The sequence below is a fragment of the Ruegeria sp. H6 genome (assembly GCF_056532975.1).
In genome coordinates, this window is record NZ_JBQFOA010000021.1 from 1 (window position 1) to 52,155 (window position 52,155).

47 protein-coding genes, 1 other RNA gene and 1 riboswitch are annotated in these 52,155 nt (G+C 58.5%); of the genes, 36 read left to right on the forward strand and 12 right to left on the reverse strand.

The features are described 5' to 3' along the window. Positions 1 to 133: 133 nt before the first annotated feature. Complete coding sequence (locus tag ACR0AG_RS21455) at positions 134 to 1,894, reverse strand: DNA polymerase III subunit gamma/tau (protein ID WP_480842596.1); 1,761 nt, start codon at positions 1,892 to 1,894, stop codon at positions 134 to 136. 171 nt (positions 1,895 to 2,065) lie between these two features. Here ACR0AG_RS21455 and ACR0AG_RS21460 point away from each other — a divergent pair, with 171 nt between their 5' ends. Continuing rightward, positions 2,066 to 2,569 carry a protein-tyrosine phosphatase family protein gene (locus tag ACR0AG_RS21460; RefSeq protein WP_480842598.1) on the forward strand — a complete coding sequence of 168 codons (504 nt, stop codon included), beginning with the start codon at positions 2,066 to 2,068 and terminating at the stop codon, positions 2,567 to 2,569. On the opposite strand, the gene ACR0AG_RS21465 is transcribed toward ACR0AG_RS21460, so the two are convergent. Beyond that, positions 2,570 to 2,977: a hypothetical protein gene (locus ACR0AG_RS21465; RefSeq protein WP_480842600.1), complete on the reverse strand. Its 408-nt coding sequence runs from the start codon at positions 2,975 to 2,977 to the stop codon at positions 2,570 to 2,572. A gap of 89 nt (positions 2,978 to 3,066) precedes the next feature. After that, a riboswitch (cobalamin riboswitch) is annotated at positions 3,067 to 3,285 on the reverse strand. A 98-nt stretch (positions 3,286 to 3,383) separates the two neighbouring features. On the opposite strand from ACR0AG_RS21465, the gene ACR0AG_RS21470 reads away from it, so the two are divergent. Next, positions 3,384 to 4,277, forward strand: coding sequence for an alpha/beta hydrolase family protein (locus ACR0AG_RS21470; protein ID WP_480842602.1), 894 nt, complete (start codon positions 3,384 to 3,386; stop codon positions 4,275 to 4,277). A gap of 15 nt (positions 4,278 to 4,292) precedes the next feature. On the opposite strand, the gene ffs is transcribed toward ACR0AG_RS21470, so the two are convergent. Both ffs and ACR0AG_RS21480 read right to left on the reverse strand, forming a co-directional pair. Beyond that, positions 4,293 to 4,391: signal recognition particle sRNA small type (gene ffs, locus ACR0AG_RS21475), an RNA gene on the reverse strand. 39 nt (positions 4,392 to 4,430) lie between these two features. Further along, a complete protein-coding gene (locus tag ACR0AG_RS21480; protein ID WP_480842604.1) occupies positions 4,431 to 6,323 on the reverse strand; it encodes a bifunctional 2',3'-cyclic-nucleotide 2'-phosphodiesterase/3'-nucleotidase in 1,893 nt (630 codons plus the stop codon). A 155-nt stretch (positions 6,324 to 6,478) separates the two neighbouring features. Between ACR0AG_RS21480 and nudC the strand changes: the two genes are divergently transcribed. Together nudC and ACR0AG_RS21490 are read left to right on the forward strand one after the other, a co-directional pair. Beyond that, entirely contained in the window at positions 6,479 to 7,462 is a 984-nt protein-coding gene (nudC, locus tag ACR0AG_RS21485; RefSeq protein WP_480842606.1) for an NAD(+) diphosphatase, read from the forward strand. A gap of 42 nt (positions 7,463 to 7,504) precedes the next feature. Beyond that, on the forward strand, positions 7,505 to 7,969 hold the full coding sequence (locus ACR0AG_RS21490) for an SRPBCC family protein (RefSeq protein WP_480842608.1): 465 nt from the start codon (positions 7,505 to 7,507) through the stop codon (positions 7,967 to 7,969). A 10-nt stretch (positions 7,970 to 7,979) separates the two neighbouring features. On the opposite strand, the gene ACR0AG_RS21495 is transcribed toward ACR0AG_RS21490, so the two are convergent. Next, positions 7,980 to 8,813: a prephenate dehydratase gene (locus tag ACR0AG_RS21495; RefSeq protein ID WP_480842610.1), complete on the reverse strand. Its 834-nt coding sequence runs from the start codon at positions 8,811 to 8,813 to the stop codon at positions 7,980 to 7,982. 120 nt (positions 8,814 to 8,933) lie between these two features. Between ACR0AG_RS21495 and ACR0AG_RS21500 the strand changes: the two genes are divergently transcribed. The 5 genes from ACR0AG_RS21500 (at position 8,934) to ACR0AG_RS21520 (ending at position 15,296) form a co-directional block, all read left to right on the forward strand. Beyond that, complete coding sequence (locus tag ACR0AG_RS21500) at positions 8,934 to 9,440, forward strand: c-type cytochrome (protein WP_480842670.1); 507 nt, start codon at positions 8,934 to 8,936, stop codon at positions 9,438 to 9,440. Between the two features lie 174 nt (positions 9,441 to 9,614). Continuing rightward, positions 9,615 to 11,519, forward strand: coding sequence for an extracellular solute-binding protein (locus tag ACR0AG_RS21505; protein WP_480842612.1), 1,905 nt, complete (start codon positions 9,615 to 9,617; stop codon positions 11,517 to 11,519). A gap of 1 nt (position 11,520) precedes the next feature. After that, positions 11,521 to 12,615, forward strand: a complete 1,095-nt coding sequence (locus tag ACR0AG_RS21510) for a microcin C ABC transporter permease YejB (protein WP_480842614.1) — start codon at positions 11,521 to 11,523, stop codon at positions 12,613 to 12,615. Then, on the forward strand, positions 12,616 to 13,722 hold the full coding sequence (locus ACR0AG_RS21515) for an ABC transporter permease (protein WP_480842616.1): 1,107 nt from the start codon (positions 12,616 to 12,618) through the stop codon (positions 13,720 to 13,722). It abuts the gene before it with no gap. After that, positions 13,719 to 15,296 (forward strand): ABC transporter ATP-binding protein, encoded by a 1,578-nt coding sequence (locus ACR0AG_RS21520; RefSeq protein WP_480842618.1) that lies wholly within the window; start codon positions 13,719 to 13,721, stop codon positions 15,294 to 15,296. Before ACR0AG_RS21515 ends, ACR0AG_RS21520 begins: the two co-directional genes overlap by 4 nt. Before the next feature lie 19 nt (positions 15,297 to 15,315). Here the strand turns inward: ACR0AG_RS21520 and ACR0AG_RS21525 are convergent, their stop codons facing one another. Beyond that, positions 15,316 to 17,244 (reverse strand): elongation factor G, encoded by a 1,929-nt coding sequence (locus ACR0AG_RS21525; RefSeq protein WP_480842673.1) that lies wholly within the window; start codon positions 17,242 to 17,244, stop codon positions 15,316 to 15,318. Between the two features lie 202 nt (positions 17,245 to 17,446). Further along, positions 17,447 to 18,802, reverse strand: a complete 1,356-nt coding sequence (hemN, locus tag ACR0AG_RS21530) for an oxygen-independent coproporphyrinogen III oxidase (protein ID WP_480842620.1) — start codon at positions 18,800 to 18,802, stop codon at positions 17,447 to 17,449. A 61-nt stretch (positions 18,803 to 18,863) separates the two neighbouring features. Between hemN and fnrL the strand changes: the two genes are divergently transcribed. After that, a complete protein-coding gene (fnrL, locus tag ACR0AG_RS21535) occupies positions 18,864 to 19,607 on the forward strand; it encodes a transcriptional regulator FnrL (protein WP_480842622.1) in 744 nt (247 codons plus the stop codon). A gap of 44 nt (positions 19,608 to 19,651) precedes the next feature. Further along, a complete protein-coding gene (locus ACR0AG_RS21540) occupies positions 19,652 to 19,906 on the forward strand; it encodes a GlsB/YeaQ/YmgE family stress response membrane protein (protein ID WP_480842624.1) in 255 nt (84 codons plus the stop codon). A gap of 28 nt (positions 19,907 to 19,934) precedes the next feature. Here ACR0AG_RS21540 and ACR0AG_RS21545 read toward each other — a convergent pair whose 3' ends face one another. After that, a complete protein-coding gene (locus ACR0AG_RS21545; RefSeq protein WP_480842626.1) occupies positions 19,935 to 20,774 on the reverse strand; it encodes a universal stress protein in 840 nt (279 codons plus the stop codon). A gap of 183 nt (positions 20,775 to 20,957) precedes the next feature. Here ACR0AG_RS21545 and ccoN point away from each other — a divergent pair, with 183 nt between their 5' ends. Genes ccoN through ccoP form a run of 4 tightly spaced genes read left to right on the forward strand, consistent with a single transcriptional unit; the run spans position 20,958 to position 24,386 of the window. After that, entirely contained in the window at positions 20,958 to 22,565 is a 1,608-nt protein-coding gene (ccoN, locus tag ACR0AG_RS21550; RefSeq protein WP_480842627.1) for a cytochrome-c oxidase, cbb3-type subunit I, read from the forward strand. A 14-nt stretch (positions 22,566 to 22,579) separates the two neighbouring features. After that, positions 22,580 to 23,308 carry a cytochrome-c oxidase, cbb3-type subunit II gene (gene ccoO, locus ACR0AG_RS21555; RefSeq protein WP_480842629.1) on the forward strand — a complete coding sequence of 243 codons (729 nt, stop codon included), beginning with the start codon at positions 22,580 to 22,582 and terminating at the stop codon, positions 23,306 to 23,308. An 11-nt stretch (positions 23,309 to 23,319) separates the two neighbouring features. Further along, positions 23,320 to 23,526 carry a cbb3-type cytochrome c oxidase subunit 3 gene (locus tag ACR0AG_RS21560; protein ID WP_480842631.1) on the forward strand — a complete coding sequence of 69 codons (207 nt, stop codon included), beginning with the start codon at positions 23,320 to 23,322 and terminating at the stop codon, positions 23,524 to 23,526. Beyond that, entirely contained in the window at positions 23,523 to 24,386 is an 864-nt protein-coding gene (ccoP, locus tag ACR0AG_RS21565) for a cytochrome-c oxidase, cbb3-type subunit III (RefSeq protein WP_480842633.1), read from the forward strand. The genes ACR0AG_RS21560 and ccoP overlap by 4 nt, the downstream gene beginning before the upstream one ends. A gap of 141 nt (positions 24,387 to 24,527) precedes the next feature. On the opposite strand, the gene ACR0AG_RS21570 is transcribed toward ccoP, so the two are convergent. Continuing rightward, positions 24,528 to 24,686: a hypothetical protein gene (locus ACR0AG_RS21570; protein ID WP_480842635.1), complete on the reverse strand. Its 159-nt coding sequence runs from the start codon at positions 24,684 to 24,686 to the stop codon at positions 24,528 to 24,530. Between the two features lie 99 nt (positions 24,687 to 24,785). On the opposite strand from ACR0AG_RS21570, the gene ACR0AG_RS21575 reads away from it, so the two are divergent. The 8 genes from ACR0AG_RS21575 (at position 24,786) to nusG (ending at position 31,595) form a co-directional block, all read left to right on the forward strand. Then, entirely contained in the window at positions 24,786 to 25,658 is an 873-nt protein-coding gene (locus tag ACR0AG_RS21575) for a LysR family transcriptional regulator (protein WP_480842637.1), read from the forward strand. 102 nt (positions 25,659 to 25,760) lie between these two features. Further along, positions 25,761 to 27,188: a cytochrome c oxidase accessory protein CcoG gene (ccoG, locus tag ACR0AG_RS21580; RefSeq protein ID WP_480842639.1), complete on the forward strand. Its 1,428-nt coding sequence runs from the start codon at positions 25,761 to 25,763 to the stop codon at positions 27,186 to 27,188. Positions 27,189 to 27,190: 2 nt separating this feature from the next. After that, a complete protein-coding gene (locus ACR0AG_RS21585) occupies positions 27,191 to 27,649 on the forward strand; it encodes a FixH family protein (RefSeq protein WP_480842641.1) in 459 nt (152 codons plus the stop codon). 3 nt (positions 27,650 to 27,652) lie between these two features. After that, positions 27,653 to 29,830 carry a heavy metal translocating P-type ATPase gene (locus ACR0AG_RS21590; protein WP_480842643.1) on the forward strand — a complete coding sequence of 726 codons (2,178 nt, stop codon included), beginning with the start codon at positions 27,653 to 27,655 and terminating at the stop codon, positions 29,828 to 29,830. Positions 29,831 to 29,834: 4 nt separating this feature from the next. After that, on the forward strand, positions 29,835 to 29,993 hold the full coding sequence (gene ccoS / locus ACR0AG_RS21595; RefSeq protein ID WP_480842646.1) for a cbb3-type cytochrome oxidase assembly protein CcoS: 159 nt from the start codon (positions 29,835 to 29,837) through the stop codon (positions 29,991 to 29,993). Positions 29,994 to 30,144: 151 nt separating this feature from the next. Then, positions 30,145 to 30,516, forward strand: coding sequence for a hypothetical protein (locus ACR0AG_RS21600; RefSeq protein WP_480842648.1), 372 nt, complete (start codon positions 30,145 to 30,147; stop codon positions 30,514 to 30,516). A gap of 156 nt (positions 30,517 to 30,672) precedes the next feature. Beyond that, positions 30,673 to 30,870 carry a preprotein translocase subunit SecE gene (gene secE, locus ACR0AG_RS21605; RefSeq protein ID WP_155142428.1) on the forward strand — a complete coding sequence of 66 codons (198 nt, stop codon included), beginning with the start codon at positions 30,673 to 30,675 and terminating at the stop codon, positions 30,868 to 30,870. A 191-nt stretch (positions 30,871 to 31,061) separates the two neighbouring features. After that, positions 31,062 to 31,595: a transcription termination/antitermination protein NusG gene (nusG, locus tag ACR0AG_RS21610; RefSeq protein ID WP_010440977.1), complete on the forward strand. Its 534-nt coding sequence runs from the start codon at positions 31,062 to 31,064 to the stop codon at positions 31,593 to 31,595. Between the two features lie 268 nt (positions 31,596 to 31,863). Here the strand turns inward: nusG and ACR0AG_RS21615 are convergent, their stop codons facing one another. Continuing rightward, positions 31,864 to 32,400 carry a hypothetical protein gene (locus tag ACR0AG_RS21615; protein WP_480842651.1) on the reverse strand — a complete coding sequence of 179 codons (537 nt, stop codon included), beginning with the start codon at positions 32,398 to 32,400 and terminating at the stop codon, positions 31,864 to 31,866. Positions 32,401 to 32,771: 371 nt separating this feature from the next. Here ACR0AG_RS21615 and rplK point away from each other — a divergent pair, with 371 nt between their 5' ends. The 3 genes from rplK to ACR0AG_RS21630 all read left to right on the forward strand — a co-directional run bounded on the left by rplK (position 32,772) and on the right by ACR0AG_RS21630 (position 35,150). Continuing rightward, positions 32,772 to 33,221 carry a 50S ribosomal protein L11 gene (rplK, locus tag ACR0AG_RS21620; RefSeq protein WP_037314971.1) on the forward strand — a complete coding sequence of 150 codons (450 nt, stop codon included), beginning with the start codon at positions 32,772 to 32,774 and terminating at the stop codon, positions 33,219 to 33,221. A 1-nt stretch (position 33,222) separates the two neighbouring features. Further along, on the forward strand, positions 33,223 to 33,921 hold the full coding sequence (rplA, locus tag ACR0AG_RS21625; RefSeq protein WP_480653879.1) for a 50S ribosomal protein L1: 699 nt from the start codon (positions 33,223 to 33,225) through the stop codon (positions 33,919 to 33,921). A gap of 206 nt (positions 33,922 to 34,127) precedes the next feature. Then, entirely contained in the window at positions 34,128 to 35,150 is a 1,023-nt protein-coding gene (locus ACR0AG_RS21630; RefSeq protein WP_480842653.1) for a Hint domain-containing protein, read from the forward strand. A 454-nt stretch (positions 35,151 to 35,604) separates the two neighbouring features. Here ACR0AG_RS21630 and ACR0AG_RS21635 read toward each other — a convergent pair whose 3' ends face one another. Further along, entirely contained in the window at positions 35,605 to 36,438 is an 834-nt protein-coding gene (locus tag ACR0AG_RS21635) for a hypothetical protein (RefSeq protein WP_480842655.1), read from the reverse strand. Between the two features lie 428 nt (positions 36,439 to 36,866). On the opposite strand from ACR0AG_RS21635, the gene rplJ reads away from it, so the two are divergent. The 6 genes from rplJ (at position 36,867) to ACR0AG_RS21665 (ending at position 47,852) form a co-directional block, all read left to right on the forward strand. Continuing rightward, positions 36,867 to 37,385 carry a 50S ribosomal protein L10 gene (gene rplJ / locus ACR0AG_RS21640; RefSeq protein ID WP_170479071.1) on the forward strand — a complete coding sequence of 173 codons (519 nt, stop codon included), beginning with the start codon at positions 36,867 to 36,869 and terminating at the stop codon, positions 37,383 to 37,385. A 79-nt stretch (positions 37,386 to 37,464) separates the two neighbouring features. Next, positions 37,465 to 37,842 (forward strand): 50S ribosomal protein L7/L12, encoded by a 378-nt coding sequence (rplL, locus tag ACR0AG_RS21645; protein ID WP_353009219.1) that lies wholly within the window; start codon positions 37,465 to 37,467, stop codon positions 37,840 to 37,842. 250 nt (positions 37,843 to 38,092) lie between these two features. After that, positions 38,093 to 42,229 carry a DNA-directed RNA polymerase subunit beta gene (rpoB, locus tag ACR0AG_RS21650; protein ID WP_480842658.1) on the forward strand — a complete coding sequence of 1,379 codons (4,137 nt, stop codon included), beginning with the start codon at positions 38,093 to 38,095 and terminating at the stop codon, positions 42,227 to 42,229. Between the two features lie 5 nt (positions 42,230 to 42,234). After that, positions 42,235 to 42,576, forward strand: a complete 342-nt coding sequence (locus ACR0AG_RS21655) for a hypothetical protein (protein ID WP_480842660.1) — start codon at positions 42,235 to 42,237, stop codon at positions 42,574 to 42,576. Next, positions 42,573 to 46,814, forward strand: coding sequence for a DNA-directed RNA polymerase subunit beta' (rpoC, locus tag ACR0AG_RS21660; protein WP_480842662.1), 4,242 nt, complete (start codon positions 42,573 to 42,575; stop codon positions 46,812 to 46,814). The genes ACR0AG_RS21655 and rpoC overlap by 4 nt, the downstream gene beginning before the upstream one ends. A gap of 159 nt (positions 46,815 to 46,973) precedes the next feature. Next, a complete protein-coding gene (locus ACR0AG_RS21665; protein WP_480842664.1) occupies positions 46,974 to 47,852 on the forward strand; it encodes a DMT family transporter in 879 nt (292 codons plus the stop codon). Here the strand turns inward: ACR0AG_RS21665 and ACR0AG_RS21670 are convergent, their stop codons facing one another. Further along, on the reverse strand, positions 47,853 to 48,629 hold the full coding sequence (locus ACR0AG_RS21670; protein ID WP_480842666.1) for a putative rhamnosyl transferase: 777 nt from the start codon (positions 48,627 to 48,629) through the stop codon (positions 47,853 to 47,855). It lies immediately after the preceding gene. Between the two features lie 381 nt (positions 48,630 to 49,010). Here ACR0AG_RS21670 and rpsL point away from each other — a divergent pair, with 381 nt between their 5' ends. The 4 genes from rpsL to ACR0AG_RS21690 form a co-directional block, all read left to right on the forward strand. Then, entirely contained in the window at positions 49,011 to 49,382 is a 372-nt protein-coding gene (gene rpsL / locus ACR0AG_RS21675; protein WP_005621086.1) for a 30S ribosomal protein S12, read from the forward strand. A gap of 15 nt (positions 49,383 to 49,397) precedes the next feature. Then, a complete protein-coding gene (gene rpsG, locus ACR0AG_RS21680; protein ID WP_010441203.1) occupies positions 49,398 to 49,868 on the forward strand; it encodes a 30S ribosomal protein S7 in 471 nt (156 codons plus the stop codon). Between the two features lie 18 nt (positions 49,869 to 49,886). Further along, positions 49,887 to 52,004 carry an elongation factor G gene (gene fusA / locus ACR0AG_RS21685; RefSeq protein WP_480842668.1) on the forward strand — a complete coding sequence of 706 codons (2,118 nt, stop codon included), beginning with the start codon at positions 49,887 to 49,889 and terminating at the stop codon, positions 52,002 to 52,004. Positions 52,005 to 52,064: 60 nt separating this feature from the next. Next, positions 52,065 to 52,155, forward strand: a 91-nt coding sequence (locus ACR0AG_RS21690; RefSeq protein ID WP_215675807.1) for a GTP-binding protein, incomplete at its 3' end; no start/stop codon positions are given.

The window sequence follows — 52,155 nt, forward strand, 5'->3', positions numbered from 1 at the left end:
GTCCTCACGTTGGGCCCGGCAGCGCGCGGGCAATGCCCGCGCGCTCCCGGGCCCAAGGTTGCTCAGGGTCATTGGCGTCAGCCGATGGCCCGTGGCAAGCGCGGGAGCATACGGATTTGTACTGTGAGGGCGCTCAATCCTCCTCGAACGGGTCCCATTCGTCTTCAACCTCGGGCAGCGCCTCGGTTTCGATTTGGGCAGCGCGTTGTTCGGGGGTTTCAATCTTGGTGATCCGCGCTTTGGGGAATTGGGCCAAGACCGCTTGAACCAGCGGGTGTTCCGTGGCTTCGGCCTTGAGCGCAAGCTCTGTCGCGTCGCGGGTTTCGGCGATTGTGGGCGCGTCGCCGTTGGAAACGATGGAAACGGCCCAGCGATTGCCGGTCCAGCGTTGCAGCGATGATCCGAGCTTGGCTGCCAGATCGGTGGGTGCGCGGTCGGTGGGCGTGAACTCGATCCGTCCCGGTTGGTACGAGACGAGGCGCACGCTGTTTTCCACTTCAACCAGCAGTTTGACGTCCCGGTTCGAGCGGATGAGTTCGACCACATGCTCAAACGTCGGGTACCGCGCCAGGGCGGTTTGCACATCCTGCGCCAGCGCGGCCGTTGGTGCGCCAGCGCCGCCTTGTGGGGCAGCTTGGTAGGCTGGCCGTGCCACCGCTTGCGGTTGCGCCGAAGCGGGCGCTGCGGCTGTCATCCCACCGCCCGGCCCACCGTTCGGCGGTGGGTTGGGCATATCCTGCAGCCGTTTGATCAGTTCCTCGGGGCTGGGCAGGTCGGCCACATGGGTCAGGCGGATAACGGCCATTTCTGCGGCCATCATGGCGTTGGGTGCGGCCGAGACCTCTTCGAGGGCTTTCAGCAGCATCTGCCACATCCGGGTCAGGACACGCATTGGCAGCGCTTCGGCCATTTGCTGGCCACGGGCGCGTTCATCGGGGGAAACAGTTGGATCTTCGGCAGCGTCCGGTGTGATTTTCACGACCGAGACCCAATGGGTGATCTCGGCCAGATCGCGCAGCACGGCCAGCGGATCGGCCCCTTCGGCATATTGCGCGCTCAGTTCGGTCAGAGCACCGGCCGCATCGCCGCGCAGGATCATGTCCATCAGGTCCAGAACACGGCCGCGATCTGCAAGACCCAGCATTGCACGCACTTGATCCGCGCTGGTTTCTCCGGCGCCATGCGAAATCGCCTGATCCAGCAATGATGTCGCGTCGCGGGCCGAACCTTCGGCTGCGCGGGTGATCAACGCCAGTGCATCCTCGGCGATCTGCGCGCCTTCCGCATCGGCGATCTTGCGCAAGAGGCCGATCATATCCTCGGGTTCGATCCGGCGCAGGTCGAACCGCTGGCAGCGGGACAGAACGGTGACCGGAACCTTGCGAATCTCGGTCGTGGCAAAGATGAACTTCACATGTTCGGGCGGTTCCTCAAGCGTCTTGAGCAGCGCGTTGAACGCGCTGGTCGATAGCATGTGGACCTCGTCGATGATATAGATCTTGTAGCGAGCGCTGGCGGCGCGATAGCGGACGCTGTCGATGATCTCGCGAATGTCGTTCACACCGGTGCGGCTGGCGGCGTCCATTTCCATCACGTCGACATGGCGGCCTTCCATGATGGCGGTGCAGTGTTCGCAAACACCGCAAGGTTCGGTTGTGGGTCCGCCATTGCCATCAGGCCCGATGCAGTTCATCCCCTTGGCGATGATCCGGGCGGTTGTGGTTTTGCCAGTGCCCCGGATGCCGGTCATGACAAAAGCCTGCGCGATGCGATCGGCCTCGAACGCGTTTTTCAGCGTGCGCACCATCGCGTCCTGTCCAACGAGGTCGGCAAAGGTCTCGGGGCGGTATTTGCGGGCGAGAACCTGATAGGCGGGGCTGGTCTGTTCGGTCATGTCTGCTCGGGTCGGATTCGGGACGTCGCCACAGCGTAGTGACCGCCGCTGTCCGCGTCCACAGGCGGTTGCCACGATTTTTGTTTTGGAATGTCTGGCTGTGGGGTTAGTATCCGGCGCTTATAGAATGGCACATAGATTTTCTGATCAACGTTTCGGGGGGAACGTAGAATGTCTGAGATCGTTATTCACGCGCTTCAGGTTGGCGGCGGAACGCTTGCGCTGACATCGATGCCGGGGCGTGGTGGCAACTATCCGAGTGATCTGGATGCAGTAGCGGGATGGAAGCCGGGTCTGATTCTGTCGATGGCCACCGAGGTCGAGATGATTCTGGACGGGGCCCGGGATTTTGGCGCTGACGTGCGCAGCCGGGCATGCCGATGGGTTCATCTGCCGGTCGAAGACTACGGCACACCCTGCGCCGAGGTGAATGCGCGCTGGGCGGAGGCCAGCGCTGCGGCGCGCCACGCCCTGTCTGGCGGCGGGCGCGTTCTGATCCATTGCAAAGGCGGTTGCGGCCGGTCCGGCATGGCCGTTCTGCGCCTGATGGTGGAATGCGGTGAGCATCCTGACGCCGCGCTGGAGAGGCTGCGCGCCCTGCGCCCTTGCGCCGTGGAAACCGACGAACAGATGCAGTGGGCCACCGTTCCAGCGGGCGCTTTGGTCGCTGAATAATCAGGTTGTCGGACGGCACTCGGCCGTCATCGGCGCATCTTGTGACAGGGCCAGTGCTTCGAGCATCGCAAGCGGGGGTTTGGGCAGGAAATCTACCGGGATGGCGCGTGCTTCGGTGCCAAACAACAGATCAGCGTAATCGTCCAGCTTTGATGTTTCGATAACCGGATCAGTGCCACAGAATACTCTGATTTCATCGGCCCGCGCCCGGAACCGAGCGGTGCAGCCGTGGGCGCAGAACCTCAGTTCGCTGCTGCCTTCGATTTCGAAATCAGAGCTGGTGGCCGGGGCGGCCTCGGTTATCGAAGTGGCCAGAGCACGGGCCACCTGAGCCAGTGCGGGACATGTTTTGCCGGTCCGTTGGCAGATTGTTGCCGAGAATTGGTGCGTCTTTGTCTTCCAGATCACGTCGCGCCCTCCGCGCAGTGAGCGGGGATTTGGATCGGGGAAAATCGCGCGGTGCGATCAGACCCTGCCCAGGCGCCCCGCCCGAGTTTCGGTTACAGTCTCTGATGGCAGGTCTCCTGACTTGCGGGTCGCTGCGTTGCCGACCTTCCCAGCCTTGCGGCCAGTGGTGTTTCGGCATTGCTCTCCGCCTACAGTTGCGGGGGCAGTCGCGGATTTGGTTGTGCCGGAATGTCCGAGCAGAACCGTACCGTGTTCCCTTTTCATCCCGACCCGGATTGGGTGCGGGAACCATCGCCTCATCGCTAGCGGGTTGCAGGGCCTCGAGTCAAGTCCGGGCCGTGGGTCGACGCGAGGTCATCTGCTGGGGTTCTTGACTCTGCGGTTCAATCCGTGCCGATTGAAGAAAGTGAACTGTTTGGTTCAGATTGCGTCGGGGGATCAGATGCTGGACACCCAGCGCCAAGTCGAGGTCGAAGACTTTTGGTTTCCGTCCGGATCAGCCACCCTGTCCGCGCGGTTGTATCGTCCGCTGGTCGAGCCCGAAACTGTAGTGGTTCTGAACAGTGCGACCGGCGTGCCGCGCGACTATTATAAGCATTTCGCTCAATGGCTGGCGCGGGACCGGGGGATCGCCTGCCTGACCTATGATTACAGCGGATTTGGGCATTCGCTGACCGATCGAATGCGGGATGCCACCGTCACGATGTCTGATTGGGCCTTGGTGGATATGCCTGCGGCGCGGGCCGAAATGCGCCGCCGGTATCCAATGGCGCAGCAGTGGACGATCGGGCATTCAATTGGCGGTATGCTGGGACCGATCCAGCCGGATGTTGCACAGATCGACCGGTTGATTTGCGTGTGTTCCGGATTGGTGACGCTGTCCGACCACCCCTGGCCTTGTCGCGCGTTGGCCGCATTGTTCTGGTATGGCCACGTTCCGGTTCTGACACGGGCGCTGGGGTATCTGCCGGGAAGGGCGGTGGGCTTTGGCCAGGATTTGCCTGCCCGGGTCTATTGGCAATGGCGCAGATGGTGCACCAACCCGCTGAACTATGTGCCCGAGATCGGGAGCGAACTGCCGGAAGTGACGTGGTCCGATACCGCCGGATCGGTTGATCTGATCACCTTTGCCGATGATGAGATGGTTCCGCCGCAGGCCGTTTGGCGCCTGGCGGAGCTGTTTGGCCCCGGCGCGCGGCGGCATCTGATTGATCCGCAAGAGCATGGGTTGCAGACGTTAGGCCATATCGGAGCATTCGCACGGCGCAATTCAGCCATCTGGCCGCGTTTGATCGCCTGAACAGTGGGGAAATCGAGGTGAGAGGTTGGACATCGACCCAAGCGGGGCTCGTTGTGGCTGCTTCCTTCCGGACCTGACCAGGTTGGCGAGGCGCTCGCCCGCGCCAACCTCTCGCAGAGTGATATAGGCGCGTGGCCCGGAAATGGCAAGCGGTCACAAGCTGAGCTGAACCTGCAGGAATCCGTCCTTGTCGAGGCCCAGATCCTGGGGCGCAAACTCAGCCAGTTCGGTCAGGAACCGACGGGCTTTGGGACCTGTGCGCAATATCGCCTGCTCACCACCGAGCGGGGTAAATGAAAACGGTGGCCGCAACTGATCGGGTTGCAGGTCGCTTGCGTGGGCGGTGATATAATCGCTCAGCTGGTCCCGGATGTTCAGCATTGGCAGGTCCAGGGTTTGCGCCTGTTGCGCTATGGGGAAATGCCCACCGCCATTGGCCCGATAGTTGTTCATCGCCACAAGAAACCTTTGATCTGCAGTCACTTGCCGGGCGTTGTAGGTCAGGTTGCGTATGCGCGAGTGATCAGGATTGATCACGCGGCCAAGCGCGTCGAACCGGGCGGGTTGCGACAGGTCGATTTCATAAGTGAGGCCATAGATGGCATCGAAATTATGCCCGGTGCGTGTAGGATCGATCAGATCGGACGTAACATGCGGCACGATCTGGTTATAAATCCCGGCCGACATGTCCAGCCAATCCCTGATCTGCGCGCCTGTTGCCAGTACAGCGCAGAGCGTGTTGGGAAACACATGCATATCCGCCAGATGACGCAGAGAGATATCTCCGGCCGGGACATCCGAATAGTAATCCGGCCCGGCGCGCCCGCCGAACTTGCACGGCGCTGTTGCAGAAAGAATCGGCAGGTCCGCAAGCGGCCCGGTTACCATTGGTCGCAATGCGGCCACCTGCGCTGCGGCCACAAGGGCCATTCCCCTGTCTTCGGCACAATATGAGAAATAGCTGTGTATCGGGTCTTTGATGCGGGCAATAGGCCGGCCCATCAGCACTCGCGTCGCCGCATGACCTTTGGCCACAATCTCCGTCACTTCGGGATCTTCAGGCACGGATGCCGCAGGCGCGATGGGCTGAGCGCAGGTTTCCGTCGCAACGATCTTCCAACCGGCAGTCTCGCGCCGCAGTTCCAGGTCGACAACGCCCAGATACGCCCCCGCCCAGCCGGGCATGACGGTTGGCGTGCCGTGGATCAATCCTTTGACATGATCCACGTGCGCCAGATTTTCATGGGCTTGACCGGGTAGCGTCAGATGCGTGTGGCCTGCAATGACAACATCAATGTCGGGCAGGGCGGCCAGCGGAACAGCGGCATTTTCCAGCCCCTTTTCAGCTTCAGTTTGCCCAAGGCCCGTATGGGCCAGCGCGATCACCAAATCGCAACCTTGTTGACGCAAGGCGCTGGCTTCGTCCCGCGCAGAGGTCAGGATATCCGTTGTTCGGACCTTGCCTGCGATCAGATGGGCCTCCCATAACTCGGTCTGTGGCGGCAAGACAGAGAAGACGCCGATCTGGATCGGAGCCGAAACCCCACGGCAGACCAACTGGCGTTTCAGAACCGCGTGGCGGCACCATGATTGTGCGCCGGTTACACAATGCGCGTTGCTGCACAGGACCGGATAGGGGGCTTGTCCCACCACAGCATCCAAAAAAGGCAGGCCAAACCCGAAATCATGGTTGCCCAGTCCAACCGCGTCGTAACCCAGCGCCGTAAAGGCCGCCACCAGCGGGTGAGGATGATCGAGGTTTTCCGATGCCCATTCTCCCATCGGTCCGCCTTGCAAGGCGTCGCCATTGTCAAACAGTAGAACCAGTGCATCTTCGCTTTCGGCCTTCTCACGCGCTTGGCGGATCAGGGTTGCGGTGCGGGTCAGTCCTATTCTGGGGTCGTCTCGGTCACCGTAATAGTCGAATGACGTCAAGTGCATGTGCAGATCAGAAGTTGCCAAAATCCGAATTCGGGCCGTTGAACGCGTGTCGGAACCTGTTGAAAAATAACGCGGGGTGTTCACTTGATCTTCTTCTGACTGCATTAGCTATTTGCTTTTCGCTCAAAAGCGGTACGAGCGCAATTGCTGCCCGTTTGCAAAATTCCCCGCAGTCGCGTCTTTGTGTTTCTGACTGTTTCCCGTTGCGCTGAACCAAAAGACATGGCAGCCCTCGGTCCGATGATCCGGGGAAAAGAAGAATGATACGCGCAGAACATGTAACCTTTGGCGGCTCTGGCCTGGATCGAGCCGCCCATATCCGAGGTGACGCCGATCGCCTGAAACAAGCGCTACAGGATCCCAATGCCCGTTCCCTTATTCTTTGGCGCGGCAAGCTGTTGGTTCAGGGCGAGGCGCTAGACCAATTGGCGCTGATCCCGATGACGCATGACCTTTTGCAGAACGGTCCGGGCGGCATAATCGAAACCCCGTTGTTTCTGGGTCGGACCGACGCAGGTGACCCATTATTCGCAACAGATATATCGAACTGGGCTGCCGAAGGGCTGGATCTGAACGGGGTCGGGGATTTTGTCGACCGCAACGAACAACAGCACCCGGATTTGCCCAAAGGGCAGGTGTTTGCCGAATTGCGGCGCATCATGACACACCTGTCCGCGCGCGATGCTGAATTGGCGGCAACCGCCAAAGCGGTCATCGGGTGGCACCAAACCCACGGTTTCTGTGCCAAATGCGGCGCCAAAAGCGACGTGACGCAAGGTGGATGGCAACGAAGCTGCCCGGTTTGCAACGCCCAGCATTTTCCAAGAACGGACCCGGTTGTCATCATGCTGATCACGCATGACAATTCCGTTCTGGTGGGGCGCTCTCCGGGCTGGCCCGAGGGTATGTATTCGCTGTTGGCGGGGTTTGTGGAACCGGGTGAGACGCTTGAGGCGGCCGTGCGCCGCGAAGTGCTGGAAGAGGCCGGGGTGACCGTTGGAGCGGTTCAGTACCTGGCCAGCCAACCCTGGCCCTTCCCGGCCTCGTTGATGATGGGGTGCGCGGGTCAGGCCACCACGCGTGAGATAAAAATTGATCCGGTCGAGATCGAAGATGCAATGTGGGTCAGCCGATCCGAGATGATGCAGGTCTTTGCGGGCGAACACCCGGGGATGTTGCCCGCGCGAAAAGGGGCGATTGCGCATTTTTTGCTGCAGCATTGGCTTGCGGACACATTGGATTGACGGTTAACCGAACCTTAGGCAAGCGCAAAGAAAAAGAGAAACATGCAGTTTTCAGCTCGGGAAGATATCGAAGCGCCGGTGCAGACGGTCTTTGCCATGCTCTCTGACTTTGATCGATTTGAGCGCATGGCGATGCGGCGCGGGGTCGAGGTTCGGCGCATGGGGCAGCAGGGCGATCTTGCCGGAACCACCTGGGAGACCGAGTTCAAAATGCGCGGCCGGATGCGCCAATTCGTCGTTGTTCTTGAGGAATGCGATCAGCCGACCCTGATGCGGTTCGAAGCCAGCAGCAAGGGCATGCGGGGCAGCACTGTGGTCGAGCTGTTGGCCCTGTCCTCCCGACGCACGAGGCTGGATGTGAACCTGACGCTGGCCGCCAAAACACTGCCCGCACGGCTTGTGCTACAGTCGCTGAAACTGGGTCAGTCGCGTTTTCGGCGTCAGTTTCAGCAACGACTGAGCGATTTCGCCCGCGAATTGGAAGATCGCACGGCGCACGGCATTTGAGCAGGCAGCTTTACCCGCGCGGACGGGCCGCCGGATACACGCCCAGAATTTCGACATTGGTGGTGAAATGCTGCAGCTCATCCATGGCAAGTTGCACATTCCGGTCGTCAGGGTGACCGACAATGTCGGCATAAAACCGTGTGGCGGTGAAGGATCCGTCGACCATGTAGCTTTCCAGCTTTGTCATGTTGATGCCATTGGTCGCAAACCCGCCCATCGCCTTGTAAAGGGCTGCGGGGATGTTGCGCACCTGAAACATGAAGCTGGTGATCATCCCATGTTCACCGCGGCGCGTGGTATCCGCCTCGCGGGACATGACAAGGAAACGGGTCGTATTGTTGCTCTGATCTTCGATGTGGCGCGCCAGAACGTTCAGCCCATAGATTTCCCCGGCCAACTCACTGGCCAACGCCGCCGAGTGCTTGTCGCCCAGTTCAGCCACCTCGCGCGCGGCGCGGGCATTGTCGGGGCTGACGCGACCGCGAATACCGTGGTCTTGCAGGAACCGCGCACATTGCGGCAGCAGCACCAGATGGGAATGCGCCTCGGTGATATCGTCCAGCGTTGCACCCGGAACCGCCAGCACGTTGATATGGACCCGAACGAATGCTTCTTCGATGATATGCAGCCCGCTATGGGGTAGCAGCCGGTGGATATCCGCCACCCGGCCATAGGTCGTGTTCTCGACCGGAAGCATCGCCAAATCCGCCTCGCCCGAGCGGACCGATTCGATCACATCCTCGAATGTTCGGCACGGCAGGGCATCCATTTCGGGTCTGGCATTGCGGCAAGCCTCATGACTGTAGGCGCCGGGTTCTCCCTGAAAAGCAATACGATTGGTCATATGGTCGATTCCGTGCAACAAGTTCGCGAATTGGGCGTTTCGTCGCGGTGTCTATACCTTGCCTCTCGCAAGTGGAAGCCTTAGACCTCTGCCCAGACAGCTGAAATGGACACGCGATCAATGTTCGACACGATGACAGTAACCAAGGCCGCCGCCGGCCTGTTCGGCACTTTCCTGGTGCTTCTTCTCGTAAAATGGGCCAGCGATGAGCTCTATCATGTCGGTGGGCATGGTGAGGCCGCATATATCATCGAAACCGAAAGCTCGGGCGAGAGTGCAGACGGGGAAGAGGTCGTGTTCGAAGACATGCTTGCCGCTGCCGATCCCGAAAAGGGCGCACGCGTATTCCGCAAGTGCACGGCATGCCACAAACTGGAAGACGGCGCGAACGGCACTGGTCCTTACCTCTTTGGCATTGTGAACCGCCCCGTTGCATCCGCAAAAGGCTTCACCGGCTATTCGCCTGCCATGCAGGCCCATGGCGGCAACTGGACACCCGAGGCGCTGGATGCCTTCGTAGAAAAACCCAGTGCCTATATCTCGGGAACATCCATGAGCTTTGCTGGCCTGAGAAAGCCGCAAGAGCGCGCCGACCTGATTGCCTATCTGCAAACCATCGGAAACTGATCCGAAGTTCAGAATCGACATCTTCAAGGCCGCTGCCCAATGCAGCGGCCTTAATTTTTGTCTAAGTTTATCTTCACAATGTGTTCACGCATTCTAAACTTGCAACTGTCAGAGGTGGCCATTTAGCTGGCGGACGCGACATTGAAGATGAAACAGACCCGAAGGATGATCCAGATGAAGTCCCATATGCCTGCAATGCGCGCATCGACAATCCGGCCATTGGCACTCGCATTAGGCATCACAGGGGCAATAGCTTTTGGGTCCGCATCTTACGGGGCCGAAGAAAAGACCATCACCAGCCATGGTTATTCGTATTTCGGGAACCTGGACTACCCCGCGGATTACGAACATCTGGACTATGTCAATCCTGACGCCCCCAAGGGCGGAGAGCTTTCGCTGGCCGCGTCAGGTACGTTTGATTCCCTGAACCCCTATTCCCGAAAGGGACGGCCGGGGGCGCTGACCACTTTGCAATATGATCGCCTGTTTGAAAGCGCAGATGACAGCGTCGGTCAGTATTATGGCGTTCTGGCGGAAAGCCTCGAATATGACGAGGGGCGCAACTATGTCATCTTCCATCTGCGTCCCGAGGCGACGTTCTGGGACGGCAGCCCGGTGACGGCTGAAGATGTGGTCTACAGTCACCGTTTGTTCATCGAACAGGGCCTGCCGTCTTATGCGCAAGCCGTTGGCCGGATGGTCACGGGCGCCGAGGCACTGGATGATCACACCGTCAAGTTCACCTTCAACCCCGAAGTCACACGCCGCAGCCTGATTGAAACCGTTGGTGCGACACCTGTGTTCTCCAAAGCGTGGTTTGAGGCGGACGAGTCGCGCCGGCTGGACGAGCCGCGCCTAGAGGTTGCGGTGGGGTCGGGCCCCTACAAGCTGGACAGCTACGATATCAACCGTCGGATCGTCTATAAGCGCCGCGACGATTACTGGGGCGAGGATTTGCCGTTCAACCGCGGACGCAACAACTTTGACACCATTCGGGTCGAGTATTTTGCCGATCAGACCGCCGCGTTCGAAGGTTTCAAAGCTGGCGAATACACGATGCGCATCGAAAGCGACCCAAAGCTTTGGGCAACCGGCTACGATTTTCCGAAGTTGGACGAGGGCAGCGTGGTGCGGGACGAGATTGTCGATGGCAGCCCGCCGTCGCCTTCGGGCTTTGTGTTCAATCTGGGCAGGCCGCAATTTGCTGACAAGAACGTGCGCAAGGCCCTGGCCTTGGCGTTTAACTTCGAATGGGCCAACGAATCGCTGCTATTCGGTCTGAACTCACCGCGCAATTCGTTCATTCAGGGCACTCCGCTTGAGGCGACCGGTGTGCCGGAAGGTGCCGAACTGGCATTCATCGAAACGCTGGGCGATGTCGTGCCCGAGGATTTTCTGACCGAAGAAGCGGTCGTGGTTCACGAATCCAACCCGGCGCGGCTGAATGATCGCCGCAACCTGCGGAAAGCGTCCAAAGCCCTGGATGAGGCCGGCTGGCCGGTCGGCGAAGGTAACCTGCGACGCAACGCCGAAGGGCAAACCCTGAAGATCAACATCCCCTATCCGTCGAACCTGCCAACCTCGACGGCGACGATGATCGAAACCTATGTTCAGAACCTGCAGGCCATTGGTGTTGATGCCTCGGCAGAAAAGGTAGACCCGGCGCAATACACGCTGCGCAGTCGCGAGCGGGACTACGACATGGTTTATTCAACCCGCTATGGCACATTCCTGTCGACAGGGGGCGGTCTGAGCCAGATGTACGGATCGGAAGAGGCGGCCTTCAGCCTGTTCAATCCGGCTGGTTTGGCCAGCCCGTTGGTTGATGCCATCATCGAAGCGTCGTTTGAAACCGACAATCAAGCGGATCAGGACACGGCCCTTATGGCGCTGGACCGGGCCTTGCGGTATGAGTTCTTCGTCATCCCCGTGGGCTTTATCGCAGATTATTGGACCTCATACTACGACATGTACGAATACCCCGAAAACCTTCCTCCGTACTCGCTGGGGCACTTGGATCTGTGGTGGATCAACCCGGACAAAGAGGCGGAGCTAAAGGCGAAAGGCGCTCTGCGGTAACATGGGCGCCTATATTCTAAGACGCCTGCTGCTGGTCATCCCGACCCTTCTGGGCATCATGATCGTGAACTTTACCCTGGTACAATTTGTGCCGGGCGGACCGATCGAACAGATCATCGCGCAGATCGAAGGCCAAGGCGACGTTTTCGCAGGCTTCGCCGGTGGTGGAGACTCGGGCGCCGGGGCAGAGCCGGGCGGCGGCGTGTTTGACGACAAATATGTGGGCGCGCGCGGGTTGCCGCCGGAGTTTATTGCCGAACTGGAAAAGGAATTCGGCTTCGACAAGCCACCGCTGGAACGTTTCATCGGCATGATGGGCAACTACCTGACGCTGGATTTCGGCGACAGCTATTTCCGCTCGATCAGCGTGATTGATCTGGTGCTGGAAAAGATGCCGGTGTCGATCTCGCTGGGTCTGTGGTCGACGCTGATCGCCTATCTGGTGTCGATCCCGCTGGGCATTCGCAAGGCGGTCAAGGATGGATCGGCCTTTGATACCTGGACCAGTGGCACGATCATCGTGGCCTATGCCATTCCCGGTTTCCTGTTTGCCATTTTGCTGCTGGTTCTGTTTGCCGGGGGCTCCTATTGGCAGATATTCCCGCTGCGGGGGCTGACCTCGGACAATTGGGACAGCCTGAGCCTGTTCGGCAAGATCACGGACTATTTCTGGCATATCGCCCTGCCGATCATAGCGCTGACAATCTCGGCCTTTGCGACCCTAACGCTGCTGACCAAAAACTCGTTTCTGGATGAGATCAAGAAGCAATACGTCATGACCGCCCGCGCCAAAGGCCTGAGCGAGAGCAAGGTTCTTTACGGTCACGTCTTCCGCAACGCGATGCTGATCGTGATTGCTGGCTTCCCGGCAGTGTTCATAGGCGTGTTTTTTGGCGGTTCGATCATCATCGAGACGATCTTCTCGCTGGACGGTCTGGGCCGTCTAGGTTTTGAGGCTGCCGTGGCGCGCGACTATCCTGTGATCTTTGGCACGCTGTTCATATTTGGCCTGATGGGTCTGGTCGTCGGCATCATCAGCGATCTGATGTATGTGCTGGTCGACCCGCGCATCGATTTCGAGAAGCGGGAGGGGTAGATGGCGCTTTCCCCCCTCAACCAGCGTCGCTGGCGCAACTTCCGGCGCAATGGCCGGGCCTTCTGGTCATTGATCATCTTCTCGATCCTATTCGGGGTGTCGCTGTTTGCCGAGTTCATCGCCAACGACAAACCGATCCTCGTCAAATACCGCGGTGAGTTCTACACGCCGGTCTTCAACTTCTATGCCGAGACCGAGTTTGGCGGCGATTTCCAGACCGAGGCGATCTATCGCGACCCCGAGGTCATGTGTCTGATCGACAGTGGCGGGCTGGATCAGTGTTTTGATGACCCCGAAGGCATCATTGATGAGATCAAGGCGGGCACGTTTCAGGCCGAGGGCTTTGAACGCGGCTGGGCTGTCTGGCCGCTGATCCCCTATTCCTTCAACACCAGCGTGGATCGTCCTGGCGCGGCGCCCTTGCCGCCGAACGGTCAGAACCTGCTGGGCACTGATGACACGAAACGAGACGTTTTGGCACGCGTGATCTACGGCTTCCGATTGTCGATCCTGTTCACCTTGATCGTGACCGGTGCCGCCAGTCTGATCGGTATCTTCGCCGGTGCGATACAGGGCTTTTTTGGCGGCTGGCTTGATCTGATTTTCCAGCGGGTTATCGAGATCTGGTCGGCTACGCCCTCGCTCTACGTGATCATCATCATGTTCGCGATTCTGGGGCGAAGTTTCTGGCTGCTGGTCATCCTGATGATCCTGTTCAGTTGGACGGGGCTGGTGGGCGTGGTCCGGGCTGAATTCCTGCGGGCGCGGAACCTTGAATATGTCCGTGCCGCCCGGGCGCTGGGCGTTAGCAACATGACGATCATGTTCCGCCACATGTTGCCCAACGCGATGGTCGCGACGCTGACCTTCATGCCCTTCATCGTGACTGGCACCATCGGTGGTCTGGCCTCGCTGGATTTCCTTGGCTTCGGCCTGCCGTCTTCGGCCCCGTCACTGGGTGAGCTGACCTTGCAGGCGAAACAGAACCTGCAGGCCCCGTGGCTTGCCTTCACTGCGTTTTTCACCTTTGCCATCATGTTGTCGCTGCTGGTCTTCATATTCGAAGGCGTGCGGGATGCGTTTGATCCCAGAAAGACCTTCTCATGAGCCTTTTGGATGTGAACAACCTCAAGGTCTCGTTCAAACAGGACGGGCAGATGAGCGCGGCAGTCAAAGGTGTTTCGTTCACCGTCGACCGGGGCGAAACCGTTGCTCTGGTGGGCGAATCGGGTTCGGGCAAATCCGTCACTGCGCTCAGCACCGTGTCGCTGCTGGGCGAAAGTGCGCTGGTGGAAGGATCTGTCACATATGACGGGAAAGAGATGATCGGCGCCTCGGAAGATCGTCTGATGGACGTGCGCGGCAACGATATCAGCTTTATTTTTCAAGAGCCGATGACCTCTCTCAACCCGCTGCACACGATCCAGAAACAAATGGCCGAGTCGCTGGCCCTGCACCAGAACGTGACCGGCGACGACGCGCGCGGACGGATTGTTGAGTTGCTGACAAAGGTTGGCATCCGCGACCCCGAAGAACGTCTGGACAGCTATCCGCACCAATTGTCGGGCGGTCAGCGGCAGCGGGTCATGATCGCGATGGCGCTGGCCAACAAGCCGGATATCTTGATCGCGGACGAGCCGACAACGGCGCTGGATGTGACCATTCAGGCGCAGATCCTGGAGCTTCTGGCCGAGCTGCAGAAGTCCGAGAATATGGGAATGCTGTTCATCACTCATGATCTTGGCATCGTCCGCCGCATCGCGGATCGGGTCTGTGTGATGAAAGACGGCGAGATTGTCGAAACCGGTGTGACCACCGAGATTTTCGACAATCCGCAACACCCTTATACGCGCAAATTATTGGCCGCTGAACCTTCGGGCCACCCCGATCCGGTGACCCCAGACGCCGAAGAGGTCGCACGCACAGACCATCTCAAGGTATGGTTCCCGATCCAGCGCGGGTTTCTGAAACGCACGGTCGGCCATGTGAAAGCCGTCAATGACGCCACGCTGAGCGTGCGCGCAGGCGAGACGCTGGGGATCGTGGGCGAAAGCGGATCGGGCAAGACCACGCTGGCGCTGGCGATCATGCGGCTGATTGCGTCCGAAGGCGGGATCACCTTCCGCGATCAGGATGTGCGTCGCTGGTCCACGCGCGAATTGCGACGGCTACGCAAAGATATGCAGATCGTGTTTCAGGACCCGTTCGGCAGCCTCAGCCCGCGTATGACCTGTATGCAGATCATCGCCGAAGGATTGGCAATCCACAAAGTCGATCCGGGCCGTGAGCCGCGCGAATTGGTGGCCGAGGTAATGACCGAAGTGGGGCTAGACCCTGCCGCAATGGACCGCTATCCGCACGAGTTTTCAGGCGGTCAACGGCAACGCATCGCCATCGCCCGCGCCATGGTGCTGCGGCCCAAACTACTGGTTCTGGACGAGCCGACCAGTGCGCTGGACATGACCGTGCAGGTGCAGATCGTCGATCTGCTGCGCGATCTGCAACGCAAATACGGGTTGGCCTATCTGTTCATCAGCCACGACCTCAAGGTCGTGCGCGCCATGTCACACAACGTGATCGTTATGCGAAACGGCGACGTTGTAGAGATGGGCACTGCCGAAGATCTGTTCGAAAACGCCCAGACGGATTATACCCGCGAATTGATTGCGGCGGCGGGCTAAAGCCCGCCCTCCGGTCCGTTCAGGCGCTGGCTTTTTCCTTTGCTGCCGGTTTTGGAACCGGGCCGCGTACCTCTTCATAGTGATCAAAGCTCAGCTTGACCCAGCCGGTCCCGCGGGTGGCGCTGGCGAGGGTGCGGTGCAACTCATCTTCGGCCACGGCGGGCAACTGGGCGTTGAAGATTTCCCAGCCGGAGGCATTGGGATTGCCCTCGAACCCCAGAACCTGCCCTTGCAGAGAGCTGATGGTCGGCACAAGATCGCCCACAAAATCCGACGGCAGGTGAATTTCCGCGTTCAGAATTGGCTGCAAAACCACGGGCTTTGCCTCGGGCAGCGCCTCGCGCACGGCGTTCTTTCCAGCTGTTCGGAAAGCATAGTCCGAGCTGTCGACATTGTGGTGTTTGCCATCGCTCAGCGTGACTTTGACATCCACCACCGGGAAGCCCTCAGGCCCCTGCACCAGAGCATCCTGCGCGCCGTGTTCGACCGACGGGATATAGTTTCTGGGCACCGCGCCGCCCTTGACCACCTCTTCGAACTGAAACCCCGACCCGCGGGGCAGGGGCGCGATCGAGATCACGACATCAGCAAATTGCCCGGCACCTCCGGATTGCTTGCGGTGGCGATGGCGATGTTCCACTGGCGCCCGGATGGTTTCGCGATAGGCGGTTTCCACGGGCTCGGTCGCAATCTCGATCCCGAAATCCTCGGCCAGTTTGGCCGAAACCCGGCGCATATGCTGCGGACCTTGCGAGCTGAGGATGGCATGACCGCTCAGTTCATCCTGTTCCAACTGCAAACCGGGGTCGATTTCCGCCATACGCCCCAGCGCATTCGACAAACGCACATCGTCACGCTCATGCGCGGGGGATACGACCTGCCGATGTGCTGCCGGGTGCGAAGACGCCCATTCGGGCAGGGGGATCGCCGCGGCGCTGTCATAGATGGAACCGGGGTTGAGATGGTCAGACTTAACAGCGAGGCCGATCTGCCCGGCCTCCAATGCGCCGATCTGGGTTTTGGCGTCCAGCGCGGTCAGATTTCCGACAGTTTCACCACCCAGTGGCTCGTGCGCTTTGACACCGTCGCCTAAACCCCGCAGCACGATGATCTTGCCGATGTGTTTCTTGACGTCTGCAAACCCGGCAATCGCGCGCGCGCTTTCTTCGGCCTCGTCGCGATCCGCCGCAATGTTGAACTCGGGCGCCTCATGTCGCAGGGCCTTCATCAGCCGGGTCAGCCCGTTACCATGACTGGCCGCGCCCAGACAGGCGGGGATGAGTTGGTGGTTCTGCAAAACTTGGGCGGCCAGGTCATAGACCTCGGCACTGGGGGGCTGCTTGTCCTCGATCAGCTGTTCCAGCAGGTGGTCGTCGAAATCTGACAGCGTTTCCAGTAATTCGGTGCGGGCTTCTTGTTCCCGGTCTTCCACCGATTTGGGCAGTTCGATCAGGGCCGAGGGCTGACCCTCCTGATACTTCCAGGCCCGCTCCGAGATCAGATCGACCGCGCCGATAATTGTATCCCCGTCTCGGATCGGGACCTGACGCAGGGCGATATGATGGGTGCAATAGGTCTGCAACGCTGCGATGATGTCGCGGATGCGGCCGTTGGGATTGTCCATCCGGTTGATGAACAGGAAACAAGGGATGCCGGCCTCTTCCACCAGCCGCAGGTATGGCGCGCACAAAACGGCGGCATCCGGGTCAGGTGGCACAACCACCACAGCCGCGTCCGAGATCGCCAAGGCGGGGCCGACATAGGCCAGCGCATCGCCGCCGCCGTCCACGTCAATCGCGCACCAGGGCTCGTCCAAGTAAGAAAAACCGTGCAAATGCACGGTTCCGGAAACATCGAATGTGGTGGGCCGCCCGTCGAGGCGGCTGATGGCCTCGACCAGAGTGGATTTGCCCGATTGGCTGGGGCCGAGGACGGTGAAAACGCGCATAGGTGCTGTCCCTCTTTCAGGTTGCAGAATGGCTGCACGAAAGGGGCTTTCCGGCGCATCGACACCAGAGAGAACTGTCTGCAAGATCGCCTGCCTCAGGCCATGGGCGAGTGGGCTGCCCATAATGTGAGTTTGGAAAAAACCAACCCTTTGCGTCAAGCCCCCTGAGAACCCGGGGCCCGAGCGAGGGCGATACGACCCGTTAAATCGCCGAGCTGTGACCCGCCTTGCTCAGGTCATATGCATCAAAGCTGCGCGCGATCATACGGGTCAGCGGGCGGGCCGCCGGTGGGATGAACAGCCCGTTTTCGGTAACCTCCAACAGCCCGTCAAACGATGCATTCGCGCGTTGGAACATGTCGTTCAGCTCAGCAACGCTGATGTCAAAGCTGCTTGCGATTTCCTGGGTGTCGATCCTGAAGTCGCACATCAAGGCCTCGATCATACGGGCGCGCAGGCTGTCTTGACCCTTGAACCTGTGTCCGCGTGCGGTAGAAAACTGCCCTGCGCGGATCGCTTTGGTGTGGGCCGAGGTGGCTGGAGCGTTCTGGGCATAGCCCTGCGGAAACCGCGAGATCGAGCTGGCCCCGAGGCCGATCAGGACCGGGGACAGATCATCGGTGTAACCCTGGAAATTGCGGCGCAACCGTCCGGCGCGCAATGCGTGTGTCAGGCCATCGTCTTGCGTGGCGAAATGGTCAATGCCGATCTCGGCGTAGTTGTCCCACAGGAACAGACGCCGGGACGTTTCAAACAATTCCAGCCGCTGTTCCGGGGTCGGCAGGGCCTCGGACGGGATCATCTGCTGACGCTTTGCCATCCACGGAACATGCGCATAGCCGTAAAGGGCCACCCGGTCGGGGGACAGTGACAGCAACTTTTGCACGCTTTCCGTCATCCGCGCCTTGGTCTGATGCGGCAGGCCGTAAAGGATATCGGCATTCAGGCTTGCAATCCCGCGCGCCCTGATTTTTTCGATCGCATCGCGCGTGGTGTCATAGCCCTGAATACGTCCGATCGTCTTTTGAATCTCGTCGTCAAAATCCTGCACCCCGATCGAGGCGCGATTCATGCCCGCCTCAGCCAGCGCATCGAGCCGTGCGTCGTCGATCTCATTCGGGTCAATTTCGACCGAGAATTCGGCGTTCGGCCCCAATGGAACGGTTTCAAAGATACGCGCGGCCAGATCGCGCATCAGATCAGGGCCCAACAGCGTTGGTGTGCCGCCGCCCCAATGGAGGCGGGACAGTGTAACTCCTTCGGGCAGACGCGCAGCCAGCAGATCCAGCTCGGCCTTGAGAACATCGACATAGGCGATCACAGGGTTGTCGGTCTGTGTACCCTGCGTTCGGCATGCGCAAAACCAGCACAGGCGGCGGCAGAACGGGACGTGAATGTAAAGCGATACGCTGCTGTTGGGCGTGATCTGAGCGATCCAGTCCGCAAACAAATCCGGCCCCACATCATTGCTGAAATGCGGTGCCGTGGGATAGCTGGTGTAACGCGGTACCTTCGCGTCAAAAAGTCCAAGCCGGGCCAATTGAGGTTTCATTGTCATACCTTGGGGAGTATATCTGGAATAACTTCGACGCTTTGACAGAGATCAAATGGAAACGCGAATGGCCCTCAAGGCATTGAATGAGCATACCCAGTGTGATGACTGCCCGATCCGCCACCGGGCCGTCTGTGCACATTGCGAAAAGGACGAGCTGCAAGAGCTTGAAGATATCAAGTATTACCGCACGTTCGAGGCTGGTCAGACCATCATCTGGTCCGGTGACCCGATGACGTTTGTGGGCTCGGTCGTGTCGGGCATTGCCTCCCTGACCCAAACGATGGAGGACGGGCGGACGCAGATGGTAGGTCTTTTGTTGCCCAGCGACTTTGTCGGTCGTCCGGGGCGCGAATCTGCGCCATACGACGTTCAGGCCACCACCGATGTCATGATGTGCTGCTTTCGAAAGCGCCCCTTCGAAGAGCTTTTGACCAACACACCGCATCTGTCGCAACGCCTGCTTCAGATGACGTTGGACGAATTGGACGCCGCGCGCGAATGGATGCTGGTTCTGGGGCGCAAGACCGCCCGTGAAAAGATCGCCAGCCTGTTGTCGATCATCGCGCGACGGGACGCGTCGATCCAGAAGCGCGGTCTCTCAGGTACGGCTGTGTTTGATCTGCCGCTCACGCGTGAGGCGATGGCCGACTATCTAGGCCTGACGCTGGAAACCGTCAGTCGCCAGATCTCGGCGCTGAAAAAGGACGGCGTCATCCAACTGGAAGGCAAGCGCCATGTGACGATCCCTGATATGGGGCGTCTTATGGAGGAAGCCGGGGATGACACCGATGGCGGGTTCCTCGTCTGATCCCGGACAGGCCCTTATCCGTGCAAAGACGTTAGGAGCGATCCATGGAATTTAGTAGCATATTGGCGATGCTATTCGTTGGTGCGATTTCCGGGTGGCTGTCCGGCAAGATCATGAAGGGCAGGGGCTTTGGCCTGATCGGCAACATCATCGTCGGGATTGTCGGCGCGTTTCTCGCCGGTGCGATCTTTCCCGCGCTGGGGTTTGCGATTGGCGGCGGTCTGCTGTCGTCGATCCTGTTTGCCACGATCGGCGCGGTGATCCTGCTGTTCCTGATCGGATTGGTGCGAAGGGCCTGACCGGAACAGGCGGCTGATCCGATGCGGATCAGTGCGCCAGAAACACCGGGATCTGCGCCTGTTCCAGCATGTTGCGTGTTGCTCCGCCCAGAATGGCCTCGCGGAAACGCGAATGCCCATAGGCGCCCATCACGATCATATCGGCCTGCGAATCCACCGCATGCCGGTTCAGAATGTCCGACACCCGCGTCATTGTCTTGCTGAGCACATCGATTTCGCATCTTACCCCGTGCCGCGACAGCATTTGCGACAGCAACCCACCGGGGTCGGACCGGTCCGGCCCGTGGCGGGGTGGATCGATGACCACAATTCGAACCAGATCCGCTGCTTGCAGGAAGGGCAGGGCACACCGGATGGCGCGCATCGCCTCAACGCTTTCGTTCCAACCGACCAGAATGGTTTTGGGCTTCGAGATCGGAGCGGCGTTGTCAGGTACCAGAAGAACCGGCGCGTGGCCTTCGAACATGGCGGCTTCTACGATGGGTTCAGCCTCGGCATCGCGTCCTTCACCGTAAGGGCGACCCAGAACAACCAGATCCGAGAATCGCGCCCGCCGGGCCACATGGCGCCCGATATCTGCCAACTGAGCAATGCCGCTTTCTGCAGACCACCGCGCCCCGGACTTTTCCAGAAAATCCTGTGCCGCCGTTAACAATGCATCGGCTTCGGCATTGGCCTGTGACACGGATTCCTGAAGGATCAGCGCGTTTGCGCCTGAATAGTAATATCCCGTCTGGCTGCGATCGACGCCCAGGCACAGGGCCTCGGCATGGGCGTTCTGTTCCATCGCCAAAGCTACCATCTGTTCCAGTGGTGCCCGCGCCAGGTTTGCATCGGTCAGAACGGTAAGTAGCGATTTGTAAGCCATGGCGCCCTCTTTGCATTTTGGCAGGTCAGCCTGCCCGTCAGAGAAATTCCAATCACAGAAAACGACCCTTTGTCTTGACACAGATCAAAGCAGGTTCAGGGGCCCGGCGACATTAATGCACCCAGTCAAAAGGGTTCCGCGCGGCAGAAAAGAATCGCGCGGGGCATGGCAAAGGGACGCAATATGTCAAACTACATCAAGCTGATCGTGCTTGCCCTGATCGCGCTGGTTGCTGCGATCGGGACAAATTATGCACGGGATTTGGCGTATCAGGTGCACGCGATACTGGTGATGTTGATCGCCGGTGGTCTTTTCATCTGGACGCTGAGAAACACTGACGAGCCAGATATTCTCGTAGACCGCTCGGCGGAATACATGGATGACGTGATCCGTTATGGCGTCATAGCAACGGCCTTTTGGGGCGTTGTCGGGTTTCTGGCAGGAACCTTCATTGCGTTCCAGCTGGCCTTCCCGGTTCTGAATTTCGACTGGGCGCAAGGCTATCTGAACTTTGGCCGTCTGCGGCCATTGCACACCTCGGCGGTCATTTTCGCCTTTGGTGGTAACGCGTTGATCGCAACTTCGTTCTATGTGGTGCAGCGGACCAGTGCCGCGCGCCTGTGGGGCGGAAACCTCGCATGGTTCGTGTTCTGGGGCTATCAGCTGTTCATCGTTCTGGCCGCGACCGGCTATATCCTGGGCGGCACTCAATCCAAGGAATATGCCGAGCCTGAATGGTATGTTGACCTTTGGCTGACGATCGTCTGGGTTGCTTATCTGGCCGTGTTCCTGGGCACCATCGTCAAGCGGAAAGAGCCCCATATCTACGTGGCGAACTGGTTCTATCTGGCGTTCATCGTCACCGTTGCCATGCTGCACCTCGTCAATAACATGACCATCCCGGTTAGCTTCTGGGGCTCGAAATCGGTCATCGTCTGGTCGGGCGTGCAGGATGCTATGATCCAGTGGTGGTACGGCCACAACGCCGTGGGCTTTTTCCTGACGGCAGGTTTCCTGGGCATGATGTACTATTTCATCCCCAAACAGGCCGAGCGTCCGGTCTTTAGCTACAAGCTGTCGATCATCCACTTCTGGGCGCTGATCTTCCTGTATATCTGGGCCGGTCCGCACCACCTGCACTATACCGCGTTGCCCGACTGGGCCTCGACGCTGGGCATGGTGTTCTCGGTCGTGCTTTGGATGCCGTCCTGGGGTGGTATGATCAACGGTCTGATGACCCTGTCGGGCGCTTGGGACAAGCTGCGCACCGACCCGATCATCCGCATGATGGTCATCTCGGTCGGCTTCTACGGCATGTCCACGTTCGAAGGCCCGATGATGTCGATCCGTGCTGTGAACTCTCTCAGCCACTACACCGACTGGACCATTGGTCACGTGCATTCGGGCGCGCTGGGCTGGAACGGCATGATCACCTTTGGTGCGCTGTACTTCCTGGTGCCCGTGCTGTGGAAGCGCGAGCGTCTGTACTCGCTGCAAATGGTCAGCTGGCACTTCTGGCTCGCCACCATCGGCATCGTGCTCTACGCCGCGTCGATGTGGGTCACCGGTATCATGGAAGGCCTGATGTGGCGCGAAGTGGATGCCAACGGCTTCCTGGTGAACTCGTTCGCCGACACCGTGGCCGCCAAGTTCCCGATGTACGTGGTGCGCGGTCTGGGTGGGGTCCTGTTCCTCGCTGGTTCGATCATCATGTGCTATAACCTGTGGATGACTGTGCGGAAAGCGCCGGCCAAAGAGGCCAGCCTGACCGTCGCGGTCCCGGCTGAATAAAGGGGGCCGGAGCAATGGCAATTCTCGACAAACACAAGATCCTTGAAACCAACGCGACCCTCCTGCTGATCTTCAGCTTTCTGGTCGTGACCATCGGTGGCATCGTTCAGATCACCCCGCTGTTCTATCTTGAGAACACCATCGAGAAGGTGGAGGGCATGCGCCCCTACACCCCTCTGGAAATGGCGGGGCGCGAGATCTATCTGCGCGAAGGCTGCTATGTCTGCCACAGCCAGATGATCCGCCCGATGCGGGATGAGGTCGAACGCTATGGCCACTACTCGCTGGCGGCTGAATCGATGTATGACCATCCATTCCAGTGGGGGTCCAAACGCACCGGGCCTGATCTGGCCCGGGTGGGCGGTCGCTACTCGGATGACTGGCATGTACGCCACCTGCGCGATGCGCAATCGGTGGTGCCGGAATCGGTGATGCCAAAATACGGCTTCCTTGAAAACCGGAAACTGGATGGCAAGTATATCGGCGACATCATGGCGGCCAATGCCGTGGTCGGAACCCCGTATACGGACGAGATGCTTGAGAATGCGCAGGCGGATTTCCGTGCACAGGCCGATCCCGACAGCGACTTTGACGGGTTGCTGGAACGCTATGGCGACAAAGTCAATGTGCGCAATTTCGACGGCCAGCCCGAGTTGACCGAGGCGGACGCGCTGATCGCTTACCTGCAGATGCTGGGCACGCTGGTCGATTTCTCGACCTTCACCCCAGATCCGAATCGCTGAGGGAGGGTGAGATGGAACTTTACACACTCCTGCGGCAGTTCGCGGATAGCTGGATGTTGCTGCTGCTGTTCACCTTCTTTGTTGGCATCGTCATCTGGGTTTTCCGCCCCGGTGCCAGCAAGGAATACAAGGACACCGCCAATATCCCCTTCCGGCATGTTGATGCACCCGCACCCCAGCAAGACAAACCCGCCACATCCAAGGAGGCGCGGCCATGAGCAAGACACCTGAAAAACTGCCGGGCGATCCGAAGACAACCGGCCACAGCTGGGACGGTCTGGAAGAGTTCGACAACCCGATGCCGCGCTGGTGGCTGTGGACCTTCTACGTCACGATCATCTGGGGCGTGATCTACACGATCATGTACCCGGCATGGCCGCTGGTGCAATCAGCAACCGCCGGTGTGCTTGGCTGGTCCTCGCGCGCCCTGGTGCAGGAAGAGATGGTTGCCTTTGAAGAGGCCAACGCCCCCTGGAACGCCAAGCTGGTCGAGACACCGTTGAACGATATCGCAGGTGATCCTGAGCTGCAGCAATATGCTGTCAATGCCGGTGGTGCTGTGTTCCGCACCTGGTGCGCTCAGTGCCACGGGTCCGGTGCGCAGGGTGCGCCGGGGTTCCCGAACCTGCTGGACGATGCATGGCTGTGGGGCGGTACGCTTGAAGATATCGAGTTCACCATCGCCCATGGTATTCGCAACGAAGAAAGCGACGATGCGCGCTATTCTGAAATGCCGGCCTTTGGCGAGATTCTCGAGTCCGAGGAAATCACCCAGGTGGTCCAATACGTCATGTCGCTGACCAATGCACAAACCGACGATGCCGCGGCTCAGGCAGGCAAGGTGGTCTACGAAGACAATTGCTCGGTCTGTCATGGCGATAACGGGCAGGGTGACGTGACGCAGGGTGCTCCGAACCTGACGGATGCCATCTGGCTGTTTGGCGGCAGCGAAGAAGCCCTGACCGAAACGGTCACCTACAGCCGCTTTGGCGTCATGCCGTCTTGGGAAAATCGTCTGACCGAGGCGCAGATCCGCGCCGTAACCGCCTATGTCCACCAACTGGGTGGCGGTCAGTAGAAGGAAACCTTCGGGCGAGATATTGCCCGAAGGCTATGGCACCGGCTGTTCCATCTGTTCGCGCGTTTCCTGGACAGCCGGTGCTAAATTTATCTTCAAGACATTGAACGCGCCAGGGCCTTGGCCCATTCTCTTCGCGCTTTACAGATCACACAAATCCACATCGCGGCGCGTTTCCCGCCACCAGTGACGTTCCGGCAACCAGCTTTTCTTGCGGGTTTTTCGATTGGGCACATCCCTGATCCGTGGGGCATCGATACGGGTGGCGGTCATGAAGGATTTCGCAAAAACAGTCAGCATTTTCAGTCTCCGATACGCTGATTTCATGAAATCTAGATTGACCTTTTGCGCCCGAAATGCGACTCAATTGGAATTCGGTCATGTAATCAGGAGTTACATGTGAATTGGCTCAACCTTCCTCCGCTGGCGTCGCTGAGAGCGTTTGCAGCCTTTGCTGAACGGCGCAATGTGATCGAGGCGGGTGCTGCGCTGAATGTCAGCCACGCTGCCATCAGCCAGCAATTGCGCGCGCTGGAAAAGCATCTTGGTGTGGCGTTGCTGGATCGCACAGGCAAGGCGCTGACCCTGACCGCCGATGGCGAGCATCTGGCACGGGCGCTTCATCTGGGTTTTGGCGCCATCGAAACCGCAGTGCGGGATCTGTCGCGCGCAGGATCGGACCGGCCGGTGCATGTCTCGTTGACGCCGTCCTTTGCAGCCTCGTGGCTGATGCCGCGCCTGCCGATGTTTCGCGCGGCCCATCCCGAAATTGATCTGATGCTTGATCCGTCGCCCGATATCGTCGATCTGCGGCCGGGTGGCGTTGACGTGGCCATTCGGTACGGCGCGGGGGATTGGCCCGGGGTCATGTCGGAGATGCTGCTGCAAACGCCCATGGTCATCGTGGCTGCTCCGCAGCTATTGGGTGGCAAGCTGAACTGGACGCCGACCGAACTGGCCCAGTTGCCCTGGCTGGAAGAGATCGGGACGACCGAGGGCACAACCTGGCTGGCGCGCCACGATGCGGGACCGGCCCGTGGTGCCGGTCGTACGGAATTGCCGGGTAATCTGGTGCTGGATGGCCTGCGGGCGGGGCAGGGTGTCACGGTTACCGTGCGACATTTCGTCGAAGCCGACATCAAGGCGGGACGTATCGTAGAACTTTATGCCGAACCCGACAATCGTGGCTATCATATTGTAACTGCAAAGACTCCTGTGCGCCCGGCGGTCAAAGCTTTTGTCAGCTGGCTTCGCCGACTGGCCGGGGACTGACAAAAGGTGTCCGCACGATGTGCATTTTGACCCATGTCAAAGTCCGTTGCGCTGTGATCTGGAAGAAAGCACACTCAGAAGAGCCAGATTTGGAGCCAGCCCGTGAGCGATTCCAACCCCGCCCCAAGCCTCTATGCCGCCAGAGAGCCGATCTTTCCGCGCCGTGTCTCGGGGCCCTTTCGTAACCTCAAGTGGATCATCATGGTGGTGACACTTGGCATCTACTATGTGACGCCATGGATCAGATGGGATCGCGGGCCCAGCCTGCCGGATCAGGCGGTGTTGCTGGATTTGGCCAACCGGCGGTTCTATTTCTTCTGGATCGAAATCTGGCCACATGAATTCTATTTTGTGGCCGGCCTGCTGATCATGGCGGGGTTGGGGCTGTTTTTGTTCACCTCGGCGCTGGGTCGGGTCTGGTGCGGATATGCCTGCCCGCAGACGGTGTGGACCGATCTCTACATTCTGGTTGAACGTTGGATTGAGGGCGACCGGAACGCGCGCCTTCGATTGCATCGGCAGAAAAAGCTGGATTTCCGCAAGGCCCGCCTGAGGTTGACCAAATGGGTGGTCTGGCTGTTGATCGGGCTGGCCACCGGAGGGGCCTGGATATTCTATTTCGCGGATGCGCCCACCTTGTTGCGCGATCTGGTGACAGGAAATGCGCATCCTGTGGCCTACACCACCATGCTGATCCTGACAGGCACCACCTTCCTGTTCGGCGGGTTCGCGCGCGAGCAGATTTGCATCTATGCCTGCCCGTGGCCCCGCATTCAGGCCGCGATGATGGACGAGGATACCCTGGTCGTCGGCTACCGCGAATGGCGAGGCGAGCCGCGTGGCAAGGGCAAGCGAACGGCGGATTCTGAACTAGGTGACTGCATTGATTGCATGGCCTGTGTGAATGTCTGCCCTGTCGGCATCGACATTCGCGACGGCCAGCAATTGGAATGCATCACCTGCGCGCTTTGTATCGATGCCTGCGACGACATGATGGCCAAGATCGGCAAGCCGCGCGGTCTGATCGACTATATGGCGCTGAGCGATGAACAGCGGGAGCGTGGGGGTGAACTGCCCAAAAGCGTCTGGTCGCACATCCTGCGTCCGCGCACGATCATGTATACCGCGCTATGGTCGCTTGTCGGTTTCGCGCTGCTATTCGCCCTGTTCATCCGTTCGGATATCGACCTGACGGTTGCGCCAGTGCGGAATCCGACATTTGTGACACTGTCCGACGGCACGATCCGCAACACTTATGACGTGCGCCTGCGCAATAAACATGGTGAGGAACGGCCCTTTACGGTATCTCTGGCTGGAGATTCAGCGATGACATTGGAAATCGAAGGGGTCGACGGTAACATTGTCGATGTTGCCGCAGACACGGCGCAGCTGACCCGGGTCTACATCCTGGCTGCCAAAGATACGCCACCAGCGGGTGCCGATAGCACATCGGTCCGGATCTGGGTTGAAGACACGCAAAGCGGCGAGCGCGCGTACAAAGACACCACGTTCAATGGGCGAGGAAACTGAAAATGGCTGAACGGCAATTTACCGGCAAACACGCGCTTGCTGTTTTTGTTGCGGCTTTTGGCGTGATCATCTCGGTCAACCTCTATTTGGCCTACAGCGCGGTCAAGACCTTTCCGGGGCTAGAGGTCAAGAATTCCTACGTTGCCAGCCAGCAGTTCAACGACCGCTTGCAGGAACAGCAGGCACTGGGGTGGGAGATCGAGGCCGAACACACGGGCGGCCTGCTGGTCTTGCACATCACGGATCAGACCGGGTCACCGGTCGAGGTGGCCGAGTTGCAGGCGATTGTTGGCCGCGCAACCCATGTGAAAGAGGACTTTTCACCGCAATTCACTTTTGACGGGATCGCCTATGCGACGCCGGCGGCATTGGGTAAGGGCAACTGGAATATTCGGCTGGTCGCCAAGGATCGCGATGGAACCGAATTTGTGCAGCGTGTGCCGCTATATGTTAAGGGCTAAGGGATGACGGCGCAGATATCTTCTGGCACGGCGGCGTGTCCCGGGTGCATTGCGACCCCGGCAGAGCCTGCGCGACCCATCCCGCAGGATGTTCAGATCGCCCTGTCCCTGCCGGGTATCCATTGCTCTGCCTGTATCGCCGCGGTCGAGCGGGAACTGGACGCCTATCCCGGGGTCGAGGGCGCGCGCGTGAACCTGACCCTAAAGCGGGCCATGATCAAGGCCGCGCCCGATGTGCGCGCCACCGATCTGATCCCGGTGCTTGCTGCGGCAGGGTACGAGGCGCATGAGCTTGATCCTGGCGCTTTGTCTGCCACGCAGTCGGACAAAGCAGGGCGTGATCTGCTGATGCGGCTGGCGGTTGCTGGCTTTGCCTCGATGAACGTGATGCTGCTGTCGGTTTCGGTCTGGTCCGGGGCCACAGATTCCACGCGGGACATGTTCCATTGGATTTCCGCGGCGATCGCTTTTCCAGCCATCGCCTTTGCGGCGCAGCCGTTCTTCAAGAACGCCTGGAGCGCGTTGCGGGTTCACCGTCTGAATATGGATGTTCCGATCGTGCTGGCGATCCTGCTGGCCCTGATCACATCGCTTTGGGAAACGGCGCTCAGCGGCAAACACGCCTATTTCGACGCGGCCCTGACGCTGACCTTCTTCTTGCTGGCCGGTCGCTATCTGGATTACCGGACACGCGCCGTTGCCCGATCCGCCGCCGAGGAACTGACCGCGCTGGAAGTTCCGCGTGCGATCCGCCTGACCGACGGGGTCGAGGATGAGGTCGCCGTGTCTGACCTTCGGGTTGGCGATCTGATACTTGTGCGCCCGGGTGGCCGGATGCCAGTGGATGGCCAAATCGTTTCGGGCCAGTCCGAGCTCGACCGATCCCTGCTGACGGGTGAGACGCTGCCGGTTTTTGCACAACCGGGCCAATCGGTCAGCGCGGGCGAAGTCAACCTGACCGGGCCTCTGACCATTCAGGCGACGGCTGTGGGTGAGGATACGTCCCTGCATCAGATGGCAGATCTGGTGGCCATCGCCGAATCCGGTCGGTCACGCTATACCTCGCTGGCCGACAAAGCGGCCAAGCTTTATGCGCCAGGGGTTCATATCCTGTCGGCACTCAGCTTTCTGGGCTGGTACATCTACTCCGGTGATCTGCGTACCGCGTTGAACATCGCGGCGGCTGTGCTGATTATCACCTGCCCCTGTGCGCTGGGCCTAGCTGTTCCTGCGGTGACCACGGCGGCCTCGGGCCGTCTGTTTCGCAAGGGCATGTTGATCAAGGACGCAACCGCGCTGGAGCGTCTGGCGCAGGTTGACACTGTAGTTTTCGACAAAACCGGTACACTGACCTCGGGCACGCCCGAAGTGACCAATTTGGGAGATCATGCGCGCGCAGATCTGGAGGTTGCGCTGGCGCTGGCCGAGGCGTCGTCTCATCCCCTGTCCACTGCGTTGACCCGCGCGGCGCGTGAGGCCGGGATCAAACCCGCTACGCTTCGCGAGCGTGTCGAAATTCCGGGATACGGCACCGAGGCTGTTTTCCGCGATCAAAGGGTAAGACTGGGGCGCGCGGCCTGGGTTGGCGCTGAAGACAGCGGCGAAACCTCTGCCTGGCTTTCCATCGGGGCGCATCCGCCAATCTGCTTTACCTTTTCGGACAGTCTGCGCACCGGCGCGGAAGAGGCCGTTTCTACCCTGCGCGCAGCAGGCAAAGAGGTCATTTTGATCTCGGGTGACACGCAAGGCGCGGTTCAGATGCTGGCGGACAAGCTGGGCATCGAGACATGGATCGCACAGGCCCTGCCGCAGGACAAAGCAACCAGGATACAGGCGCTGAGCGAGGCAGGTCACAAGGTCCTGATGGTTGGGGACGGGCTGAACGACACGGCGGCCTTGGCTGCGGCGCATGTGTCGATTTCTCCGGCATCGGCTTTGGATGCCGCTCGGGTGGCATCGGATATCGTGTTGCTGGGCAATGATCTGTCTCCGATCGCCCAGGTCTGCACCACGGCTGAACAAGCGACCAAGCGGATTCGCGAGAACTTTCGCATAGCGACCGTCTACAACGTGATTGCGGTCCCGCTGGCCGTTGCGGGCCTCGCGACGCCGTTGATCGCGGCATTGGCAATGTCGACGTCATCAATCACGGTTTCTCTCAACGCCCTGCGCCTGAGGTGACGACATGGAAGTTCTTGCCTATCTCATTCCGATTTCACTGTTTCTGGGCGGCGTTGGTCTGGTTGCGTTCATCTACACGGTACGATCAGACCAATACGATGACCCCGAAGGCGACGCGCAACGCATCCTGAGCGATGAATGGGATGACAAGCCCAAGCCCTGATATGTTGTCGTGTTTCTGGTTGAAAATCACAAAATAAACACAATCTAAACTTGTTTCTGAATGGATCGCATCGGATAGCAACCCGGTGCGATCATTTTCTTTTCGCACCATGTCATCCACATGTGAACAAACAAAAAGACTGGAGAAAAAAGTGCGGAAAGCTCTTTTGGCCACCCTTGTATTTTCCTCTTTGACGGCATGTGCCGCCTCACCGGACAAAGTGTCATCGGCCTATGTCAGCCCGACCATTTATGAAGGGCGCAGCTGCAACCAGCTTTTGGCCGAGCGCAATCAGGTTGCCAGCCATGTCAACCAGCTGACAGCCAAGCAGAAAAAGGCATCGACTTCGGATGCTGTCGCCACCGGCGTTGCGCTGGTGCTGTTCTGGCCTGCCGCATTTGCTTTGGCCGCGACCGAAGATCAGTCGGATCAACTGGCTCAGGCCAAAGGGAATTACGATGCGATCACGACGCAGATGACTCAGAAGAACTGCAAAATACCAGCAGCGCCGCAGACCACCTGATCTGTCTGAGGGACAGTGCATAGCGAACAACTCTGTGTCGCCGGTTCGGGTCCGGCGGCGCAATCCCCGGGCCAATTTGTCATCGGATGATATCTTGAAATTGCCTCAATGCCCGGTTATGTCCGGCCCATCCGCTAGCAGAGAGATTGAAGCCTCATGGCCACCACAAACCCGATCCAGTTCATCCAGCAGGTCCGTGCCGAAGTTGCAAAGGTCGTTTGGCCGACGCGGCGCGAGGTACTGCTGACCACGGTTATGGTGTTCATCATGGCGGCCCTGACGGCCGTGTTCTTTGCCCTTGTTGATCTGGCAATTCGCGGTGGTCTGCAACTGGTCCTGGGTGCCTTCAGCTAACGCGCATCGGACGGGGCGGAAACACGACTGACCCCTTGCACAGCGCGTCGTGTCAGAGTAGGTGACGCGGAACTATTCGGAATGGGCGTGCGGCGATTCGGGCTGCGCGCCGCTTTTTATTCCGGATGACGTGACAGAATTTCAACGACGGGCGCAGTCGCGGCCCAAAGGCAAACAAGGACGACAGGTTCATGGCGAAACGGTGGTACTCGGTCAGCGTTCTTTCGAATTTCGAAAAGAAGATCGCAGAGCAGATCCGCACGTCGGTGGCTGAACAGGGCCTTGAGGACGATATCGACGAGGTTCTGGTGCCCACCGAAGAGGTGATCGAAGTGCGCCGGGGCAAGAAAGTCACGACCGAACGTCGTTTCATGCCGGGCTATGTGCTGGTGCATATGGAAATGTCCGATCAGGGCTATCACCTCGTGAACTCGATCAACCGCGTTACCGGCTTTCTGGGCCCGCAGGGCCGCCCGATGCCGATGCGTGATGCCGAGGTGAACCAGATCCTGAACCGCGTTCAGGAAGGCGAAGAAGCGCCCAAGCTGATGATCACCTTCGAGGTCGGCGAGAAGGTCAAGGTCAACGACGGCCCGTTCGAGGATTTCGACGGCATGGTCGAAGGCGTGGACGACGAAGCGCAGAAGCTGAAAGTGTCGGTCTCGATCTTCGGTCGCGAAACGCCGGTCGAGCTGGATTTCACGCAGGTGACCAAGCAGAGCTGAGTGGAGTTGTGCTGAATTCAGTTTTCAGCCAACCTCGTGCGATTGTAGATGCCCTGTTTTAAGGGCAACAAATTTCGCACCCACTAACCAGCTCGTTTGGGATTCAAGTTTTTGGGCGTGCCAAAGCAGAGCATTTAGGCATCCTGGCGCTCTTCGTGCTGCTTTCGGGATATCCGCTGCGGCATATGGCTTTGTGGTTCATGCGACCATTTTGAAAACGATTTCAACATGGCATTTACGGCTGCTACGCGTTTTCAAGCAACGAAACTCAGCCAGTGGTGCCGATGACGTATCGTATGGCCGGCCCGGTGCAGTCGTATATCGAGACATGAATATTGCCGGGTTTTCCCGAGATCACATAGTAGCAATCTGCTTTGCCGCCGGAAAACCTGAAATGGATGAGTATTAGATCTTGGCTCTCACCACCTTTGCCCATCAATGGGATGTTGACCTTAAGTGACGCATCCGCTCCGCTGGCATCGTCGACTTTGAAGCTGATTTCACCAGTCTCGCCGGGTTCGATTTCGCCGTTGGTCTTGCTAACCACAACGCCTTGTTCTTCTTCTGTCGTGCCAGCACCAAGGACACTGTTTGTGTCGTTTTCTATCGAGATTTTTATCCTATCCGTACTGTCGGCGTAGGCAGCCGAACCAGCCAGCGTCAGAATCAAAGCAGCGGAGAGTATGGAGCGCATGGTGTTAAGCCTTCTGGTCCAAGTTTTTTGCGGTTGAAAAGCTTGTTCAAGTTCAAACCATGAATCACAACTGACATGAGGTAAAGAAGGTTTGTCGAAAACCGGCGGCAAAGACTTATTGGCCGAAGCTTAGAGTGCTGAGGCCAAACGAATTCGTTTCTGCGCTTGATCTTGGGCCAAGATGTAGATTTGCGCTAAATGTGGCCCGCTGCGATGAAAGACGCTCGTCTAAGAAACTAAGTGACGGCCCGAAACGTTCAGTCGGATGTTGTCTTTTGAGAATGTCATTCTCGTGCACTGAAAATCTATCGCATTGCGATGCAGCCACCACTTGCCAACCCACACATTCCCATATACATGCCGCCTCTATCGTCTTCGGGCGAGAGTCTCTCGTGGGAGATTATCGGGATCGCGATCCCGGATCGGACCACGCAACATAATCTGGTCGGGGCGCGCCCCAACCGAGTTGAAAGGAAATCCAAATGGCCAAGAAGCTTGCTGGTACAATGAAGCTGCAGGTTCCTGCAGGTCAGGCGAACCCCTCGCCGCCAGTTGGTCCGGCGCTGGGTCAGCGCGGCATCAACATCATGGAATTCTGCAAGGCGTTCAACGCCAAGACCGCAGACATGGAGCAGGGTGCACCTTGCCCGACCGTGATCACCTATTATCAGGACAAGTCCTTCACCATGGACATCAAGACGCCGCCCGCGTCTTATTACCTGAAAAAAGCCGCTGGCCTGAAGCCGGTCGGCAAGCGGAACCGCCCACGCGGTGCGGAAAACCCCGGTCGTGAGACCGTGGCCACCGTGACCTCGAAGCAGGTTCGCGAAATCGCCGAAGCCAAAATGAAAGATCTCAACGCCAACGATGTCGAAGGCGCAATGCAGATCATTCTGGGCTCGGCCCGCTCTATGGGCATCGAGGTGAAGTAAGATGGCAAAACTCGGTAAACGTACCCGCGCTGCGCGCGAAGCTGTCGCCGGCAAGGAAAACCTGTCGGTCGAAGAAGCTGTTTCCCTGGTCAAAGGCAACGCGACCTCGAAATTTGACGAAACCATCGAGATCGCTCTGAACCTGGGCGTTGACACCCGTCACGCGGACCAGATGGTTCGTGGCGTTGTCGGCCTGCCCAACGGCACCGGTAAAGCGATGCGCGTTGCAGTCTTCGCGCGTGGCCCCAAGGCCGACGAGGCGAAAGAAGCTGGCGCAGATATCATCGGCGCAGAGGACCTGATGGAAACCATTCAGGGCGGCACCATCGAATTCGACCGCTGCATCGCCACCCCGGACATGATGCCGATCGTCGGCCGTCTGGGTAAAGTTCTGGGCCCCCGCAACCTGATGCCGAACCCCAAGGTTGGCACCGTGACCATGGATGTGAAAGCGGCCGTGGAAGCAGCCAAGGGCGGTGAAGTTCAGTTCAAGGCGGAAAAAGGCGGCGTTGTGCACGCCGGTGTCGGCAAAGCGTCGTTCGACGAAGCCAAACTGGTCGAAAACGTCCGCGCCTTCATCTCGGCTGTGGCCAAGGCCAAGCCGTCGGGCGCCAAAGGCACCTACATGAAGAAAATCGCTCTGAGCTCGACCATGGGTCCCGGCGTGACCTTGGATGTGGCTGCTGCCTCGGGCGAGTAATCGCTCAATAAATCGTGACGATTTCGGGCCCCGGTGGAATGTTCCGCCGGGGTTTGTCGTTTTTGTGGGTCACAGTTTCGATATTGTGACTGTGGCCATCTTCCAAAACCGGACAATGATTTGGTAGTGTCTTGCAGATAAAGGTATCATTGGTGCGCTGGCTAAGGGCCAAGTGAAATGCGCCAAGAACAGGGTTGGAAGTTGCTATGGTTGAACGCGTATTCTTTGCACAGGACAATGAAAGCCTGGTCGTCACCTCTAGCAGCAACGGGGCGATTGTCGGGAACGGCATTATCAACAACTCGGACACGCCGGATGGTACGATTTTTGAGTACTCGGCGGGCATGGGTACGACCATCACTCTGGATGACACGTTCGACGTCGATGTTTTCAACGATGACGACACCGCGAACCATACAGTTATCGATGGCGGTGGCATCGTTGCGGACGGGCAGGGTGTCGAATCTGAATCCGTCATCACTGTTCGGGCTCTGGATGCAGAGGGAAACCCAACTGGCCCCGAGATCGACATCTACGTGTTCTCTCAGGGTGGCGTGACGCAGAATGTCTGGGGATTTGCGTCTTCCGCTCCGTTGGAAGACGGTGTCTCATACATAAAGGTCAGCGGGTCCAACTTTGGATCATCAGCCTATACGGATTACATAACCTGCTTTGCAGACGGCACCATGATCCGGACGGCAGACGGTGAGTTGCCGGTCGAAGATCTGCGTGTGGGCAGTATGGTCTGGACCCGTGATGCCGGGTTCCAGAAAGTGTTGTGGGTTGGTCAAACCGAGGTCGCCGCCAAGGGCGCGTTGGCACCTGTGGTGATCGAAGCTGGTGTGATTGGAAATTCCAACGAATTGATCGTATCCCAACAGCATCGGGTTCTGATCGATGTCCCGGCCACGGAAATGCTGTTTGGTCAGCCCGAGGTTCTGGTCGCGGCCAAACATCTGTGTGGCCTGCCGGGTGTTTCAATCCGCGAATCCGAGAGCGTGCGCTATACGCATTTCATGTTTGATCGCCATCATATCGTTCAATCGAACGGCGCCTTGTCCGAGAGCTTTTTCCTTGCCCGAAACTCGGTTCGTGCCCTTTCGTCCCCGCAGCGCCGCGAAATCCTGTCGCTGTTCCCGGGTTTGAAAACGGCGGATGCGGGGTTCGACCAAACGGCGGCCATGACAATCGGATCCGGTGCTGCCTCGGTATTGCGGGCATACCTGTAACGGCAATGGTTGTTTCGCTTCGCCTGCAAGCTGAAGATCGAATGTTTTATCAGATAGCTTTTCCGAATCCGCGTTAGTTTGTTTTGAGCCGACTTACGGACCAAAGAGCGCTTTTTATTGCGCTCATTTAGTTTTGACTGTGCCATGAGCAATTTACCCTCCAACAATTGCTGAAATTGATTGGTTTGGCTCAGTTGGTTCTGTTTTCAGAGCGTTCGAATTAGAGAAAGGGGTCTATTGGGGCCATCTGACAACAACGCGTTGCCGTTGTTGTGTAGGCTGTGATTTTGCTGTTCCCAAATGGCGAAGAGAGGGGCCTTAGTCAGAGTAGGTTGGAATTTCGCGTGCGCGCTTCAGTTTTTTTTATGGGTCAGGCTGGACGGTATACGCTTTTTTGTTGGTGTAGTCTCAACCAAAGTGTCAGCAGAGGGTTGGTCATGTGCCAAGGGCGGTTTCAAGTCAGATTGTTGCTGCGGAAAACCTGACGCCGCCAACGGCCAAGGACAATTCTTGCCCTTCGCCAAATGGGCGTCGGTTTTTGCATGTAATGCCGTATTCGCGCGCCCATATAGTCGTCCTGAAATCCAACCAGGTGGGTATCGATACCTTTCCCGGCAAAAAAGGCGCGACGCACTATTTCCATCCTTGAACCCCATTCTTGACAGTGAAAAACTCGGAGATCTGGAGAGTTAAGCAAGCGTATGCCCCAGATATCCTGGTCTTTGCAGAATTGTTCTATTGCAGCTTCTGGCGCAAACCGCCCAACGCCCAACTCTTCGATTGTGTATGCAGATTGTGCTTTCCGCCAAATCGGAGCCGGAATAATAGCAAAACAGTTACTAAATCGCTGAGTCAACATCAGGCCATCTGTGTCGGAAGGCAGATCGGCTCGATACTTCAGGGTTGCGCCCGTAATAAAACAAGCTTGTTCACGGTTCATTACAGACAGGGTATTCTCTTGCCACACGAGACCTTGGCGGATGTAGGGCAAAGTATCGAGGCGTATAATGCAGGCAACACCGTCACCCACTGGCTCGAATTGTTCCCATAAGAGCTTGATTTCGTTCTCGGTTGTCTCTGACGCACTTGTTTGACCGAGTACAATCAGTTTTGTTTCGTATCTTTTGGCAAGTGACTCAAGTGACTCAACGATTTCGGGGTCGGGTCCAACGTGGACAACCAAGGCAATTGGGGGCCAGTCGAAGAACTTGAGCCAGTCCTCTAGAACCAAACAATGTCCTTTTTGCAGAACAAAGGTGAGCAAAAAAAAGGATTTCTCTTTAACCATAATCTGTTGTCCCAAAGGCGGCATCGCTCAGCCAACCGAGTATGCGACTGAACGATCTAGGTTGGGCAAGGTACTTTTCTGGTTTGCAGGGTGTCAAGCAACGGTTCCACCGCCGTTTTTTTAGGTATTTTATGTTTGATGGCTTAACTGGTATTTACCCCTTGGAAACCCCGCCCTTCTGCCCTAAGTAGACCTGCGGAACAAAGCGTGCGATTCGTCGTGCGCTTTCTTTCGTTTCGTCCAAGACGGTGGGTGGTGCCATTCGGTCCCTTAATTTCCTGCCTGAGACGGGTAAGACCAAAGAATTCTGAGGGTCCCTCCCTCGGGCGCATTTTGGCCAATCCCGTAAAAACGGACCTGAACGCCGGAGCGAAAGCTGCGGCAAATATGAGCCGGGGTGAGGTATCGCCCCTAACTTGGAGAGAACTGTGGATAGAGCCCAGAAAGAGAAAGTGGTCGAGGAACTCGGCCAAATCTTCGAAAGCTCTGGCGTCGTAGTGGTTTCACACTACGCCGGTCTGACAGTTGCCGAGATGCAGGACCTGCGCGCGCGTGCACGCGAAGCGGGCGGGTCTGTGCGTGTTGCCAAGAACAGGCTCGCCAAAATCGCCCTTGAGGGTAAGCCGTGTGAAAGCATGGCCGACCTGCTGACAGGGATGACCGTTCTGACCTATTCCGAGGACCCTGTGGCAGCAGCCAAAGTGGCCGAGGACTACGCCAAAGAGAACCAAAAGTTCGAAATTCTTGGCGGTGCAATGGGTGAGAACGCTCTGGACCGGGCTGGTGTTACAGCCGTGTCGAAAATGCCGTCGCGCGAGGAGCTTATTGCTTCGATCGTTGGCTGCATCGGCGCGCCTGCTTCGAACATCGCCGGTGCAATTGGCGCACCTGCAAGCAACATCGCAAGCATCCTTTCCACCATCGAAGAGAAGGCGGAAGCTGCGTAAGCGGTTGGCACTGAATGATCTGCGTAGGGTAACAACCCTGACGTTGGAACACACACTGTAAACGGAAAGAGCTGATACAATGGCTGATCTGAAAGCACTCGCAGAAAGCATCGTGGGTCTGACCCTGCTGGAAGCACAAGAACTGAAAACCATCCTCAAAGACGAGTACGGCATCGAGCCCGCAGCTGGCGGCGCCGTCATGGTCGCAGGCGCAGCTGGCGATGCCGGCGGTGCAGCTGAGGAAGAGAAAACCGAATTCGACGTCGTTCTGAAGAACGCCGGCGCTTCGAAAATCAACGTGATCAAAGAAGTTCGCGGCATCACCGGTCTGGGCCTGAAAGAAGCCAAGGAACTGGTCGAAGCTGGCGGCAAGATCAAAGAAGGCGTGGACAAAGCCGAAGCCGAAGAGATCAAAGGCAAGCTGGAAGCAGCTGGCGCCGAGGTCGAACTGGCCTAAGCCTGTTCTGTGGTGCATCGCTGATGCGCCTGAAAATTTGGCTGGGTCCGGAGAAATCCGGGTCCAGCCGAACCTGTCTTAGAAAGGGCCTCATGCGGTGGGGCGTTTTCTAAGACACGGTTTTCGGATCGGGAGGCTGCCTTCGGGACGGTGGCCACGAATTGATCCGGGCGTGTCGTCTCGATTGTGCAAGATGCCGGGGCCCGACGGTGTCTTTGCCCGCTGAGAACATCGAAAGGTGACATCTGACATGGCTCAAACGTTCCTTGGCCAGAAACGTCTTCGTAAATATTACGGCAAAATCCGCGAAGTTTTGGAAATGCCGAACCTCATTGAGGTGCAAAAATCTTCTTATGATCTTTTCCTGCGCTCCGGCGATGCAGAACAGCCCACCGACGGCGAAGGCATCAATGGTGTGTTCCAGTCGGTTTTCCCGATCAAGGATTTCAGCGAAACCTCTGTTCTGGAGTTCGTGAAATACGATCTGGAAAAACCCAAATATGACGTCGAAGAGTGCATGCAGCGCGACATGACCTACAGCGCGCCGCTCAAGGTCACGCTGCGTCTGATCGTGTTTGATGTCGATGAGGACACCGGCGCGAAATCGGTCAAAGACATCAAGGAACAGGATGTGTTCATGGGCGATATGCCCCTGATGACGCCGAACGGGACGTTCATCGTGAACGGGACCGAGCGTGTGATCGTCAGCCAGATGCACCGCTCGCCCGGTGTGTTCTTTGACCATGACAAGGGCAAGACCCATTCTTCGGGCAAGCTGCTGTTTGCCTGCCGCATCATCCCGTATCGCGGCAGCTGGCTGGACTTTGAGTTCGACGCCAAAGACATCGTGTTCGCCCGTATCGACCGTCGCCGCAAATTGCCTGTGACCACCCTGCTCTATGCGCTGGGTCTGGACCAGGAAGCGATCATGGACGCGTATTACAACACCGTGTCCTACAAGCTGGACAAGAAGAAAGGCTGGGTCACGCCGTTCTTCCCCGAGCGTGTACGTGGCACCCGTCCGACCTATGACCTGGTTGACGCGAAATCCGGTGAAGTGATTGCCGAGGCGGGCAAGAAAGTTACCCCGCGCGCGGTCAAAAAGCTGATCGACGAAGGCAGCGTTACCGATCTGCTGGTGCCTTTCGATCACATCGTCGGTAAATATGTTGCGAAAGACATCATCAACGAAGAAACCGGTGCGATCTATGTCGAGGCCGGGGATGAGTTGACGCTGGAATATGACAAAGACGGCGACCTGATCGGCGGTACTGCGAAGGAACTCATCGACGCGGGCATCACCGATATTCCGGTTCTGGACATCGACAACGTCAATGTCGGTCCCTACATGCGCAACACCATGGCGCAGGACAAGAACATGAACCGCGAAAGCGCGCTCATGGACATCTACCGCGTCATGCGTCCGGGCGAGCCGCCCACCGTCGAGGCCGCTTCGGCCCTGTTCGACACGCTGTTCTTCGACAGCGAGCGTTATGACCTGTCCGCCGTTGGCCGGGTGAAGATGAACATGCGTCTGGCGCTGGACAAGCCCGACACCCAGCGTACGCTGGATCGCGAGGACATCGTGGCCTGCATCAAGGCCCTGGTCGAGCTGCGCGACGGCAAAGGCGACGTGGACGATATCGACCACCTCGGCAACCGCCGTGTCCGTTCGGTCGGCGAACTGATGGAAAACCAGTACCGCGTCGGCCTGCTTCGTATGGAGCGCGCGATCAAAGAGCGTATGTCGTCGGTCGAGATCGACACCGTCATGCCGCAGGATCTGATCAACGCGAAACCGGCTGCGGCTGCTGTTCGTGAATTCTTTGGCTCCTCGCAGCTGTCGCAGTTCATGGACCAGACCAACCCGCTGTCGGAAGTCACTCACAAACGCCGTCTCTCGGCGCTTGGCCCCGGTGGTCTGACGCGCGAGCGTGCGGGCTTTGAGGTGCGCGACGTTCACCCGACCCACTATGGCCGGATGTGCCCGATTGAAACGCCCGAAGGTCCGAACATCGGTCTGATCAACTCGCTGGCCACCTTTGCCCGCGTGAACAAGTATGGCTTTATCGAAACACCGTATCGCGTTGTCAAAGACGCCGAGGTGACCGATGAGGTTCACTACATGTCCGCGACCGAGGAAATGCGTCACACCGTGGCGCAGGCGAACGCGACGCTGGATGCGGATGGCAAGTTCATCAACGATCTGGTTTCGACCCGTCAGGCCGGTGACTACACCCTCGCCCCGCGCGAGAATGTGGACCTGATCGACGTGTCGCCGAAACAGCTGGTCTCGGTCGCTGCATCGCTGATCCCGTTCCTTGAAAATGACGACGCCAACCGCGCTCTGATGGGCTCGAACATGCAACGTCAGGCGGTTCCGCTGCTGCGGGCCGAGGCACCGCTGGTCGGTACCGGGATCGAGGAAAAAGTTGCGATCGACTCGGGTGCTGCGATCCAGGCGAAGCGCGCAGGTATTATCGACCAGGTCGATGCACAGCGTATCGTTATCCGCGCCACCGAAGATCTGGAACTGGGCGACGCTGGCGTTGACATCTATCGTCTGCGCAAATTCCAGCGGTCGAACCAGAACACCTGCATCAACCAGCGTCCGCTGATCAAGGTGGGTGACACCGTCCAGAAGGGCGAGGTCATTGCCGATGGTCCGTCGACCGATATGGGTGAACTGGCCCTAGGTAAGAACGTGGTCGTCGCGTTCATGCCGTGGAACGGTTACAACTACGAAGACTCGATTCTAATCTCGGAACGTATCGCGCGTGACGACGTCTTTACCTCGGTCCATATCGAGGAATTCGAAGTCGCCGCCCGTGACACCAAGCTGGGCCCGGAAGAGATCACCCGAGACATCCCGAACGTCGGTGAAGAAGCGCTGCGCAACCTCGACGAGGCGGGCATCGTTTACATCGGCGCGGATGTTGAGCCGGGCGATATTCTGGTCGGCAAGATCACTCCGAAGGGCGAAAGCCCGATGACCCCGGAAGAAAAGCTGCTGCGCGCCATCTTTGGTGAAAAAGCATCTGACGTGCGCGACACCTCGCTGCGCGTGAAGCCGGGCGATTACGGTACGGTCGTCGAGGTCCGTGTCTTCAACCGTCACGGCGTTGAAAAAGACGAGCGTGCGTTGCAGATCGAGCGTGAGGAAGTCGAACGTCTGGCCCGTGACCGGGACGACGAGCTGGCGATCCTTGACCGCAACATCTATGCGCGTCTGCAAGGCCTGATCCTGGGCAAAACCGCTGTCAAAGGCCCGAAAGGCGTCAAGGCAGGGTCGGTGATTACCGAGGATCTGCTGGAAACCCTGACCCGTGGTCAGTGGTGGCAGCTGGCGCTGGAAGGTGAGCAGGACGCACAGATCGTTGAGGCTCTAAACGAGCAGTACGAAGTGCAAAAGCGTGCTCTGGACGCCCGTTTCGAAGACAAGGTCGAAAAAGTCCGCCGTGGCGACGACCTGCCGCCGGGTGTGATGAAGATGGTCAAAGTCTTCATCGCCGTGAAGCGCAAGCTGCAGCCGGGCGATAAGATGGCCGGTCGTCACGGGAACAAAGGTGTGATCTCCAAGGTTGTTCCGATGGAAGACATGCCGTTCCTGGCCGATGGTACTCCGGTCGACTTCTGTCTGAACCCGCTGGGTGTGCCTTCGCGTATGAACGTGGGGCAAATCCTTGAGACCCACATGGGTTGGGCCGCGCGCGGTCTGGGTCTGAACATCGATGAGGCACTGGGTGAATACCGCCGCTCCGGCGACCTGACCCCGGTGCGCGAAGCGATGAAGCTGGCCTATGGCGAGAATGTCTACGAAGAAGGCATCACCGGTCTGGACGAGGATGGCCTGATCGAGGCTGCGGGCAACGTGACCCGCGGTGTTCCGATCGCAACCCCCGTCTTTGACGGTGCTAAAGAGGCTGACGTCAACGACGCGCTGGTGCGTGCGGGCTTCTCGGAAAGCGGTCAGTCGGTTCTGTTCGACGGTCGGACCGGTGAGCAATTCGCGCGTCCGGTGACCGTGGGCATCAAGTACCTGCTGAAACTGCACCACCTGGTGGACGACAAGATCCACGCGCGTTCGACCGGGCCGTACAGCCTGGTGACCCAGCAGCCGTTGGGTGGTAAGGCGCAGTTCGGTGGTCAGCGCTTTGGTGAGATGGAGGTCTGGGCATTGGAAGCTTACGGCGCCGCCTACACCCTGCAGGAAATGCTCACCGTGAAATCGGATGACGTCGCCGGCCGGACCAAGGTCTATGAGTCGATCGTCAAGGGCGAGGATAACTTTGAAGCGGGCGTACCGGAATCGTTCAACGTTCTGGTGAAAGAAGTCCGTGGCCTCGGCCTGAATATGGAACTCCTGGATGCGGAGGTTGATGAGTGAGAGCTATGGTAGCAATAGCTATCTCACCGGTTGCTTTGAGTGCCTGCCAAGTGATTGGCGGGTACGCAGCTTATGATGCCTCAACGGGCAAATACTACGCTGTATCTGAGTCTCATGCGACAAGCCAAAATGGCATGTTGTGCCCAACCGACGAAGGTAACTTCGTATTTTATTGGGGTGACGAACCGGTGGAAACTCCTCCAATCCGCAAGAACCTAAAACGTATCGACGTTCCCATGTTTGAAGAGCCGCGCGTGGGTCGCGTCACTGACGAAACAATCAAGTGGCGCGCATACCGCCGTGGCACATTCTACGAATGCCCGGAACTTGGAAAGGAAATCCAATGAACCAGGAAATCACCAACAACCCGTTCAACCCGCTGACGCCCCCGAAGGTTTTCGACGAGATCAAGGTCTCGTTGGCGTCGCCCGAGCGGATTCTGTCTTGGTCCTATGGCGAGATCAAGAAACCCGAAACCATCAACTACCGGACGTTCAAGCCTGAACGTGACGGTCTGTTCTGCGCACGTATCTTTGGCCCGATCAAAGACTACGAATGTCTGTGCGGCAAATATAAGCGGATGAAGTATCGCGGCGTTGTCTGCGAAAAGTGCGGTGTGGAAGTCACCCTGCAGAAAGTCCGCCGCGAGCGTATGGGCCACATCGAACTGGCAGCACCCGTTGCACACATCTGGTTCCTGAAATCGCTGCCGTCCCGCATCGGTCTGATGCTGGACATGACGCTGCGCGATCTGGAACGCGTTCTGTACTTTGAAAACTACGTCGTCATCGAGCCCGGTCTGACCGACCTGACCTACGGCCAGATGCTGACCGAAGAAGAGTACATGGATGCGCAGGATGCCTATGGCATGGACGCGTTCACCGCGAATATCGGTGCCGAAGCCATCCGTGAGATGTTGGCCCAGATCGATCTGGAAGCCGAAGCCGAGCAGCTGCGCGCTGATCTGGCCGAAGCAACTGGCGAGTTGAAGCCCAAGAAAATCATCAAGCGTCTGAAGGTTGTCGAGTCCTTCCTCGAGTCGGGCAACCGGCCCGAATGGATGGTGATGACCGTAATCCCGGTCATTCCGCCGGAACTGCGTCCGCTGGTTCCGTTGGATGGTGGCCGTTTCGCGACCTCGGATCTGAACGATCTGTACCGCCGCGTCATCAACCGGAACAACCGTCTGAAGCGACTGATCGAGCTGCGCGCGCCTGACATCATCGTCCGCAACGAAAAGCGGATGTTGCAGGAATCCGTGGATGCCTTGTTCGACAACGGCCGTCGTGGCCGCGTGATCACCGGCGCCAACAAGCGTCCGCTGAAATCGCTGTCGGACATGCTGAAAGGCAAGCAGGGCCGCTTCCGCCAGAACCTTCTGGGGAAACGCGTCGACTTCTCGGGCCGTTCGGTCATTGTGACCGGTCCGGAGCTTAAGCTGCACCAGTGTGGCCTGCCCAAGAAGATGGCGCTGGAGCTGTTCAAGCCGTTCATCTACTCGCGCCTTGAAGCCAAGGGTCTGTCTTCGACCGTGAAACAGGCGAAGAAACTGGTCGAGAAAGAGCGTCCCGAAGTATGGGATATCCTCGACGAGGTGATCCGCGAACACCCGGTCATGCTGAACCGTGCGCCAACGCTGCACCGTCTTGGCATTCAGGCGTTCGAGCCCGTCTTGATCGAAGGTAAAGCGATCCAGCTGCACCCGCTGGTCTGTTCGGCCTTTAACGCCGACTTCGACGGGGACCAGATGGCCGTTCACGTCCCGCTGAGCCTTGAGGCCCAGTTGGAAGCCCGTGTTCTGATGATGTCGACGAACAACGTTCTGTCGCCTGCAAACGGTGCGCCGATTATCGTTCCGTCGCAGGATATGATCCTGGGTCTCTACTATGTGACCCTGGAGCGCGAAGGCATGCCGGGTGAAGGCAAGATCTTTGGTTCGATCGACGAAGTTCAGCACGCGCTGGACGCCGGTGAGGTGCATCTGCACTCGAAAATCACCGCGCGGATCACGCAGATCGACGATGAGGGCAACGAAGTTCAGAAGCGGTTTGAAACCACGCCGGGCCGTGTGCGCCTGGGTGCTCTGTTGCCGATGAACAACAAGGCCCCGTTCGAGCTGGTCAACCGTCTGCTGCGCAAGAAAGAAGTGCAGCAGGTCATCGACACCGTCTACCGTTATTGCGGTCAGAAAGAGTCGGTCATCTTCTGTGACCAGATCATGTCGATGGGCTTCAAAGAGGCATTCAAGGCGGGTATCTCGTTCGGTAAGGACGATATGGTCATCCCGAACGACAAGTGGGGCATCGTCGATGACACCCGCGGTCAGGTGAAGGACTTTGAACAGCAGTACATGGACGGCCTGATCACTCAGGGCGAAAAGTACAACAAAGTTGTCGATGCCTGGTCGAAGTGTAACGACCGCGTCACCGACGCGATGATGAGCACGATCTCGGACGTCGCCAAGGCCGAAGACGGGTCGGATCAGGAACCGAACTCGGTCTACATGATGGCTCACTCGGGCGCGCGTGGCTCGGTCACTCAGATGAAACAGCTGGGCGGTATGCGCGGTCTGATGGCCAAGCCGAACGGTGACATCATCGAGACGCCGATCATCTCGAACTTTAAAGAGGGTCTGACCGTTCTTGAGTACTTCAACTCGACTCACGGTGCCCGTAAGGGTCTGTCGGATACCGCGCTTAAGACGGCGAACTCGGGTTACCTGACCCGTCGTTTGGTGGACGTGGCACAAGACTGTATCGTTCGTGAGATCGACTGTGGCACCGAACGTGCGATCACCGCCGAAGCCGCCGTGAACGACGGTGAGGTTGTCGCCTCGCTGGCGGAACGCGTGCTGGGCCGAGTGGCTGCAGACGATGTTCTGCGTCCGGGCACCGATGAGGTGATCGTGGCCGCGGGTCAGCTGATCGATGAACGTATGGCCGACACCATTGACGAGGCCGGTGTTCAGTCAATGCGTATCCGCTCGCCTCTGACCTGTGAGTCCGAGGAAGGCGTTTGTGCCACCTGCTACGGTCGTGACCTTGCGCGCGGTACTATGGTGAACACCGGCGAAGCTGTCGGCATCATCGCCGCGCAGTCCATCGGTGAACCCGGTACGCAGCTGACGATGCGGACCTTCCACATCGGTGGTGTTGCGCAAGGTGGTCAGCAGTCGTTCCAGGAAGCCAGCCAGGAAGGTGTCGTTTCCTTCGAGAACCCGCAGATTCTGGTTAATGCCGCAGGCGAAAGCCTGGTCATGGGCCGGAACATGAAGCTGGTGATCAAGGACGAACACGGTGAAGAGCGCGCCAGCCACAAGCTGGGCTATGGCTCGAAACTGTTCGTCAAGGATGGCGCCAAAGTGGCCCGTGGCGACAAGCTGTTCGAGTGGGATCCCTACACCCTGCCGATCATCGCCGAAAAAGCCGGTACTGCGAAATACGTTGACCTTGTTTCGGGCCTTGCCGTCCGTGATGAGACCGACGAAGCAACCGGTATGACCCAGAAGATCGTGATCGACTGGCGCGCCGCCCCCAAAGGCAGCGACCTCAAGCCCGAGATCATTCTGGTCGGTGAAGATGGCGAGCCGGTCCGTAACGATGCGGGCAACCCGGTTCACTATCCGATGTCCGTGGATGCGATCCTGTCGGTTGAAGATGGCCAGACCATCGAAGCCGGTGACGTTGTTGCGCGTATCCCGCGTGAAGGCGCCAAGACCAAGGACATCACCGGTGGTCTGCCGCGTGTGGCCGAACTGTTCGAAGCCCGTCGTCCTAAGGATCACGCGATCATCGCAGAAGCCGATGGTTACGTGCGCTTTGGCCGCGACTACAAGAACAAGCGTCGCATCAGCATTGAACCGGCCGACGAGTCCATGGAGACCATCGAGTACATGGTGCCCAAGGGCAAGCACATCCCGGTCGCCGAAGGGGACTTCATCCAGAAGGGTGAATACCTGATGGACGGTAACCCAGCGCCGCATGACATCCTGTCCATCATGGGCGTCGAAGCGCTTGCGGATTACATGATCGACGAAGTGCAGGACGTCTATCGTCTGCAGGGCGTGAAGATCAACGACAAGCATATCGAGGTTATCGTGCGCCAGATGCTGCAGAAGTGGGAGATCCTGGATTCAGGCGACACTACCCTGCTGAAAGGCGAACATGTCGACAAGCAGGAGTTTGACGCGGCCAACGAGAAGACCCTCGACCGCGGCGGACGTCCGGCACAGGGTGAGCCGATCCTTCTGGGGATCACCAAAGCCTCGCTGCAGACGCGTTCGTTTATCTCGGCGGCGTCGTTCCAGGAAACCACCCGCGTTCTGACCGAAGCTTCGGTTCAGGGCAAGAAAGACAAGCTGGTGGGCCTGAAAGAGAACGTCATCGTCGGTCGTCTGATCCCTGCCGGTACCGGAGGGGCCACGCAAAGCGTACAGCGTGTGGCTCAGTCGCGAGACAACGTCGTGATCGAGGCACGTCGAGAAGAGGCCGAAGCCGCCGCTGCCCTGGCCGCGCCGACATTCGACGACGACATGGTGGGCGACGAGCTTGACGTTCTGGTGGAAACCCCGGAAAGCCGCGAATAATCGCTTCTAAATCAATCTGATAAGGCCCTGCAAATTGTGGGGCCTTTTCGTTTGGGCGCTGGTCTATCGGCGCACATCAATTGGTGTGTCTGGCCAGTTGACATTTCCCCGTCTGATCTGGCCAATGGGCCGATCCACCCAAATGCAGGCCAACGCTACATGACACCCAACATAAAAGGCGCGTTTTTGATGGTGGGAACCATGGCCGCCTACACGATCAATGACGCCTTCGTTAAGGTTGCCGGCCAGCATGTGCCCTTGTTTCAGCTGATTGTGATGCGGGGTGTGCTGGCCACGGCGCTGATCTATCTGCTGGCCCGTCAATTGGGGGCATTGCACTTCGGTTTCTCGCGACATGACAAGTGGTTGGTCCTGCTGCGCAGTCTCAGCGAACTGGCCGCAACGTTCTTCTTTCTGACCGCCTTGATGAACATGCCGTTGGCGAATGTCACGGCAGTGTTGCAGGCGCTACCGCTGACCGTGACTCTGGGTGCCGCCATCTTCTTTTCCGAGCGTATTGGCTGGCGTCGTATCCTGGCGATTGCCCTGGGGTTTGCGGGTATGCTGCTGATTGTCAGGCCGGGACCTGACGGGTTCAGCGTCTTTTCAATCTACGCACTGATCGCCATGATCTCGGTAACGGCCAGGGATCTGATCACGCGGCGGATGTCGGCTGAGGTGCCGTCGATGCTTGTTACACTGGCCACATCTTCTTTGATTACACTGTCCGCGCTGGTCGCGTCGCTGTTTGAAGGGTGGCAGCCTGTATCCGCCACAGACACCGCATTGATCGCAGCCGCGGCTGTATTTGTCCTCATGGGATATGCCGCCAGCGTCATGGTTATGCGCGTGGGCGAGGTGGGTTTTATCGCGCCGTTCCGATACTCCAGCCTGATCTGGGCGCTGTTACTGGGTTGGCTGGTGTTCGGAGATTGGCCGGACGCGGTCACCCTGTCTGGCGCTGCCCTGGTCGTGGCGGCGGGATTGTTCACCCTGTTCCGCGAACGCGCGGTACATGAGGCGGAAGAGGCAGAGTGACTACACCGTGATGCCAAATCGATCGGCAAAGATCGCCTTTTGGTCCGCAGTAATTGGGTCCAGTTTGCCTCGGTCTTTGACCGCTCTGGGTGAATCGTTGAAATCATTCAGCCCTCGGATCCACATGGGTTCGTCCGGATAGGTGACCACCGGCATGAACCGGCCCAAGCGCTGATGGGCAAAGTTCATGATCGTCAGATCGTTGTCGCCTTGGACGAACATGCCAAGACCGGCAGTTGTAAGAGGGCGATAGACATGAGCTGTTTTGACACCACCCGCCTGAAACTCGGCCAGATATCCCTGATTGAAGTCAACCGCAAAACACGCGCGGGATTTTGAAAAGCTTGCGCAGTCCAGCGCTGCCGCACGCAACGTGGCGACAAAATCCATGGAGATTGCATCATCGTCGTCCAGACGGAACTGAAGGCAAGGGGCAGCCGGGTCCTGTCGCGCCGCATTCAGAACGGCCTTCATTACCGAACGATGCTCATCAGGTTCTCGCGTCACGATGCGTATTTGCGGCACGCTTGCGGTCAGATCGCGCAGTTGGTCCAAGGCCGCACGGGGCAGGCAGGACCCGGTCACAATAACAAAGTCAAACGCTTCGTCGGTTTGCTTTTTCAGCCCCGGCAGAGTGACGGATTCAAACTGTCGCAACCGTTCTTCCAGCCGCTTGGGGGTATAGAGATACGCGCGGCGCTGTTCGACCGTGGCGTGTTCCACTTGAAATCCGCCAACGGCTGGGTAGGAAAAACGGCACAGGCCGATGACTTGCATGTTGGTTCCCGAAAGACTGGCTTGTTCGGATTATGGCGAAGCGGCGTTCGGGCTGCAACATCCTCGGAACAAAGATGCGCTGCACGGGCGCGCCGCCGCACCTGACGGTCAGAGGCCCAAGTGCTGTTGACACTTTTGCCGACTCCCCCTATACGCGCGTCATCTCGGTGCCGGGGGCCGCCCCAAAACCGATTCCAGTAATGAACTGGTCAAGGCCCGGACAATTTTGCCGTCCGCGCCCTCTGAGAAACAACCGCGACGTTCACCTCGGAATGGGAACGCTCGTGGGTTTTGCGCTTGTGGACGCATGAGTGCAGCGAAGTTTAACCGCACGCCGCCGCGTGCATGTCATGTGTGTTGCAAAACGGGGAAGAAACCGGAATGCCAACTATTCAGCAGCTGATCCGCAAGCCGCGGCAGCCCAAAGTAAAACGCTCGAAGTCCATGCACCTGGAGCAGTGCCCGCAGAAACGCGGCGTCTGCACCCGCGTGTACACCACCACACCGAAGAAACCGAACTCGGCTATGCGTAAGGTTGCCAAAGTGCGCCTGACCAACGGGTTCGAGGTGATCTCGTACATCCCCGGTGAAAGCCACAACCTGCAGGAACACTCGGTTGTTCTGATCCGTGGCGGCCGTGTAAAAGACCTTCCCGGTGTGCGGTATCACATCCTGCGCGGTGTTCTGGATACTCAGGGCGTCAAAGACCGCAAGCAGCGTCGTTCGAAATACGGCGCGAAGCGTCCCAAGTAAGAAGGAGAGGCTGATATGTCACGTCGTCACGCCGCCGAAAAACGCGAAGTCCTGCCTGACGCCAAATTTGGCGACAAGGTACTGACCAAATTCATGAACAACCTGATGATCGACGGCAAGAAGTCGGTCGCAGAGCGCATCGTTTACAACGCCTTTGACCGCGTTGAGAACAAGGTAAAGCGCGCTCCTGTCGAAGTGTTCCACGAAGCGCTCGACAACATCAAGCCGTCGGTCGAGGTTCGCTCGCGCCGGGTTGGTGGTGCAACCTATCAGGTTCCGGTCGAAGTGCGCCCCGAGCGCCGCGAAGCACTGGCCATCCGCTGGCTGATCACTGCTGCGCGCGGCCGCAACGAAAACACCATGGAAGAACGCCTCGCCGGCGAACTGCTGGACGCTGTACAGTCCCGCGGTACCGCCGTGAAGAAGCGCGAAGACACCCACAAGATGGCCGAGGCGAACAAAGCCTTCAGCCACTACCGTTGGTAATTCAGAGGCTTATCAAAAATGGCACGCGAATATCCGCTCGAACTGTACCGTAACTTCGGTATCATGGCGCACATCGACGCAGGTAAGACCACCTGCTCGGAGCGTATCCTGTATTACACTGGTAAATCCCACAACATCGGTGAGGTGCACGATGGTGCAGCCACCATGGACTGGATGGAGCAGGAGCAGGAACGCGGCATCACCATCACTTCGGCTGCGACCACCACCTTCTGGGAGCGCACCGAGGACGGTCAGACCGCCGATACCCCCAAGCACCGCCTGAACATCATCGACACCCCCGGCCACGTTGACTTCACCATCGAAGTTGAACGCTCGCTGGCGGTTCTCGACGGTGCCGTCTGCGTTCTGGACGCAAACGCCGGTGTTGAGCCCCAGACCGAAACCGTGTGGCGTCAGGCTGACCGCTACAAGGTTCCGCGTATGGTTTTCGTCAACAAGATGGACAAGATCGGCGCTGACTTCTTCAACTGCGTTCGCATGATCGAAGACCGCACTGGCGCACGCGCTGTTCCGGTTGGTATCCCGATCGGCGCCGAGTCCGAGCTGGAAGGTCTGATCGACCTTGTGACCATGGAAGAATGGCTGTGGCAGGGCGAAGATCTGGGCGCAAGCTGGATCAAAGCCCCCATCCGCGACAGCCTGAAAGACATGGCTGACGAATGGCGCGGCAAGATGATCGAAGCGGCCGTGGAAATGGACGACGACGCGATGATGGAATACCTGGAAGGCAATGAGCCCGACGTTCCGACCCTGCGCGCCCTGCTGCGCAAAGGTACTCTGGACATCGCGTTCGTTCCGGTTCTGGGTGGCTCGGCGTTCAAGAACAAAGGCGTTCAGCCGCTGCTCAACGCTGTGATCGACTATCTGCCCAGCCCGCTGGACGTTGTTGACTACATGGGCTTCAAACCCGGCGACGAGGAAGAAGTTCGTGACATCGCCCGTCGTGCAGACGACGACATGGCCTTCTCGGGTCTGGCGTTCAAAATCATGAACGACCCCTTCGTTGGCTCGCTGACCTTCACTCGGATCTACTCGGGCACCATGAACAAGGGTGACTCGATCCTGAACTCGACCAAAGGTAAGAAAGAGCGCATCGGTCGTATGATGATGATGCACTCGAACAACCGGGAAGAGATCGAAGAAGCGTTTGCAGGCGACATCATCGCGCTGGCGGGTCTGAAAGACACCACCACCGGTGACACCCTGTGTGACGCGAAGGATCCGGTGGTTCTGGAAACCATGACCTTCCCCGATCCGGTGATCGAGATCGCAGTTGAGCCCAAAACCAAGGGCGACCAAGAGAAAATGTCCCAGGGTCTGGCCCGTCTGGCCGCCGAAGACCCGTCCTTCCGTGTGGAAACTGATCTGGAATCCGGTCAGACCATCATGAAAGGCATGGGCGAACTTCACTTGGACATCCTGGTGGATCGTCTGAAGCGCGAGTTCAAAGTCGAGGCGAACATCGGTGCGCCGCAAGTGGCCTATCGTGAAACCATCTCGATGCCGGTCGAACACACCTACACCCACAAGAAACAGTCGGGTGGTTCGGGTCAGTTCGCGGAAGTCAAGCTGGAGATCCAGCCCACTGAGGCAGGCGAAGGCTATTCCTTTGAGTCCCGCATCGTTGGTGGTGCCGTTCCGAAGGAATACATCCCCGGTGTTGAAAAAGGCATCAACTCGGTCATGGATAGCGGCCCGCTGGCTGGTTTCCCTGTGATCGACTTCAAGGTTGCCCTGCTGGACGGTAAGTTCCACGACGTTGACTCGAGCGTTCTGGCGTTCGAAATCGCATCGCGGATGTGTATGCGTGAAGGCATGCGCAAAGCCGGCGCCAAGCTGCTGGAACCGATCATGAAGGTCGAAGTGATCACCCCGGAAGAATACACCGGCGGTATCATCGGCGACCTGACCTCGCGTCGTGGCCAGGTGTCTGGTCAGGAACCGCGCGGCAACGCCATCGCGATTGATGCGTTTGTTCCGCTGGCGAACATGTTCGGCTACATCAACACTCTGCGTTCGATGTCGTCTGGCCGCGCCCAGTTCACCATGCAGTTCGATCATTACGATCCGGTTCCGCAGAACATCTCGGACGAGATTCAGGCAAAATTCGCATAAGCGACGATTTGAGGGAGCGCGCGTGACGCGCTCCCTTCATTACCGAAAAAGGAGGCCATCATGGCAAAGGAAAAGTTTGAGCGTACAAAGCCGCACGTTAACATTGGCACGATTGGCCACGTTGACCACGGGAAGACGACGCTGACGGCAG

What these genes read in the sequence shown, in the direction of transcription:
- ACR0AG_RS21455 (WP_480842596.1), bottom strand. Translation starts at nt 1,894, where the DNA reads ATGACCGAACAGACCAGCCCCGCCTATCAGGTTCTCGCCCGCAAATAC.
- ACR0AG_RS21460 (WP_480842598.1), top strand. Translation starts at nt 2,066, where the DNA reads ATGTCTGAGATCGTTATTCACGCGCTTCAGGTTGGCGGCGGAACGCTT.
- ACR0AG_RS21480 (WP_480842604.1), bottom strand. Translation starts at nt 6,323, where the DNA reads ATGCAGTCAGAAGAAGATCAAGTGAACACCCCGCGTTATTTTTCAACA.
- nudC (WP_480842606.1), top strand. Translation starts at nt 6,479, where the DNA reads ATGATACGCGCAGAACATGTAACCTTTGGCGGCTCTGGCCTGGATCGA.
- ACR0AG_RS21490 (WP_480842608.1), top strand. Translation starts at nt 7,505, where the DNA reads ATGCAGTTTTCAGCTCGGGAAGATATCGAAGCGCCGGTGCAGACGGTC.
- ACR0AG_RS21495 (WP_480842610.1), bottom strand. Translation starts at nt 8,813, where the DNA reads ATGACCAATCGTATTGCTTTTCAGGGAGAACCCGGCGCCTACAGTCAT.
- ACR0AG_RS21500 (WP_480842670.1), top strand. Translation starts at nt 8,934, where the DNA reads ATGTTCGACACGATGACAGTAACCAAGGCCGCCGCCGGCCTGTTCGGC.
- ACR0AG_RS21505 (WP_480842612.1), top strand. Translation starts at nt 9,615, where the DNA reads ATGAAGTCCCATATGCCTGCAATGCGCGCATCGACAATCCGGCCATTG.
- ACR0AG_RS21510 (WP_480842614.1), top strand. Translation starts at nt 11,521, where the DNA reads ATGGGCGCCTATATTCTAAGACGCCTGCTGCTGGTCATCCCGACCCTT.
- ACR0AG_RS21515 (WP_480842616.1), top strand. Translation starts at nt 12,616, where the DNA reads ATGGCGCTTTCCCCCCTCAACCAGCGTCGCTGGCGCAACTTCCGGCGC.
- ACR0AG_RS21520 (WP_480842618.1), top strand. Translation starts at nt 13,719, where the DNA reads ATGAGCCTTTTGGATGTGAACAACCTCAAGGTCTCGTTCAAACAGGAC.
- ACR0AG_RS21525 (WP_480842673.1), bottom strand. Translation starts at nt 17,244, where the DNA reads ATGCGCGTTTTCACCGTCCTCGGCCCCAGCCAATCGGGCAAATCCACT.
- hemN (WP_480842620.1), bottom strand. Translation starts at nt 18,802, where the DNA reads ATGACAATGAAACCTCAATTGGCCCGGCTTGGACTTTTTGACGCGAAG.
- fnrL (WP_480842622.1), top strand. Translation starts at nt 18,864, where the DNA reads ATGGCCCTCAAGGCATTGAATGAGCATACCCAGTGTGATGACTGCCCG.
- ACR0AG_RS21540 (WP_480842624.1), top strand. Translation starts at nt 19,652, where the DNA reads ATGGAATTTAGTAGCATATTGGCGATGCTATTCGTTGGTGCGATTTCC.
- ACR0AG_RS21545 (WP_480842626.1), bottom strand. Translation starts at nt 20,774, where the DNA reads ATGGCTTACAAATCGCTACTTACCGTTCTGACCGATGCAAACCTGGCG.
- ccoN (WP_480842627.1), top strand. Translation starts at nt 20,958, where the DNA reads ATGTCAAACTACATCAAGCTGATCGTGCTTGCCCTGATCGCGCTGGTT.
- ccoO (WP_480842629.1), top strand. Translation starts at nt 22,580, where the DNA reads ATGGCAATTCTCGACAAACACAAGATCCTTGAAACCAACGCGACCCTC.
- ACR0AG_RS21560 (WP_480842631.1), top strand. Translation starts at nt 23,320, where the DNA reads ATGGAACTTTACACACTCCTGCGGCAGTTCGCGGATAGCTGGATGTTG.
- ccoP (WP_480842633.1), top strand. Translation starts at nt 23,523, where the DNA reads ATGAGCAAGACACCTGAAAAACTGCCGGGCGATCCGAAGACAACCGGC.
- ACR0AG_RS21570 (WP_480842635.1), bottom strand. Translation starts at nt 24,686, where the DNA reads ATGCTGACTGTTTTTGCGAAATCCTTCATGACCGCCACCCGTATCGAT.
- ACR0AG_RS21585 (WP_480842641.1), top strand. Translation starts at nt 27,191, where the DNA reads ATGGCTGAACGGCAATTTACCGGCAAACACGCGCTTGCTGTTTTTGTT.
- ACR0AG_RS21590 (WP_480842643.1), top strand. Translation starts at nt 27,653, where the DNA reads ATGACGGCGCAGATATCTTCTGGCACGGCGGCGTGTCCCGGGTGCATT.
- ccoS (WP_480842646.1), top strand. Translation starts at nt 29,835, where the DNA reads ATGGAAGTTCTTGCCTATCTCATTCCGATTTCACTGTTTCTGGGCGGC.
- secE (WP_155142428.1), top strand. Translation starts at nt 30,673, where the DNA reads ATGGCCACCACAAACCCGATCCAGTTCATCCAGCAGGTCCGTGCCGAA.
- nusG (WP_010440977.1), top strand. Translation starts at nt 31,062, where the DNA reads ATGGCGAAACGGTGGTACTCGGTCAGCGTTCTTTCGAATTTCGAAAAG.
- rplK (WP_037314971.1), top strand. Translation starts at nt 32,772, where the DNA reads ATGGCCAAGAAGCTTGCTGGTACAATGAAGCTGCAGGTTCCTGCAGGT.
- rplA (WP_480653879.1), top strand. Translation starts at nt 33,223, where the DNA reads ATGGCAAAACTCGGTAAACGTACCCGCGCTGCGCGCGAAGCTGTCGCC.
- ACR0AG_RS21630 (WP_480842653.1), top strand. Translation starts at nt 34,128, where the DNA reads ATGGTTGAACGCGTATTCTTTGCACAGGACAATGAAAGCCTGGTCGTC.
- ACR0AG_RS21635 (WP_480842655.1), bottom strand. Translation starts at nt 36,438, where the DNA reads ATGGTTAAAGAGAAATCCTTTTTTTTGCTCACCTTTGTTCTGCAAAAA.
- rplL (WP_353009219.1), top strand. Translation starts at nt 37,465, where the DNA reads ATGGCTGATCTGAAAGCACTCGCAGAAAGCATCGTGGGTCTGACCCTG.
- rpoB (WP_480842658.1), top strand. Translation starts at nt 38,093, where the DNA reads ATGGCTCAAACGTTCCTTGGCCAGAAACGTCTTCGTAAATATTACGGC.
- ACR0AG_RS21655 (WP_480842660.1), top strand. Translation starts at nt 42,235, where the DNA reads ATGGTAGCAATAGCTATCTCACCGGTTGCTTTGAGTGCCTGCCAAGTG.
- rpoC (WP_480842662.1), top strand. Translation starts at nt 42,573, where the DNA reads ATGAACCAGGAAATCACCAACAACCCGTTCAACCCGCTGACGCCCCCG.
- ACR0AG_RS21665 (WP_480842664.1), top strand. Translation starts at nt 46,974, where the DNA reads ATGACACCCAACATAAAAGGCGCGTTTTTGATGGTGGGAACCATGGCC.
- ACR0AG_RS21670 (WP_480842666.1), bottom strand. Translation starts at nt 48,629, where the DNA reads ATGCAAGTCATCGGCCTGTGCCGTTTTTCCTACCCAGCCGTTGGCGGA.
- rpsL (WP_005621086.1), top strand. Translation starts at nt 49,011, where the DNA reads ATGCCAACTATTCAGCAGCTGATCCGCAAGCCGCGGCAGCCCAAAGTA.
- rpsG (WP_010441203.1), top strand. Translation starts at nt 49,398, where the DNA reads ATGTCACGTCGTCACGCCGCCGAAAAACGCGAAGTCCTGCCTGACGCC.
- fusA (WP_480842668.1), top strand. Translation starts at nt 49,887, where the DNA reads ATGGCACGCGAATATCCGCTCGAACTGTACCGTAACTTCGGTATCATG.